Consider the following 56,602-nt stretch of genomic DNA (forward strand, 5'->3'; position numbering starts at 1 on the left):
ATTATTCGGCTTGGGAATATCACCGCAATCCGGATGGGACGGGCGAGTGGCGGCAGACCGATCAGGGGACAGTGGGGGAGTGATCGGGGCGCCGGCCGCGCGGCGACCTCCCCGCCCCGGTTGAAGATGTGGTCGTAGACCGAATCGCAGGTTCGTCGATGAGTGCCGGTATCTCCGGGGCGGTGGGGATCCCTCGGCGCCACAGTCATTGGACAGGACCTCCAGGTGTGGCCGGCAGAGGGCGCGGAAGGTTTTTGTCCAAGCCGGCCTTGCCGGTGCGGCGTCGAGCGAGCGTCCGGGGAAGTAGACGTGGGATTCGTCCTGTACCGCAGAGCCCCGTAGGTGAGGGTTCGCGGCCCGGTGCGCACCATTGGACGCACCGGGGCCGGGAGGTTTCTGGGAGCGCTCAGCCCTCGCCGTCGAGGGTCAGCACGACCAGCGGTATGGGCCGGTCGATCTTGGACTGGAAGTCCGCCAGCAGGGGGTTGTTGGCCAGCACCCAGGCCGCGAACTCGTCGTAGTCGGCGCCTTCGAGCACCTTGCCGGTCGCCTGGTGGGTCGTGTCCCGGAGCTCGATAATGACCTGCGGATTGGCCTTGATGTTGTACCACCAGGCCGGGTACTTGTCCTCGATGAATGAGCTCACGAACATGGTGTCGCCCCGGTACAGGGGCCCCAGCGGAATCGTGTGCCGCTTGCCGCTCTTGGCTCCCGTGGTGGTGAGCAGGATGAGGTCCCCACCCGCGTAGGCACCGCCCACTTTCCCCGAGTTCTCCCGGAACTCCTTGATCACATCATCGTTCCAGTTGGCGATGCCGCCCTCCTGGTCCCAATCCTGGTTCCACGGCGCGTTCGGATCGTTGTAGTCGGTGATGTCGGCCTGCTCCGGCTGTCCTGCGATCGAGTCGGTTTCGCTCATGATTCGAGTATGTCGAGGAATCAGGACAGTTATTGTCCTAAATCAAACTGTGCCTTCGGAGCGCGCGGCGTGCCCGCCGGGTGTGCTCTGCGGCGAAAGTCGGACCGAGCGCCACGGCTTCGTGCGAACCCGTCCGTTTCCGTCCCATTTGAACTCGATGGCCCAACCGGCCTCGTCCGGCGGCCGTCCGGAAACGGCCGGCATCGGCGCCGGCACCACGGCCACTGCGTCAGCGCATGCACAGGAACCGGTAAAAGGGGCAGATCAAAAAAGGATCAATGATCGACCGGGACGAGTGCGGTCAGCGGCGCGCTGAACGGGTACCGCCCGGGTGCATCGGCCTGGATGGACTCCACGACAGCGCGGTCACCGTCGACCTCGAGCACTTCGAACACCGACTGACCGCCGGCCACAAGTAGTACGCGATCGCCTACCTTCACGACACTGGACCCCTATCCATTAACAAACCGATCGGTCCATGATGTTATCGCAAGTGTGTTCGAAATTGGGCAGGCGACTTCGCGCCGGCTTCGGCGCGTCGGCGACCCCCGAGGCCTGTGCTTGTCGAACTGAGCGCGTCTACGCCCGTCCGCACGCCACGGGCATCGTCTCGCTACGGGGTGACCGCCGACTCCCGGGTACCGCTCGGGGCACTGTGCCGCGCGAACTGCTCACCCGTCGCCGGGACACGGGCTTGGTGGGAGCCGCGCCCGCCGTCACCTGCTCGCACTCTGACCGGAGGACGGCGGCCTGTAGCAGGCGCCGGGCCGCACCGACGCCTGTGCAGCAGGCGCCGGGCCGCATCGATGCAGTGTCCTGGGCCCGGTGAGAGTCATCGTGGCGCCCCGCGGCCGGTCGATCTGTGCCGCGCCGGGGTCAGAACCTCACCCGAGAGACGCGACGCGACGGTATGCCTCCCGGGCACACAGAATCTCCACAATTGACGCCTGTTCTCTCCACACGGGGTGGCTAGGCTTCCCGACCATGGAACAGAACGCACCGGCAGGGGGAGCGGTGGCGCGGCGGATCCTGGTGGTGGACGACGAACTCACCATCGCGGAATCGGTGGCGGCGCGATTGCGGGCCGAGGAGTTCATGGTGGAGGTGGCTCACGACGGACCCGCCGCGGTAGCCGCCGCGAGCACTTTCGAACCCGATCTCGTCGTCCTCGACGTCATGCTGCCCGGCTTCGACGGACTGGAGGTTTGCCGGCGGATCCAGGCCGAACACTCGGTGCCGGTACTGATGCTCACCGCGCGAACCGATGAGACCGATCAGCTCATCGGTCTCGGCGTCGGCGCCGATGACTACCTCACCAAACCGTTCTCCCTGCGGGTCCTCACCGCCCGGGTGCACGCGTTACTGCGCCGGGTCGAGCGCGCCGCAGCGCTGCCCGGCACGATCACCGTGGTCGGCGATCTGCGAATCGACGCCGATCAGCGCCGGGTCTGGCGCGGCGGGGTCGAAGCACAATTGACGCCGCTGGAATTCGATCTGCTGGCCCGGCTGGCGCAGCGGCCCCGCGCGGTGCTGGCCCGCGAACGGCTCCTCGAGGAGGTATGGGACTGGGCCGATGCCGCGGGCACCCGGGCGGTCGACAGCCATATCAAGGCATTACGCCGCAAACTCGGCGCCGACCTGATCCGGACCGTCCATGGTGTCGGGTATGCGCTGGAGAGCAGATGAGCGGGCACACGGTCACCGGCGCCGCCGCCCGGGGCGGGGTCGTGGGCGGGTTGCGGCGGGCATTCGACCGGGTGGCGGCGGTATTGCCGCGGCCGCTGGATCGGGTCCGCTCCATCAAACTCAAATTGGCCGTCCTGATGACCTTCGCGGGTGGACTCGCCTTCGGCTATTTCCGCCTGCAGATCGGCTGGCTGCCACCGATGACCACGCTGGCCGCGATGGTGATCGCGCTGGTGTCCTCTCAATTCCTGGCGCACGGCATCACCATGCCGCTGCGGGAGATGACCGCCGCCGCGCAGCGGATGGCGCGCGGGGACTACACGAGCCGGGTGCGCGCCTCCTCCCACGACGAAGTGGGCCAGCTGGCCGAAGCGTTCAACCGGATGGCGGACGACCTCGCCGCCGCCGACCGGCAGCGCCGTGACCTGATAGCCAATGTCTCGCACGAATTGCGCACCCCCGTCACCGCGCTGGGCGCCATCCTGGAGAACCTGGTGGACGGGGTATCGAAGCCCGATCCGAAAACACTGGAAACGGCTCTCGCGCAGACCGAACGGCTCGGGCGGCTCGTCTCCGAACTGCTCGATATCTCGAGTATCGAGGCGGGCGCCGTCCCGCTCGACCGCGGCGAATTCGCCATCGCACCGCTATTCGCGGAAGTGGTGGCCGAGGTGGAGGTCATGACGGCCGCATCGGGTCGCGGGATCCGCTTCCGCAGCGAGGTCCAGCCGGTGACCGCGACCGTGTACGCCGACCGCGCCCGCCTCCACCAGGTTGTGCTGAACCTGCTGGACAACGCCGCCCGGCACGGTCCGGCCGGCGGTGAGGTCCGGCTCCGCGCCCACACCGTGGGCGAGGACCTTGTCATCGATGTCGAGGACGACGGTCCCGGCATACCGCCTGACCAGCGCGAACGCATCTTCGACCGTTTCACCCGCGGTGGCCGCACCGACGGCGGCGGCACCGGGCTCGGACTCGCCATCGCGCGCTGGGTGGTCGATCTGCACCGCGGCGCCATCGCTGTCACCGACCCCGGCTCCCGGATCCGCGTGATCCTGCCGGCCACCGAGCCGCCCGACCACTGACCTTTCCCGCTGCACAGCCCGGCCGCCGATCGGCCCCGGGGCGATAACGCACACCCTCAGAAGGAGCCGCATGCCCAGGCGAACCACACCGAACGATGACAACACCGAACGGACGACCCCGGTGAAATCGATGGAATCCGCCACGGATTCGACGTCCGATGCCGCGCTCCCGGAGCCCGGCGGCCGGATACAAGTGCAGCCACCGAGCGCTCGAGCTGCACCGGAATCCCCGAACCCGCCGGCCGTTCCACCCCACCGGCACCTGGTCGCCTACCCGGCGGGTGTGCTGCCCGCGGCGGGAATCGCGGGTCTGGTCGCGGCGGCGACCGTCCCGCTCGACCGGCCCGGAATCGGCTGGTTGCTCGCGGGTGCCGCGGCTGCGGCCGCGGTCGGTGCAGTCCATCACCGGGCACGTCGTACCGCGGGGCCGGAGCATGGACAGACCCGGCACCGGGAACGCCTGTGGTGGGCGATCACGGCGCTGGTGTTGCTGGCGGTCGGCACTTTCCGGGCCGCGGGGTGGTTGTTCGTTCTGTGCGTGGTGGCGGCGGCCGTGGCCGGGTCGCTGGCGGTGGTGGGCCGGCGTTCCGCGCGCGGGACATTCCGGGATGCGCTGGCTGTTCCGCTGGCGTCGGCCGGCGCCGTCGCCTGGGTGTATACCGCATTGGGAAAGCGCCCCGACGGTGCCGGGACGCGTAATCGCCGGCTCGGGGTATCCGTCGCCGTCACGGTGGCGCTACTGGCGGTGTTCGTACCACTACTGGCCGGCGCCGACGCCACGTTCGCCGCGCTCATCGACGGTCTGGTGCCGCGAATGGACGGTGACACGCTGACCCGCTGGGTCGTGGTGTTCGTAGCAGCGGGTATCGGAACCCTGGGCGCCCTGTACCTGCTCGCCGGACCCCCGCTCCCAGCCGACGGGGAGCCGAAATTCGCGAATCGTACGCTGGCGCGGCTGGAATGGGGTCTGCCGGTCGGTGCCCTGACAGCGGTGTTCGCGCTGTTCCTCGGGGCACAGTTGGTGGCCCTGTTCGGTGGGGACGATTATGTCCAGCGCACCGCCGGCCTGACCTACGCCGAGTACGCCCGGGGCGGTTTCTGGCAGCTCTCCGCGGTCACCGTGCTGACGCTCGCGGTCATCCTGCCGGTCCTGCACCGGGCCGCCCGGGACACCGCCGTGGACCGGATGTGGTTGCGCGGCCTGTTGTGCGCGTCCAGCGGGCTCACGCTGGTGATGATCGCCTCCGCGCTCGGACGTATGTGGATCTACCAGCAGGCGTACGGATTCACCGTGCTGCGGTTGCTGGTCGGCACGTGCGAACTCTGGCTCGGCATCGTCTACGTGCTGGTGATCATCGCCGTTCTGCGCCTGGAAACGGCGTGGCTGCCGCGCAGTGCGATCGCGACGGGGACGGCCGCCCTACTGGCCCTTGCCGCACTGAATCCCGAGGGCCTGGTCGCCGCCGAGAACATCGACCGCTGGGAGCGCGGCGAAGATCTCGACGTCGACTACCTGGCCGGTCTGTCCGCCGATATCGTCCCCGTCCTCGACCGCCTGCCCGCCCAGATCCGCGACGGCCTGCTCGAACGGCTCGAGAACCAGCTCGACGACGACACCTGGAACAGCTGGAATCTGGCCCGCGCCCGGGCGCGCTGAGCTGTGAAGCCATCGCTCCGGTCGCAACTTCACGCACTACGTGAGGGGTTTCGTAGCCATTTGTTGTGTTCAGCGCATTGCCGGGCGGTGGCGAGGACGCTTGCAATGGCGGGCGAGGGATCGTTCGTGGGCCACAGCACCGAGAGTTTCGCCAGGATCGGCGGATCGACGACGTCACGAACGATGATGCCGGCCCCGGCCTTCGCGGTGTGTTCGGCGAACGATGCGGGGGCCAAGCCGACCTCGCGTCCGCCGGCGAGCCGGGCAAGCATGGCGTTCACCGGCGGTTCCTCGAATGCGCAGATCACGGGTGCGAAGCCCGCTTCGTGGCACGCGGCGACGATGCCGTCGTAGTACGCCGGGGCGAGATGGCGAGGGAACAGCAGCAGCGTCTCGTCGCGGAGGGCCGTCACCGGGATCCTCGGTGTGTCAGCGAGGCGGTGGCGAGTGCTGAGGAGGGCGGACACGGGCTCTTCGCGGAGGAGTTCGCCGCCTACCCCGTCGAGGGGCTGCGGGGAAAGGGCGAGGCCGATGTCCAGGTCACCGGCGCGGAGGCGTTCGGGTATCTCGGCGCTGAAGAACTCTCGAGCGTCGACCATCAGGTCGGGGTGATCTTCCCGGAGAGCATCCAGCAGCGCCGTGAGCGTGTCGAACCCGGTGACCGGGGTATAGCCCAGCCGGATCGTCCTCGCGATCCCCGCCCCGGCCAGCCGGGTGAGCTGCACGGCGTGTTCCAGCGCAGCCAGCGCTATCGGCGCCTCGCGAGCCAGCGTCCGGCCTGCGGCGGTGAGCTGCACCTGACGGCTGGAACGCACGAACAGTGGGGTCCCGAGAGCCTCTTCGAGCTTGCGGATCTGATGACTCAGGGACGGCTGGGCGATGTAGAGACGCGTGGCTGCGCGGCCGAAGTGGAGTTCCTCGGCTACGGCCATGAAGTAGCGGAGGACGCGCGGGCTGATATCGATAGACGAATCCTATCGTTTCGCGTCCGAACAAGTCTTGGACGCCTGCCGGATGGCCACCGTACGGTCGTTGTCAGGCCACGGGAGACGTTCTGACCTGCCCGTCGAACCTGGTCGAAAGCCGGTCTCGGTTCGCGGGACCGGCCTCCGTCGCGTAGCGGTCCGGCAAGGAGAGGAACGGGGGAATCACCGTGATCGGACGAGGCAACATCGGCGGCGGGCCGGCCGGTCTGTGGGAACGTGCCGGGTGACGCGGCTGGGGCGGGTGGCGGCGATGTCGGCGCCACGGAGCCGATCCTGCTCGCCGTCCCGGCACACGGACACAACGAAAACCTCGAAGGAATAGCACATGATGGATGCTTCGCAGATCGAGTTCGGGATCGACAGCTTCGGCGACCGGCCCCGCAACGACCGGGGTGAGATCGTCTCGCACGCCCAGGCGATCCGCGCCGCGGTGGCCGAGGCGGTGCTGGCCGATCAGGCCGGCATCGACGTGATCGCGCTGGGTGAGCACCACCGGCCGGAGTACGCGATCTCCAGCCCGGAGACGGTGCTGGCGGGGATCGCGACCGCCACGAAGCGCATCCGGCTCGCCTCGGGGGTGACGGTGCTGTCCTCGGACGACCCGGTCCGGGTGTTCCAACGTTTTGCCACCGTCGACGCGCTTTCCAGCGGCCGCGCCGAAGTGATCCTCGGACGGGGTTCGTTCACCGAGTCGTTCCCGCTGTTCGGGTACGACCTGACGGATTACGAGGTGCTGTTCGAGGAAAAGATCGATCTGTTCCATCGGCTCCTGGACGAGACGCCGGTCACCTGGGAGGGCACCACTCGGGCCGCCCTGCGCGATGCGGATGTGTACCCGAAGACCGAATCGGGACGTCTCGCTACCTGGGTCGGGGTCGGCGGTACACCTGAGTCCGTGCTCCGCACGGCCCGCTACGGGTTCCGGCTCATGCTTGCCGTCATCGGCGGCGCCCCCGGTCGCTTCGCCCCCTATGTGGATCTGTACCGGCGGGCGAATCAGGAGCTCGGCACGCCCGCGCCCCCGGTCGGGATGCACTCGCCCGGCTTCGTCGCCGCCACCGACGAGGAGGCCAAAGAGCTGTTCTACCCCGGGTACCGGGAGATCCGTGACCGCATCGGTGCGTTGCGCGGCTGGCCACCGCTCCGCCGGGAAGAATTCGACGCCGAGGTGGAACACGGGTCGCTGTACGTCGGTTCGGTCGAGACGGTCGCCAACAAAATCGCCCAGGCGATCCGGGTGCTGGATGTGGGCCGATTCGACATGGTCTACTCCGCCGCCGGCACCGTTTCCGCCACCGCCCGGCTACGTTCGGTCGAACTGTACGGCACCGCGGTCATCCCTCGGGTCCGCGAGATTCTGGCCGAACAGCCCACTGTGACGGTGGGGACGACACGATGATTACTCCCACCGCCACTATAGAAGCCCCGGGGGCCGGAAAAGTCGGCGAGGACTTCGTGCGCCCGGCAGTCGCCGCCGAACAGCTGATGCACACCGTTGCCCTCGCCGCGACGCCGTCTCACGAAAGGACACCCGGATGGCCGAGGGATTGATCGACAACACCGGTGCAACCGTGACGGTCGAGCTCGATAGCGCCGGCCCGATCGGCTCGTACACCGTGAAGCTCGCCGACGGATCGCCCGTCGGCAGGGCCGACTTCGTCGACTCCGGAGTTGACGCCGAGCGGATCTTTTTCCACACCGAGGTAGATCAGGAGTTCGGTGGACGCGGTCTGGCCGGGCTGCTGGTGCGTGCGGCGCTCGCAGACAGCATTCGCAAGAACCTCACCGTCGTGCCGGTGTGCCCGCTGTTCGCTCGCCATCTGAGGATGCACGGCGAGGAGTTCGTCGCGAACGGCGGTACGTTTCGCCGTCCGACACCTACCGACATCGCACTGGTCACGCGCGCTGAACGGAGCGGGACATGAGCTCCGCTCGCGTACGCATCGACGTCGTGATTCGGTGAAGCGTCGCCGGACGCCGCTCGACGGGAACACCGAGCACGCCACCGAAACCCCTTCGTTCACGGATCCGACGCCGGCGTCGAGATGAACGTACTCGAGAGCGGAAGACGGATGTGCGCTGTCGCCGCGGAAATGGAGACACGATGCGTCCATCCTTGGACAAGGTGATGCCCGAGGCATGGAAGGCCGCGGGAGCGTTCTCGTCGGCGATTCGAGCGGCGGCGTTGCAGCGCGGACTCTCGGTCCAGGAGTCAGAGTTCATCAAGCTCCGTGCGTCGCAGATCAACGCGTGCGTGTTCTGCGTGGATCTGCATTCGCGCGAGGCGAGACGAGCCGGGATAGCGCAGCAGAAGCTGGACTTGCTGCCGGCATGGCGGGAGACCGGATTGTTCGACGATCGGCAAAGAGCGGTCCTCGCAGTGGCTGAAGCCGCCACATCGCTCCCCACCACCGTAGAGACGGATGGCGATCTCGCAGGCGCCCGGTCGGTTCTCGGCGAGGAGGCATTCGTTGCGGCCGAGTGGGTGGCGGTCACGATCAACGCGTTCAACCGAATCTCGATCCTCAGCCGGCATTCGGTGCGTCCCCGCGATACCGAAGGGAAGATCATTCGATGACCGACCTCGAGACACACCCCGATCTGAAAGTCCTGGATCATGGGCAGCCGTGCACGGCGATAGAGATCCTCGAGCCGCGCCTCGTGCCCCTCGGCGGCGTGCGGGGAATGACCGTCTACCGGACCCTCCCGCAGCGGCAGAGATCGCTGGTGGGGGCGTGGTGCTTTCTGGATCACTACGGTCCCGATGATGTCTCGGTGACCGGTGGCATGCAGGCGCCGCGGCATCCGCACACCGGGCTCGCGACGGTGTCCTGGCTGTTCACCGGGCGTATCGAGCATCTCGACTCCGGTGGCAACGCGGCCTCGATCGTGCCGGGAGAACTCAACCTGATGATCGCGGGCCGTGGCATCACCCATCAGGAGATCAGCGCCCCCGAGACGAGCATCCTGCACGGAGTGCAGCTCTGGTACGCGCTGCCCGACCAGACGCGTAGGAGCGAGAACGCGTTCGCGCACTACGCGCCCGAGCCGGTGACACTCCCCGGCGTCACGGCGCGCGTGTTCATCGGAGCGCTCCTCGGATCGGTCTCCCCGATCGACACCCGGACACCCGACCTGCTCGGTGCGGAACTGATACTCGAGCCCGGCACCTCGGCACGGCTCACCGTGCGGGCCGACTTCGAGCACGCCGTGCTCGCCGAGAGCGGCGAGGTCACCGTGAACTCGGCCGCCGTCGACCATCGATCGCTGGCCTACATACCTCCCGGATCCGAGACGTTGGTCATCACCGCGGGCGACACCGAAGCCCGCGTCATCCTCCTGGGAGGCGTCCCGTTGCGGGAACAAATCGTGATGTGGTGGAACTTCGTCGGACGCCACCACGATGAGATCGTCGAGTACCGGCGCCGCTACCAGGCCGAGCTCGGTTTCGAGCCCGCCGATCCGCGGGACGCCGGCAAGCGTGCCCTGTTCGGCGAGTTCCCGCCCGGCCGGCAGCCGCCCCTTCCGGCGCCGACGCTGCCGAACTCCAGGCTGCTCCCGCGCGAGTAGCGCGCGGGCGATCCGACATCTGTGCCGAACACCTGCTCTGGCCGGGCCTGTGCGCCCGTGCCCGGACCAGGGCATCGCGTTGCGCGACGCGAGCTCGGGGGTGTTCGCCCTGGGCTCTCGGGCGTTCGAGCCGGCTGGTGAACCGGGCTCGTCAGTCCCTACTCGACGAGTCGGGCATGCCGATGCTGCGGCCGCCGAGATAGCGGGCGAAATGCCGCTCGATCGCGCGGTACAGCATGATCCGGTTCTCCGGATTTTCGAAGCCGTGGCCTTCGTCCTCGGCGACCAGATACTCGACCGACACACCGCGCTCGCGGAGCCGGGCGACGATATTGTCGGATTCGGCCTTGACGACGCGGACATCGTTGGCGCCTTGGGCAACCAGTAGCGGGGTGCGGATCTTGTCGACCATGGTGATCGGGGAGCGGGTCAGCATATCGGCCTCCTGCTCGGGAATTTCGGGGTCGCCGACGTAGCGGTACCAGTTGTTGACGTTGAAGGCCCGGGTGAACGGTGGCAGGGTGCGCAGGAAGTTGGCGAGATCGGAGATGCCGACGTAGTCGACGGCGGCGGCGAAACGGTCCGGAGTGACAGTGATACCGACGAGTGCGGCGTACCCGCCGTAGGAGCCACCGTAGATGCCGAGGCGATCGGGGTCGGCGTAACCTTCGGTGACGGCCCAGTCGACGGCATCGATCAGATCGTCGTGCATCGCCATGGCGAACTCGCCGATCGCGGTGGTGACGTGCCGTTTCCCATAACCGAGTGAGCCGCGGAAGTTGACCTGCAGTACCGCGTAGCCGCGGTTGGCGAGGAACTGCGCGTCGTCGCTGTAGCCCCACGAGTCGTGGTACCAGGGCCCGCCGTGCACCACCAGCACCAGCGGGAGGTTCCGCGGCTCCACGCCGACCGGCAGGGTGAGGTAGGCGTGCAGAGGCAGCCCGTCGCGGGCGGGGAACCCGACAGGCTGCATGGGGGCCATGGTGTTCGGGTCCCGGTCCGGGTAGGACCGGAACAGCAGGCGGGCATCGCCGGTGGTGTGGTCATAGAACCAGGTGACGCCGGGATCGCGGTCGTGGACGAAGGTGGCGACCCAGCGCTGCCCGGAGTCGTCGCAGGACAGGGTGCCGAGCACGCCGTCGGACAGCTTCTGCAGCCGGGCGTGGATTTCGGCGAAGTGCGGGTCGAGAACCTCGATATGCGGGCGATCGCCCACGAAGCGCGCGGCGAGGATCTCGCCGGTGCTCCGATGGGTGTAGACCGGGGGCGGGAGCACACCGGGCAGCAGCATACCGCTGATGTCCAGGTCGCGACCGTCGACAGCGGCGACGACGGTCTCCGCGCCGGTCTCGTGGTCGATGCGGACCAGCCGCAGGTCGTCGCCGTCCTGGTAGGACCCGACGAGCAGCCCTTTCCCGTCGGCAGTGACCTGCTGGGGCTGAACGCTCATCGGGTACTCGGCTCCGCCGAGGCGGCGCAGTGACCGCATTCCCCCGGTGGCGGGGTCGATCGCGGAGATCTCGACGGTGCCGTCCTGGGCCAGGGCGGTGCGGAAGGCGGGTTCGCCGCGGCGGTCGAGCAGGACGACGGACGTCGGATCGTCGTGTTCGAGGTGCAGGGTCGTCTCGCCGGTCGCGACGGCGATCCGGAAGGTATCGAAGAACAGCGGGCGCCGGTTCATCGCGACGAGCACACTGCCGGAGACCGACGGCAGCGGCTCCACACCCGCCACACGCGACCCCGGGTCCATCGGCGTGAGGTCGACAGCGGGTGCGCCGGGGTCGTCGAGGTCGACACGGTACAGGTGCCAGTCCTCGTTACCGTCGGTGTCCTGGAGGTAGAGCAACCAGCGAGGGTCGTCGGTCCAGTAGTAGGTGGTGATCCCGCGGCGGGTGTCGTGAGTGACGGGAACAGCGTCGTCGTGGGTTGCGTCGATACCGCGGACCCAGACGTTGCGGCGGCCTCGGTGCGGGGCGAGGTAGGCGATACGGGTGCCGTCGGGAGAGATCGACGGAATCGCGAACTGCGGGTCGGCGAAGAACGCCTCGATATCGATCAACTCGGGGCGCTGGTCGGTCTGCTCTCCGGTCATGGTCTGTCTCCACTTCGCTCGGCTCCGGCTCACACTTGCGTCTCTGATCGAACACTGTGCCGTAGCGGCATACTCAAGCCCCGTCCGGCGGAGTTCGCGGACGTGTGCGATCACTACGACGCCGGCTCCGAGGCTGCCGAGCACGACGAGGCTGCCGATCACCGTCTCGACCCGGCCACCGACCCGCTGAGATGATCGTTGGTCCTCGCAGCTGTGCAGCGAGCATGCGGGACCGGGCCCCGCAACGACGCCCACGAACTCGTCGGTAGCTATATGTGCGCAAGCGGGTGCGGTGCTGACTCGGCCAAAGATGTTGGCCTGAAACAAGTCCCGGTAGTATGCCCCAGCATGTCCACACAACCGATGCCAGGCCGTTCCGCAACAGGCCTACCGGGGCACAACGCGGCATCGCGCGGGGGAGTCACGCGTTGAGCAATGCAGATCCGGGTTCGCACAGGGAATTCTTGATCACGCACGGGTCCCCGGTAACCGCCGGCTCACCTGTTCGGCTGGACACCCCCTCGTTCGCGGCCGATCCGCACCGCGCCTACGCAGACATGCGACGTCACGGCCCGTTGGTGCCGATCGAGCTTTCTCCGGGTGTGCCGGCGACGCTCGTGATCGGTTACCAGGTGGCCATGCAGATCCTGAACGACGAGGCCCATTTCCCCGCGGACCCACGCCGATGGGAGAAGCACGCCCCCGCCGATTCCCCGATGCTGCCGATGTTGGGCTATCGCCAGAATGCGCTGCGGACCGCGGGTCTGGAACACGAGCGCTACCGGCGCACCATCATCGCGGCGTTGGACACCGTCGACATGCACAAGGTGCACGGCGCGGTTGCTCGGGCCGCCGAGGTGCTGATCAACGACTTCTGCGAGCGCGGTACCGCCGACCTGCGAACGGACTACGCGTATCCGCTGACCTTCCGGGTCCTGAGCGAACTGATGGGCTTTCCCGAAGACGCCGCGGCCGCGGCTTACCACGGGATGGCCGCGATGCTGGAGGGCGTGGGCGCCGCAGAAGGGCAGCAGCGTTTCGTCGAGGCCCTGATCGGGGTTGTCGAGCAGAAGCGGGCCGAGCCGGGCGACGATCTGACCTCGGAGCTGTTGCAGCACCCGGACGGGCTCGATGCCATGGAGATGGTGAATCAAGCCGCGCTCCTGTTCTCGATGGGTACGGAGCCGACCTGCAATCTCATTCTCAATGCGTTGCTGCTGTTGATGACCGACGAGCAATACGGGGGCGAGGTCCTCAGCGGTGCCATGGACACCCGGGACGCTATCGATGCGGTGCTGTTCGAGGATCCACCGCTGGCGAATTGGAGCGTGAGCTACCCCAGGCAGCCGCAACTCGTCGGCGATGTGTGGCTGCCGGCCGATCAGCCGGTGGTCATCAGCTTGGCCGCGTGCAACAACGATCCCAGCGTCGGGGGTGGTGACCGCAGGGGCAACCGGTCGCACCTCGCATGGGGAGGTGGCCCGCACGGCTGCCCGGCCCAGAGCCTCGCCCAGACCATCGCCTCGCAGGGCATCGACCTGCTGCTCGACGCCCTGCCGGATATCCGGCCTGAAGTACCTGCGCAGCAACTACCTTGGCGGCAGGGGCAGTTCCACCGCGCCTTGGCAGCACTACCGGTCGAGTTCCCGGCGTGCCCGCCGATGCGTCTCGCCTGGTAGAGGTCACGTCGACCGACACCACGCCATTGGTCCCCCGGGGTGGCGGGCGCCGCTCGGCGCCCGCCACGGGTAGTGCCTCGGTCACTGCGTCAGGATGAAACCGTCGTAGTCGTCGGCAGCGACCTGGTCGCACTTCTCGCGATATGCTCCGACGCCGCCGATATATGCGTACATCACCCTCGGCTTGCCGGGCACATTCGATCCCACGTACCAGGAGTCCACCTTCGGATAGAGCGTCATATCGCCGACTTCGCCGACGTGCCGCGTCCATTCCTGCTCCGCTTCGGTCTGGGCCTCCATGGTCGTAACGCCCCTGGACCGCATCGCTTCGATCGCGTCCGCCACCCAGTCGACGTGCTGCTCGATGGACACCATCATGTTCGACAGGACCGACGGGCTGCCCGGGCCAGTGATTGTGAAGAGGTTCGGAAAGCCCGCCACGGTGAGACCGAGGTAGGTGACGGGCCCGTCGGTCCACTTCGCCCGCAGCGACGCACCACCCCGGCCGCGAATGTCGATCGCGTCCAGTGCACCGGTCATCGCGTCGTACCCGGTGGCATAGATGATGTCATCGAACTCGAAACTCTCCCGCGTCGTCTCGAGTCCGGACGCGGTGACCTCGGTCAGCGGGGTCGCGCGAACGTCTACGAGCCGGACATCGGGACGATTGAAGGTCTCGTAGTAGTCCGTCCCCAGGACCGGGCGTTTGACGCCGAAGAGCCCGGCGGGCTGAAGAAGCCGGGCGACAGCCGGATCCGTCACGATCTCGCCGATCCGGTCGCGGATGAATTGGGCGGCGGTCTCGTTGGCGGCTTCGTCGGCGAGTAGGTCCGTAAATCCGACGAGCATGCTGACCAGTTCGCTGTTCTTGTCCGACCACACCCTGCGGTAGAAGGCATTTCGCTCGTCTTCGCTCACCTCGAGTGCCCCCTTGGTGGCTTCGGGTTGCGCGATGCCGAACGACGATTCCCGGTTGGCCTTGCGCACCTCGCGGTAGCGAGACTTGATTCCGTGCTGGAATGCGGGATCGAGCGCGTGATTGCCGGCGGGAAGAACATAGTTCGCGGTCCGCTGGAACACGGTGAGCTGCTCGGCCGCTCGGGCGATGAGTGGAATGACCTGCACCCCGGAGGAACCGGTACCGATCACCGCGACCCGTCTGCCGGTGAAGTCCACCTCCTGCTCGGGCCAATTGCCGGTGTGGAAGCTGCGGCCCCGGAACGTCTCGATGCCCGCAACCTCCACCATCTTCGGCGCCGACAGACAGCCTGTCGCCATGATCGCGAACCGCGCCGAGACGACCTCGCCCTGATCGGTCGTGATCCGCCACCGCGCGGCGGCCTCGTCGTAGACCGCGGCGGTGACCCGGGTCCGCAACTGCACGTCCTTACGCAGATCGAAACGATCCGCGACGTGGTTTATGTAGCGAAGCAACTCCGGCTGCGGCGGCAGTTTCTCCGTCCACTCCCACTCCTGCTCGAGCTCCGGGTCGAAGGAGTAGTTGTAGTACACGCTTTTCACATCGACGCGTGCGCCCGGATAACGGTTCCAGTACCACGTGCCGCCGAGTCCGCCGCCCGCTTCGTACACCTGCACCGAAAGGCCGAGTTCGCGCAACTTGTACAGCATGTGGAGGCCGGCGAATCCGGCTCCGACGACGACTGCGTCGATCTCGCGAGCCCTTTGCCCGGTCGAGAATACGGAATGCTCGGAGGTCGTTGTCATCGTGGGACCTGCCTTTCGATGAGTCGCCGTGGGGGACACAGCTGTTCGGTTCAACTACGTGGCGAGCCGGCAGTTACCTGGTCGAGGAAAGAACTGGCGTGATGGGGTGGTCGGACGGTGGAGACGATGGCGCCGCAGAAGTTCTTGCTCCTCCCTCGTGTCGCTGCAGCCCGGTTGATGTCACGAGCTGATCGGTGCGCGGACAAGACTGGCCGCGCTTCAGTTTTACAGACCGGAACAGGTGACAGATCAGCGGGACTCGGTTGCGCGCCTTGATGTTTCCGCACAGCGCTCCCTTTGCCGGACAGCACAAACGCGAGCAGGTGGCGCTTGCCCGGCGGTTCACCGGATAGCCGCCTTTCGGCGGTCCCGGGCCCGTTCGACGATCACCGGCCGCAGGCCGGCTTGCCGCAGCCCGATGGCCGCGGCCGTGCCGGTGATTCCCGAGCCCGACGACCAGTGCGCGTTTGCCTAAGTTGTCGACTTCCTCTCTGCTCGAGTCGATCCCGGTCGGTCCGGGACGACGACGGCCCGGGTTCGCCCCTGATGCGCCCAGGCTTCGCCGACGCGGCCGAGCGGGTACACGGTGTACGGCGCGTCGAAGGTGCCGTCGGCGAACCGGGCGAGGATGCCGGGGAGCTCGGTGATCATCTGCTCCTTCGAGACCGAGCCCTTGCCACTACCGCTGACCCGGATCCGTCGGCTGCGCAGTAGTGCCGCGGGCAGCACCGCCTCGGCTCCGGCGAGCGAGCCGATCTGCACGTAGTCGACCGCTACGCTGTCGTCGGCAGGGCCGGACCTTCCCAATGCCGCGAAAGCGGCCTCGGCGACGGGCCCCACACGTAGTCGAGGACGAGGGTGGGCTGTGTCTCGGCGACGGCCGCGGCGAGGGCGGCCGCCCAGGCGTCGGGTGCGTCGGGGCGCCCGGCCGGGCCGCTGTTCGGGATCCGGGAAGTCCGCGCAGACGGGGGTTGTGTCAAGGGTTTTGACGACTGCAGCACGCATTGCGTACTACTTAACTAAGTTAATCTCTGATGCCGACCACTGTCCCTGAACTTTGTTAGGGTGTCAACCGTGGCCAAGGGAATCACCCGGGAGCAGATCGTGGCGGCAGCACTCGAACTGCTCAACGAGCACGGCATGGACGCCCTCACCGTCCGTGCGCTCGCATCCCGGCTCGACGTGAAGGCCCCCGCCCTGTACTGGCACGTCCGCAACAAACAGGAACTGCTCGACGAAATGGCCACCTTCGTCATGCGCCGCGTCACCGACGCCCTCGCGGCGATCCCGCGCGGCGGCGACTGGCGTGACGCCGTAGCCGCCTACGCTCGCGTCCTGCGGTCGGAGTATCTACTGCACCGGGACGGAGCGCGCATCTTCAGCGGCACGCGTATCGCCGACCCCGCGGTCGTGAAAGCGAAAGAACCCTGGCTCGAGCGCTTGACCGCGACCGGGTTCTCACTGGCCGAAGCAGACGACACCCTCGATCTGGTCACCGCCTTCGTAGTCGGCTTCGTCATCGAGGAGCAGGAGCGCAGCCGGTCGACCGGCAGCGACCCCGCGCGATACTCGCGCGCCGGACGCGACGCGTGGCTCGGCGAGGGCGCCGAACTCGTCAAAGCCGCCGGACATCTCCGCGACGACGGCGACCGGAGGTTCGAACGGCAGCTCGGCGTTCTCCTCGACGGGCTCGCGGCCCGGCTGGGCTGACGACTCGGGCAGTTCACCGGCCCGTGGCGATAGGCGCGCCCGGGGCTTCCGGTCTGATCGTCGCCTCGGCGGTGATGAACACGATGCGGCCGCTGTCGCCGGGACGGTTCACGCTCCGGTGTGGAGGTGAGTGGCCCACAGCGATGGGGTGGCCGGAAAGGTGTCGCGCGCCGCACGGACAGCGTGGTGCAGTGCGTGGGGCGCGCGGCCGATATCGATCACTGTCGTATCGGGAGCGGTACGCAAGTCCCTGTAGAAGGCCTCAGGGGACGATCGAAAGGGGCCGTCCAGCGGGCACGTGCGGGTGCGCGATCATCGGCAATCGATCGAGCTGTACAGTGGCCGCCGCGATCTCGCGCACTGCCACTCCGGGCACCGGCTCCAGCCGGACTCGTGCGACCACTGTCGCCAGAATTGCCGTCGCCTCCAGCCAGGCGAAAGGCTCGCCGATGCAATTGCGATTGCCGATGCCGAAAGGCTGGAACGCCCCGCTGCGGGTCACCTTCTTGCGGTATTCCGGGGTCCACCGATCCGGGTCGAAGGTCGCCGGGTCCGCGAAATGGTTCGGGTCGTTGTGCAGCGCGTAGTTGGAGTAGATGATCGTGGCGCCCTCGGGGATGGTAACGCCGCCGAGTTCGATTTCCGCCGTTGTCTCCCGCATGCCGAGCCAGGGCGGACAGTAGCGGCGCAGCGTTTCGGTGACGACCTTCTCGGTGAAGACGAGATCGCGGACATTGTCCGCGCGCACCGGTCCGGCACCGAGGACCTCTGTCACTTCACGTTCCAGCCGGTCGAGGATGTCCCGACGTCGCCCGAGCTCGTAAAACGCGAAAGCCAAAGTGTTCGACACGGTTTCGTAACCTGCCGCGAACATCGTCATGACTTCGTCCCGGATCTCCTGGTCGCTGAGCCCGGTGCCGTCGTCGAAACGGGCCGCGAGGAGCATCGAGACGAGATCGTGGTGATCCTCCTGGCGGGCCCGGTACTCCGCGATGATGCGATCGACGACGGTGAGCAGTCGCCGCACCGCGGCGTCGAAAGCGCGGTTACGCAGCGGCAGCCGGGCCAGCCAGGGCATCATCGTCCGTTTCGGCAGTTCGGCGACGATGACCGGGAATGCCCGCAGTGACTCGCTCACCAGGTCTTCGGCGATATCACTGGAGAACAGGGCCCGCGCCACGATCCGCATGGCCAGCCCGCCCAGTTCTCGGTCCAGTTCGATTCGTTGCCCGGCGTGCCAGGCATCGACCATGCTCGAAGTACTGTCGGCCATGATGTCGACGTATCCGGCGACTCGCTCGCGATGGAAACCCGGTGCCATCAACCGGCGATGACGCATATGTTTCGGTTCGGCCGAGATGACGATTCCGTCACCGAGCACCACTCGCATGGCATCGAAGAACGCGCCCTTCTCCACACACTGTGAGATCTTGCCGCGCAGTAATGAATCGAGCAACTCAGGGGCTGTCACCACATAGGCCTCGTCGCGACCCAGCCGGATGCGAACAATCGGTTCGGGCAGCGCGTGCAACTCGGCCAGGAATTCCAACGGCCGTCGCTGCAGCTGCAGACCGTGACCTATGAGTGGCCACGCTCGTCGCGGCGATTTTCCGGGCACAATGGCAGCAGTCATCACGACTCCTCGATCGGTGAATTCGGTATTCTACGAGCAAAATCAACTCTGCATATTCTCACCGGTCCGAGAATTCGCCGAGACAGAACTCCCGACGCCGATCGGAGCAGTAGGTACCATTCCAGGATTTTTCTTCACCCAGATATCAGTGACCCGTGTCGAGAACATCTACCGGCGCTCCCATGGAACCTGGAAGACTTTTCTGTCCCGACCGCACTCAACGCAACTCCCGAAGTAGTGACTCCCTTGCCGATATTCAAGCCGACAGCGCAGGATGCGGGCAAGTAGGGGAAACCCTATACACCGAAGAGAGTTGCAATCATTCGCCGGCGGCCGAGCCGGGCTCGAACAGCGGTACGCGTCCTCGGGTGGACGCTCCGGCTGTCGCGTTGCAGTCGATACGTGACGGCCTCTCGCAGCATCGGCGAACCGTTGCCCGAGCCGTGCTTCCGGAATGTGCACGAATGTCCACCTACTCGTGTCGTGATCCTCGGGAGCTGCAACGACTGCGACGACGTGGGGAGGTCCCGCGGAGGGCCGACGTCGTCCGCGGAATCGGCGTTTCTATGCCGAGCCGGTGCTCGCCGGCATTACCCTGAGGCGATGCGTCCACGGCTCCGTCGGTACTGGGTAGCTTCGCTCACGGTTCTCGTCTCGACCGTCTTGTTCTGTGCGCACGCCGCCGCGGCGCCGCAACCCGCGGCCGGGCTACCACGATTGGACGGCGGGTTCCTGTGGGGTGTGGCATCCTCAGGGTTCCAGGCGGAAGGTCGTGCGCCCGACAGCAACTGGACTCGGTATATCGCGGCGAACCCCACCTATGACCGCCTCGGGAACTCGGTGGATTTCTACGACCGCTTCGAATCCGATATCCGCCTCGCCGCGGACCTGGGCGTCCGGGTGTTCCGGATCGGGGTCGAATGGGCACGCCTGCAGCCGGCACCGGGGGTCTGGGACGAGCAGGCTTTCCGCTTCTACGACTCGGTGATCGCGAGCATTGCCCGGGCCGGTATGCGACCCATGATCACCCTCGACCACTGGGTGTATCCGGGTTGGATCGCCGATCGGGGCGGCTGGCGCAGCCCGACCATCGTCGAGGACTGGCTGGCGAATATGCGTGCCGTTGTGGACCGTTACGCCGCCCAGGACCCGCTGTGGGTCACCGTGAACGAACCCGTCGCCTATATCGCCCACGAGACCGGTCGCGGCAACGCCGACGCCCCGCAGATGCTGGATCGGATCGCGCAGGCGCACAACAGTATCTACGACCATATCCATCACGTCCGGCCGAATGCTCAGGTGACCAGCAATGTCGGTTACGTCGCCGGCGCGGAGGACCGGATCAACGGCGCCCTCGTCGACCGTATCGCCGCCCGCCTCGACTACGTCGGAATCGACTACTACTGGGGCTACGACGCGGCGCGGACGATCATCGAGTACCTGGGCGGTGCCGTCGGATCCGCGGTCCCGCCCGGACCGTCGATCTGGGAGCTTCCGATCCGTCCGGAAGGGATCTACTTCGCCCTCCGGCACTATGCCGACCGCTTCCCGGGTAAACCTCTCTACATCGTCGAAAACGGTATGGCCACCGACAACGGACATCCACGCGCCGACGGCTTCACTCGCAGTGCCCATCTGCAGGACACCGTCTACTGGATTCAGCGCGCCGAGGCCGACGGTATCAACGTGATGGGCTACAACTACTGGAGTCTCACCGACAATTACGAATGGGGGAGCTTCCGTCCCCGGTTCGGCCTCTACACCGTCGACGCCACCACCGACCCGAGCCTCACTCGCCGGCCGACCGACGCTGTCGGCACGTACACCCGGACCATCGCGGAAGGTGGCGTGCCCGGCGACTATCGACCCACCCGGGGTGTGGCACCCTGCTTTCTCATCGACCCCCCGGACAGCTGCCTACGCCCCGTTGCCGCCGTACCCTGATGGCATCCGGGCCGCGCGCAGGCGACTCGGTGAGATCGGCTTCGACATAGGTGGCGGTGACACCAGAGGCGGCGCCACCGCCCCGGTCTGCCGACGATCTGGCCGGCGCGTAGCTGGACCAGGCCGATTTGGTCCAGGGGATCGCCCCATTGCCGGCGGCCTTCAACAGCGCCGCGCCGATCTCGTCGAGTTCGGGACCAGTTGCTGGGGGTTGGGCAGCCGGGAGCCGCTGCGCTGCGGAAATACCCGCGGACGAGAACCAAACCGCGCATTGCAGATCGGATACGAAGTGGTCGATGCCGGGCGGTCGGTATTGATCAGGCCTCTTTCTCGAGTAGTCTCGCCTCGGGTGTTCCGGTGGCGTCGGCAGAAGTGCTTCCGGACGCCCCATCCGCCTGTACATATGGAGTGACATAGTTGTTTCCGCAGCCGCCCGACGCTCAGTCGACCGTACTTCCGCTCATCCACGGATCACCACAGAGCACCGACGGGCCACGGGTTCCGTTCTACGCCGATGAAATCGCCCAGGCACCGCACCGCGCCTATCGCGAAATGCGCCGCCGATACGGCGCGTTGGTGCCGGTCGAGTTGGCTCCCGGCGTCCCGGCGACACTCGTCGTCGGCTATCACACCGCGGTGCGCATCCTCAACGATCCCGAGCACTTCCCGGCGGATTCCCGGATATGGCAGAAAGATATCCCGCGCGACTGCCCCGTCCTCCCCCTACTGGAGTGGCGTCCGTCGGCTGTCCGGAACTCGGGCCCCGTGCACGCCCGTTACCGGCAGGCAACCGTCGCCGGGGTGAACGGGGTCGATCTGTACTCGCTGCACAGCCGAGTGGAACGGATCGCCGTGCCGCTCATCAACGCGTTCTGCACCACCGGTTCGGCGGAACTCATCGAGCAGTACGCGTTCCCGCTGACCTTCGCCCTCCTCAACGACATCCTGGGCTGTCCGGCCGAGATCAGTCGACGCGCGGCGGCAGGAATGGCCACAATGATCGAAGGATCGACAGCGGCCGCCGCCGAAGGCAACGCCATGCTGGAACAGGCCATGGCCGATCTGGTCAGCCTGAAAAAGACCGAACCCGGTCAGGACATCGTTACCCGGATGGTGCACGACCCGGCGAACCTCGACGACGAGGAGATGCTGCACAACGTGTACAGCTTCTTCGGAGCAGGGATCGAACCGCTGCAGAACCTGATCGTCAATTCGCTCCGGCTGATACTCACCGACGAGCGTTTCGCGGGCGGCATCCTCGGCGGGAGCCTGTCGACCCGAGATGCCGTGGACGAGGTGCTGTTCACCGACCCGCCGGTGGCGAACTACGCGATCTCCTTTCCCCGCCAGCCGGTGCTGATCGACGGTGTCTGGCTACCCGCCCATCAGCCGGTGATGATCAGCCTCGCCGCGTGCAACAACGACCCTGCCATCGATACCGGGGTGTACACCGACAACCGCGCCCACCTCGCATGGAGCATCGGCGCGCATATGTGCCCGGCGAAAGAGGTGGCCTACCTGGTGGCGCAGGAGGCGATCGACCAGCTGCTCGACGCACTGCCCGAACTGCGTCTCGCCGTACCGGCCGATGAGCTTTCCTGGCGCCCCGGGCCTTTCCAACGTGCGCTGACCGCACTGCCGGTGAAGTTTCCCGAATCCGCGCCGCTCACAATTTAGCCCGACGAGCCCGATGCACTGTTCCGGGCGCTCGGCTGTCGGCTCCGGTTCCGTGTCCGCGGTACCCGGGACAGCCGCCGCCGAATCGAAGCACGTCACCGTGTCGCTCACTGCTCCACGGCTGCACTCGCATGAGTAGCCGGGTGCTTCCCACGTGTCGGGACTCGCGGCCGCGTGCACGCTCCGGTCTGCAGCAGGGCGCGTATGCCGAGCCGGTGCATGCGTGTGGTGTCGTCGGCTCATGTAGTCGATGGTGTGCGTCAGAGCACCGGCCGTTTTCGAATCCGTGACGATGCGGCAGCACTTGTTCGAGGTCGGGTGCGGGGCCGGCGGCCGTTGTTTCGCCTGCCCGTGATCACGGACGGCCGGTGGCGAACGCCTGTACGGCGTCGAGGAACTCCGGGCCGCCCGTGACGTATCCGCCGACTGTTCCACCGATCAGCACACCCACGGGAATGCTGATCCCCCAGATCAGGAACAGACATGCCCCGAGGAGGCCGCCCACGATGGGACCGCCGACGACGCCGGGCCGGTTCTTGTCGACCTGCTCCGCGAGTCGGCTGTAGGAGCTGAGGTCCTTCGCTTGCGCACTGTTTTCTGCTGTCGTGGCCGGTGTCAGCGTCAGGGTGTGGCCGTCCGCGCCGATGTGCTGCGCGATCGTGATCGAACGGCCGCCGGCGGCATACCACTTCGCCCGGGAGGCCGGTTCGTTCCGCCAGCACCGGGGTCAGTGCCACAACCACTCACATGACTTCGATCACGACTTTGCCGAGCGCATGTCCGGCTCCGACGTATGCGAGCGCTTCGGGGACCTCGTCGAGCGCGAAACGGCGGTCGATATGAATCCGGGTTTCCCCGGCCGCACACAGGTCGGCGAGTGGGGTGAAATGCGCCGGCCCCGATTTCACCGCCAGGACCCCCATGCGCCGACCCGTCAGCCCGCCCACGACGGTTCCGGCAGTCACCAGCCTCAGGAGAGTCCTTGTGGATCCGCCGACGCAGCGGTACCGGCCGCCCCGGGCGAGCGCCCGGTGGTACGCGAACACAGAGCGCTGCGCGACGAGGTCGAGCACCAGATCGTAGGTGCCGGCTCGGGTGAAATCCTGTTCGCGGTAGTCGATCACCTCGTCGGCACCGACAGACCGCATGAAGTCGAGCTTCTCGCCGTTGTCGACCCCGGTCACGTGCGCGCCGAGCCGTTTGGCGAGTTGGATCGCGAAAGACCCCGAACCTCCACCCGCACCGTTGATCAGCACCGAATCTCCGGAACCGGTACCGGCGATGCCCTGCAGCGCGATTGCTCCCGCCTGCGGCAGTGTCGAGGCTTGGGCGAAGGTCAGCGAGTCGGGCTTGTGGGCCAAGGCCGACTCCGGTGCCACGGCGTACTCCGCGAAACCGCCTTTGCGGCCGAGATTGTCGCCGTACACCGCATCGCCGGGCCGGAACCGGGTCACGCCGGCGCCGACGGCCTCGACGACTCCCGCGATATCGGACCCGAGCACTCGTCGTGCGGGCCTGCGCAGCCCGCCGATTCTTGCGTACAACGGTGTGCCCTGTAAGCACTCCCAGTCGGACAGATTGATCGATACGGCATGGACCCGGACGAGCACTTGATCGTCCCCGGGGTCCGGTATCGCGGTCTCCTCTGCCGACAGCGCTTCAGGCCCGCCGTAGCGGTGGTAGACGACGGCTCTCATTTCGTTCCCTTGTCCAGCACTATCCGACCATTCGGCCTTCGCTCAACATAGTGCTTTTCAGTCGCCTTTCGCTCGGCGAGCATTCGCCGGGGACCTCACCTGTTTCCGGTCCAGGAAGCGGAACAGAGTGGGCGGTCCGGCACAGCCCGCAGGCGCCTGGTCGGGCAGCTTCACCGGCAAGGACGCCGTTCGCCGCGACCTGCTCGGTCCGCTGGGCGCACAGTTCGCCGACGCATACACCGGGCACCGCAAGCCGGCTCGTGGCCGAGGACGGCATCGTTGTCGTCGAGGCGCAGGGCCGTGTGACAGCGACGACCGACCCACGCTACGACAACAAGGACTGCGGCTGCCGTTGCCAGATGCCGGTGGACGTTTGCGCAGGTCGTCGATTGCCTGAGCGCGAGCACGGGCTTACCGGCCTTCAGGGGTCGATCCTTGCGGATCGAGGCGGGTACCACCTTTATCTCGCTGATCCGCCGGCGTCCGCACTGCGTGTCCGGTGCCCGGTGACCGGCTTGCCAGGTGTCGGCGTCCGCTCGGCCGGACGGGCATGCGCAGCCTGCTGATGCGAAGGGTCTCGCGGGAGCAACTGGAAACTAGCGCTGCTAGACAGGACAGCGATGGAATGGTATCTTTGCTCCGATTTCTAGCGATGCTAGTAATTCGAGATCGGACCGAGGAGTAATCGACATGTCCTTCACCAGCAATGAACAGCAGTTCCTCGCGGAGGCCGGGATCGGACGCCTGGCCACGGTATCGCCCGACGGCGTTGTGCAGAACAACCCGACCGGCTATCGGGTGAACGCCGACGGCACGATCGACATCGGGGGCATGCGGATGCGGGCCAGTCGAAAGTTCCGCAATATCGAGGCGGGTAGCCGGGTGTCGTTCGTCATCGACCAACAAGTTTCTCTGGAGCCGTATGTGATTCGCGGCATCGAGGTGCGCGGCACGGCCGAAGCGCTCGATGACGAAGAGCCACCGTTCCCAACCCAGGAACGTGCGGTCATCCGAATTCACCCCGAACGGGTCATCTCCTGGGGCATCGACGGTGGATCCTTCGACTTCACCAGTCGCGGCGCCGAGTAGCCGGACATCGTGGGCGATCCCCCGAGAAAGGCCGTCACCGAAGGTCTGTGTAGATCCCGAGCACCTGCCGGCATCACCTCGATGGGAAGCATCGAGTGCCGAGGTCATCGGCTATGCGGGCGGATTCGTCCGGAATGTCGACCGGTATGCCGCGGGAGTGGTGCCGACGTGCCGGACGAAGTGGTATCGGAAGGTCTCGATCGAGCCGAATCCTGCCGTTCTGGCGATGCTCTCGATGGGGAGGGTGGTCGTCTCGAGTAGTTCCCGTGCCCGGTGGAGACGGCGGTCGAGCAGCCATTGCGCAGGCGTCGTACCGGTATGGGCGCGGAATCGCCGTGACAGGCTACGGGTGCTCATCGAGGCCTTGGTGGCGATATCGGCCAGGGACATCGATGTGGCGAGGTTGTCCTGTATCCACTGCAATGTCGGGCCGAGGTCATCGGATGGCGCGGCGGGCGCCGGCCGCTCGATGAATTGCGCTTGCCCGCCTGACCGCTGGGGTGGCATCACGATCTGCCGTGCCGTGTCGGCCGCCACCGCCGCGCCCCGGTCGCGGCGCACCAGATGCAGGCACAGATCCAGGCCCGCCGCGACGCCCGCGGAGGTCAGGATCATTTCGTCGTCGATGAACAGGACCGACGGGTCCACCGTCACGGACGGGTACCGGTCCGCGAGGTGGTCGGCGAGCAGCCAGTGCGTTGTCGCCTTCCGGCCGTCCAGTAGTCCCGCGGCCGCAAGTACGAAGGCTCCGGTGCAGATCGAGGCCACTCGGGCGCCCCGGTCTGCCGCCGCCCGCACCGTCCGCAGGACGCGCGGATCGGGAACCGCGTCGGGGTCGGCGCCCGGGACGATCACCGTCTGGGCGTCGAGCGCATCGTCGAGGCCGTAGCGCGAGGAGAAGGCGAACACTTCCTCCCCGGCGGCCGTCGCGATCATGTTCTTCTTCCGTTGGGCACACACCCGGACGCGGTAGCCGGGGGCGAGGGAGAAGACCTGGCACGGAATGGCCAGTTCGAAACCCACGACTCCGTCGACAGCCAGGACGGCGACAGAATGCATGGCCAGATCTTACGCAACTGTGGCGATCAAGCCACTGTTCGCCCGGTCCGATCACCGAGATACTGAGGGTGTAAACGCAACTCCCACCGGAGGATTCGATGACTTATCGTGTACACACAGTGCTCTACGACGGGGTGGAAGATCAGGATTTCATCGGCCCGATCACTGCGCTGGGCGTCGTCGACGATGTACAGCACAGCTTCGTCACCGTCGACGGTCCCGGCACTGTCACCACCACGGCGGGTCTCGAGATCACCGTCCGCACCCCGTGGTCCCCGGACCGCGCCGACCTGATCGTGGTGCCCGGCGGTGGTTACGGTGAAGGGTCTCCCGTCCAAGAGCAGATCCGCCGTGGCACGGTGCCCCGCGCGTTGACCGCGGCCCGGCGTCCGGGACTGATCCTCGCGGCCACCTGCACCGGAACGCTGCTGCTGGCGGCGGCCGGGATCACCACCGGGCGACCGTGCACAACACATCACATCGCCGAGAACGATCTCCGGGAGCAAGGGGCGATCGTGGTCGGCGCGCGCGTCGTCGACGACGGCGACCTGGTCACCTCGGCCGGGGTCACCTCCGGTATCGACCTCGGACTGTGGCTTGTCGAGCGGCTCTTCGGCCCCGAGACCGCCGCGTTCGCCGAGGAGGTTCTCGAGCACGAACGCCGCAGCGATGTCTGGGAGGTGAACCGTGACGGTGATCGAGGACGAACGACCCGGTACGACCCGGTCGCAGAGGTTCCGCCTGTCCATGACGGAGACGAACCTTCCACGACCGAGGGCGTCACATTCGTCAATGCCATCGAACTCCCCGCGGAGCGAATCGACGAATTCGTCCAACAGTGGCGTGCCCGTGCCGCGCTCATGCGCACAGCGCCCGGATTCCGCGATGTCCGCCTGCACCGGGCGATACTTCCGGACGCGCGGTTCCAACTCGTCAACATCGCGCATTGGGACAGCGCCGAAGCGTGTGAGGCCGCCGGTCTGCATCCCACGGTCGTCGCTTCGGTCGACGAAGCGAGAACGATCGCCACCGCCCACCCGGCACTGTATCGAGTCGCCGCCGAGTACTTCTGATCTACACCGATCAGCAGTGTGTGGATGTTGTCCACCGGTGTCATGCCTGGGGGAGACTTCGGGCCGGGCGGCATCGAGGTCGCAGCGGGCACGCGTGGTCGCCGCGCCGATCCCTCCCGCGTCATCACCCGCAGCGCCGCGGCGAGAGCCGTTCACGGCGCTCGCCGGCGCCGCATACGCCCGGAGTGATCGGCCGCGTGACTCGGCCGGTCGGCCGAGGCGGTCAGGCCGCGGCTCCTACGCTGTGTCGAGGAGATCTCGATGGTTCGTCTCGGCGGGCTCCGGTGGGTGGATCGGTCCGGCGCTGCGTCCGAGCCGCCGGCCGCTGCCGCCGCGGCGCAGGGCGATGACCTCGGCGAGGATGGAGACGGCGGTCTCCTCCGGTGTCGCGGCGCCCAGATCGAGACCGATCGGCGAGGACAGCCGACGCAGCTCGGCGTCGGTCACCCCGGCGGCGCGGAGACGTTCCATTCGGTCGGTGTGTGTCCGCCTGCTGCCCATGGCGCCCACGTAGCCCGCGTCGGACCGCAGGGCGATCTCGAGGGCCGGAACATCGAAGCGCGGATCGTGGGTGAGAACGCAGATGGCGGTGGACGGCGTGATCGCCGCCTGCTTCAAGTAGTCCTGGGGCCACATCACGACGACCTCGTCGGCTTCCGGGAAGCGTTCGGGAGTCGCGAAAACCGGCCGGGCGTCGCACAGTGTCACCGAGTATCCCAGGAGTTTCGCCGCCCGGACGAGCGCGTGGGCGAAGTCGACCGCGCCGAACACCAGCATGCTCGGCGGCCGGGCGATGGACGAGATCAATACCGACACTGCCGTTCCGGCGCAGTCTCCGGTCTCGCCCAGCTGTACGGTCGTCACCGTGCCGGCCTCGAGGTGCCGGGCGGCCCGGGCGGCGACTGCCGCATCCAGGAGCGGATCGCCGCAGGTGCCCGCCCATGCGGTGCCGGTCGTGACAATCGACCTGCCCAGGTGGGCGCCCTCGGAGACGACGGTCGCCGTCGCGACCGGCCGGCCCGCCGCGACGCTGTCCACGACCAGTGCGAGGCCGGGGATATCCGTCGGCCCCGCGCGTTGGACCAGGACATCCATCGAGCCGCCACACATCATCGCGACGGATCCGGCGCCGGTATCGTCGACCGCGTACCGGCGGACGGTCGCCTTCCCGGTGGTCATCACGTCGGTGGCGAGATGGAAGACATCGCTCTCGATGCAGCCGCCCGAAATGCTGCCGACGACGGTCCCGTCTCGGGCGACGGCCATGACGGTGCCGACGGGCCGCGGAATCGAGCCCGCCGATCGGACGATTGTGACCAGGGCGCAGTCGATTCCGGCTGCGTGCCATCGGGTCACTGTGTTCAGCACCTCGTGCATCCGGGCTACCCTCTGCCTTGTCGTGCCGGTCCGCGTACCGTCGGCCGATACGCGGTTCGCGGCCGGTGGTCGCTGTCGGCGTTCGCGTCGACTCGGTGATCGAGCTGTCCCGGCGAGACGATCGCCGGGGTTCCGCGCTGGTGGGATGATAGAAAAGATCGTACAGTACCTTTGCGCAAAGGTAAGCCGGTCGGGCGACGAGGGATGGGTTGTGGCAGAGGCAGTGACGAAAGACTCGGACGGTGTCGGCGAGATCATCCGGCAATGGGCCCAGTCGCGGCCCGAACTCGATGTCTCCGCGCTGGAGATCTTCGGGCGCATGCATCGGAGCTTCCTGCTCTATCGGTCTCGGATCAACGGTGTGTTCGAGCAGTTCGGCACCAATGAGGCGGGGTTCGATGTCCTCGCGTGCCTGCGGCGCGCGGAGCCGGAGTTCCGGCGTACGGCGGGTGAGCTGGCGAAGCAGACGCTGGTCACGACGGGCGGTCTGACTCTGCGGGTCAACCGGCTGGAGGAGGCCGGGCTGGTGCTGCGGGAGCGCGACCCCGAGGATGCCCGGGTGGTCTATGTGACCCTGTCCGACGCGGGGCGCGATCTCGTGGACCGGGTCGCCGATGCGCACTTCGCCGAACTCGCGCACATGCTGGTGGGCCTGGACTCCGACCAGAAGGCTCGGCTGGCGGGGTTGCTCACGGTGCTGGAGGGGTCGCTGCGGATGTCCGCGCTGCCGGCGGGGGAGGGTGCCGCGGTCGATCGCACTGCCTGAGCGTCCGCTCGGCACGCTCCCGGATCTCACGATCTGGGAGCGTTCGTCGTTTTCGGGGTCGTCGTCGCGAAACCTTTCCGGCATTTTCTGTGGGGGCCGTCACATCCGAATTCGCGGTGTGACCTGCATCTCTCCGTTCGGGACGGCAGATTCCGATGGGGTTAACCGCCTGTTAATCATCGAATTCCCGCCCCTCCGGCGTTGACCTCTTAGCGGTAAGGAAGTACAAATCTCTTGCAGCCAAGATGTTCGGCAACCGCGGTGAAATCAGCCCGGTCGCCACCATCGTCCCGACAGGAGACGTTCATGACGACAATCCGCCTCGCGGCCGCGGCCCTGCTGGCCGGCTCGGCCTTGGTTCTGAGCTCGTGCAGCGGTTCGGGCGAGCACACCGCCGCGGCCACCGACGGCACTCTCGAGCAGACCGAGGTCTCGGTGGGTGTGCTGCCGCTGGCCGACTATGCGGCGGTGTACTGGGCGGACGAGAAGGGTTACTTCGAGAAGGCGGGGCTCACGGTAACGCTCGAGCCGATCCAGGGTGGGCCCATCGGTATCCAGAAGGTCGCCTCGGGGGAACTCGACTTCAGCATCGCCAACTCGATCTCCGCGGCGATCGCGCAGTCCCGCAAGACGCCGATCACCACCGTCGCGCATACGGCCTCCCTCGGTGACGGCAGCGGAATCCTGTATGTGAAGCCGGAGTCGCCGATCCGATCGCTGGCCGATATCAACGGTAAGACCGTCGGCGTGAACACCACCAACAACATCGGCGACGTCACCATCGGCAACCTCGCGGCCGACCAGAGCGTCGATATCGAACCGCGATACGTCGAGGTGCCGTTCCCCGAGATGCTGCCCGGGGTGCAGGCCGGCTCGATCGACGTCGGGTACGCCCCCGAGCCGTTCTCCTCGGCCGCGCGCGGCGCCGGGATGCGAGAGATCGCGGACCTCACGACGGACACCAACAACGCGCTGCCGGCGTCGATCTTCGTCGCGGGTGACGATTTCGTGGACGCGAACCCGGACACCACCGCGGCGTTCGCTCGCGCGATCTACGCCGCCGGCGCCGATATATCCGCTCATGAGGCCGATTTCCGCAGCTGGCTACCCGGTGTCGCGAAGGTCCCCGCGGAGGTGGCCCAGTCGATGTCGCTACCGATCTTCGCGTCGAGTATGGATCCGGCGAAGATGCAGTCCGTCGCCGAGATGCTCGCCGCCCAGGGGCGGATCCCCGAGGGCTTCGACGTCACCCCGCACCTCATCACGCTCGAGGACTGAGATGAATCTCCTCAGTGAGCCGCTCGGCCGGAAGCAGCAGGTCGTCTATGGAATCGTGGGCGTGCTCGGGACGGCCGCGCTGACCGAAGTGGTCATCCGGACCGGAGTGATCTCCACACCCGGGCTGCCCGTTCCGAGCCGGGTGCTGGCGGAGACCGGTGCACTGTTCGGAGATCAGATCTTTTGGCAGGAGGTCGGTTTCACCCTCCGCGAATGGATGCTCGGCCTGCTGATCGCGACCGTGGCCGGGATGGTGCTCGGCGGCCTGATGGGCGCCTTCGCGAAGGTGTTCCTCGCCTTCGAACTCCCGGTCGAGGTTTTCCGGGTTCTGCCGTCGGTCGCGTTGGGTCCGGTGCTGGTGTTGCTGCTGGGTTCGGGGATGTTGCCGCTCTCGATCACGGTGGCGCTCGCCTGTATGTGGCCGATCCTGCTGAACACCCTGTACGGCGTTCGCGCCACCGACGCCACCGCTGTGCAGACGGCCCGGACCTTCGGCCTCTCGGGGATCGCGATCCTGCGCCGGATCAAGATCCCCAGCGCGCTTCCCTTCGCGTTCACCGGGATCCGGATCGCCGCGTCGATCGGGCTCATCGTCGCCGTCAGCGCGGAACTGCTGATCGGCAATGGGCAGGGGATCGGCGGTTACATCCTGCTCAACAGCGCCAACGCCACCAACCTCGACACCGTATACGCCGCGACGCTGGTGGCCGGGGTCCTCGGCCTGGCGGTGAGCACCGTCTTCACCGCCCTCGACAACAAGGTGTTCGCATGGAAGAAGGGGCTGGCCCAGTGATGGTCGCATCGACCGACGACACGGGACTCGCCGCGCCGGCCGTGCGGCCGGGTCCGACGTCTGCCGCGCTCGCCTCGGCCCCGCGCACACGCGGCTTCCTGCCGGAGCTGCTGGGCAACACGGGCATCCGGTTGCTGGTTCCGGTACTGATTCTCGCCGCGTGGTGGGGCCTGTCGCAGTCGGAGGTCGGCTCACTGATCGTGGCGCCGCCGTTCGAGGCTTTCGAGCGGGTCTTCACCGACTTCTTCAGCGCCGACGCCGGCCGGCTCTTCCTCGGCGACGCGACCTTCGACCATTTCTTCCCCAGCGTCTACCGTGCGATGGCGGGACTACTGCTGGCCGTCGTGATCGGGGTGGCGCTCGGGGTCGCGCTGGGTATCGTTCCCGTGCTCACGGCCCTGTTCCAGCCGCTCATCCATCTCGGGCGGTCGCTGCCCAGCCCGGCCCTGCTGGGGGTGTTCTTCTTCCTGTTCGGAACGGGGGACAGTCCGAAGGTCTTCCTCATCGCGTTCTCCGTGGTCTGGCCCATCCTGTTCAACACGATCGACGGTGTGCAGAGCGTGGGAACCGGCCGGATGCAGGCGGCCGCGGTGTTCAAGATCTCGCGCTGGAATGTGCTGACGCAGATCATCCTGCCCGGCGCGGGGCCCAAGATATTCGCCGGTATGCGGACCGCGATGTCGCTGTCGCTCATCATCATGATCATCTCCGAACTGCAGAAGGCCGAGAACGGTCTCGGATATCTCCTGATCCGGTCACAGCGCGACTTCGACTACACCGGATTCTGGTCGGTCCTGATCGTGCTGGCCGCCCTGGGCGTCGCACTCAACTTCATCTTCGTGTTCGCCGAACGGCGGGCGTTGGCCTGGCACCGAGGAGTGACTCAGCAAAATGACTAGTACAGATGTGACGACCACGTCCGCCGAGCTGGTCCTCACCGGCATTTCGAAGTCCTACGGAACCAACCTCGCGGTCCGCGATATCACCGCCGACGCCCCGGCCGGAAAGGTCAGCGTGATCGTCGGGCCCTCCGGCTGCGGCAAGTCGACCCTGCTGCGGATCATCAGCGGACTCGATGTACCGACGACCGGTGCGGTCACCTTCGACGGGCGGGCGGTGTCCGGGGTCCCCGACGGCCTGGCCATGGTGTTCCAGGACTACGCGCGCTCGCTGTTCCCGTGGATGCGGGTGGACAAGAACATCGCCTTCCCCCTCGATCATCTGTCGCGGCCGGCGCGGGCCGTCCGGGTCCAGGAAGCCATCGACGCGGTCGGCCTGTCGGGCAAGGAGAAGCTCTACCCGTGGCAGATGTCGGGCGGTATGCAGCAGCGCGTCGCCATCGCCCGGGCGCTGGCCAGCCATCCCAAGCTGCTGCTCATGGACGAGCCGTATGCCTCGGTCGACGCGCAGACCCGCGCCGAACTCGAGGATCTGCTCCTGACGATCCAGGCCAGGCTCGGCATTACCGTCCTGGTGGTCACCCACGATATCGACGAGAGCGTGTACCTCGCCGATCACATCATCGTGCTGTCGAAACCGCCGAGCGTCGTGGCCGAGACGATCGAGGTCGATCTGCCGCGGCCGCGCGATCACATCACCACCAAAACGGATCCACGATTCGTCGAGATCCGTTCGCACGTGACAAGGCTGCTGCGCGGTGAGGGCGTGGCAGCCGACGGCCCGCGCGATTCGGTTGTGAGCAAGGCGCACTGATGCGGGCCACGGTCGACGGATCCGGAATCATCGCACAGAGTCAATCGGCTCTCGCGCCGTTCCGGTTGTACCGCCCGGAATCGGTCGCCGAGGTGAAGGCGGTGCTCGCCGCCGACCCGGAGGCCGTGCTCGCCGCCGGATGCAGCGATCTCGTCGCCAGGATCCGGGAGGGCTGCACGCCCGCGGCGCTGGTATCACTGCGGAAAGTGACCGGCCTGAAGACGATTACGCACCACGACGGTGTCCTGCACCTGGGGTCGATGGTCACCCATCACGAGGGCGCGACCAGTGCGATTGTGATCGCGGCGATCCCCGGACTGGCGACGGCCTGGTCGCGGATCGCCACCGTCCGGATCCGGTACACCGGCACGGTCGGCGGGAATCTGATGGCCCGGCGCCATCGCTACGAGATGCCGTTGCTGCTGGGTGCCCTCGACGCCCGGTTGCCGATGTCGGACGGCCGCACTCTCGCCCCCGGCGAACTGTGGACCGACGACACCACCGCGCTGCTCGCCGGTATCGAGGTGGCCACCGCGGATCTGGTGTGGTTCGGGTACGAGCGTTCGATGCGCCCCACCACGACGGTCGCGCTCGCGATCCGGCGGGGTGCCGACGCCACCCTGGCCGTCCACGCCACCGCGGGGTCGGAGTACCGCCGCGGTATCTCGCTGCGTGTCGACACCGAGGCCACGTCGGCGGCCGGTATCGACGCGATGCCGACCGCCGCGGCCCTCGCCGCGCAACTCCCGGACGATATCGGCGATTACACCGGGTCCGCCGAGTACCGCAGGCACCTCGTCGCCGTGCTGACCCGCAGGCTGCTCCGCGAGGCAGCCACTGCCACTCCCCAGCGTGAGGACCAATCGCATGTGTGATTCCGATGCCGAGACGAGACCGGCCGGCGCGGACGTTCCGCCGAGCGCGCTCGACACCTCGATAGATTTCAGCCTGAACGGCGAGAAACAGAACTGCAGAATCGATTCCAGCGCGGTCCTGCTCGATGTGTTGCGCGACGACTTCGGCTGCCGGGGCGTGCGGCGTTCGTGTGAGCGCGGTGTCTGCGGAGCCTGCACGGTACTCGTCGACGATGTTCCGGTCGCCTCCTGCTCGACATTCGCGTTCGCGGTCGACGGCGCCACCGTCGAGACCGTCGAGGGACTGGCGGCCGCGGACGGAACCCTCTCGCCGCAGCAGCGGGCGTTCGCGGAATGCGGCGGTTACCAGTGTGGTTTCTGCACCTCCGGGATGCTGATGCTGACGACCGGTCTGCTGCGCCGGGAGCCCACGCCGGACCGCGGCACCATCCGCGAATGGATCAGTTCGAACACCTGTCGCTGCACCGGCTACGAAATGATCATGGAATCCGTCGAACGCGCGGCGGAACTGACGGCCGCGCAGGACGGGGATTGCGAATGACGGCGGTATCGGGTCGGTCCGCGGTCCCCGGTCCGGTGGTCGAGGCGCGCACCCATCTGGTCGACGCGGGGAAAAGCCTCGGCGGGTACCGGATCCGGAAGTTGCCGACCGCGCCCCCGGAACACCGAGTGGTCGGCCGGGACGGCCCGCGGGCGGACGCGACGGCGAAGGTGACCGGACGGGCCGTGTACGGGGCCGATATCGTGCGCCCGGGCATGCTGCACGCGAAGGTGCTGCGCAGTCCGCACGCGCACGCCCGCATCGTCTCCATCGACACCGCGGCCGCACGGGCGCTGCCGGGTGTCACCGCGATCGTGACCCAGGACGAGATCGACGGTTTGCAGTGCTACGGGACCATGGTCAAGGACCAGCCGGTGGTCGCGACCGGTGTCGTCCGATACGTCGGTGACGTGGTGGCCGCGGTCGCCGCCGTCGACGAGCGCACCGCGCTCGCGGCGCTGGACCTGATCCGGGTCGAGTACGAGGTGCTGCCGGCGGTGTTCACCGTCGCCGCGGCGCTCGCGGAATCGGCGCCGGTCATCCATCCGGACGAGCCGTTCGGGGTGATCCCGAAGTACGGCCGGGGCGCGTCGGCGTCGCTGCGCAGCGAACCGAACGTGAGCTACGAGTTCCGGTACCGCACCGGCTCGCCCGACGTGTGGGACACGTGTGACCACATTTTCGAGGACACCTTCGAGTTCTCGCGGATGAACCATATGCATCTCGAACCGTTCGTGACCGTCGCCGAGGCGAGCGCCGACGAGATCGAGGTGTGGACCTCGACGCAGGCGCCGTTCAACCTGCGCAAGGAACTGGCGCGCGTGTTCGGGCTGCCGGAGAACCGGATCCGCGTCCACGTCCCGTTGATCGGTGGCGGTTTCGGCGCGAAGAACGGGCCCAAGGCCGACCCGATCGCGATCCGGCTCTCCCAGCTCAGCGGCGGGCGGCCGGTCCGGTTCGGTATGACCACCGAGGAGGTGTTCCTGACGGTCTCGCAGCACGCGGCGACGCTCAACGTGAAATCGGGTGTCCGAGCCGACGGGACCTTCGTCGCACGGCAGTCGACGGTGCTGCTCAACGGCGGCGCCTATGCCGAGCACAGTCCGGCCGTCGCGGAGAAGGCCGGCTACCGGATGCCCGGTGCATACCGCTGGCAGTACATCGATTCGGTGTGCAAGGTCGTCACCACCAACACCGTGCCGGCCGGGGCCTACCGCGGGTTCGGTGGCACCCAGGCGACATGGGCCAGTGAGCGCCAGGTGGATCTGATCGCGGATCGCCTCGGACTGGATCCGTACGAACTGCGGGTGCGCAATCTCAAGGCGCTCGGTGAGGAGTTCGTGCCGGGGGAGTCCGGGATCGACTCCGACCTGGCGGCGGGGATGCGGCTGGTGGCCGGCGCGATCGGTTACCACGAGCGCGCCCGCACCGGGAACCGGGGGATGGGCGTGTCGGTCGGCGTCAAGGACGGCGGCGGTATCAACAAACCGGCGATGGCCAGGGTGAAGGTCACCACGCGGGGTGACGTCCTGCTCAACTGCGCGCTCACCGAGATGGGGCAGGGTGGGCACTCCGCGATGGCGCAACTGGTCGCCGAGGTGCTGCGCTGCGATCCCGCGCGGGTGGCCTACGCGCGTATCGACACCGACAACACTCCGTTCGATCAGGGGACCAATGCGTCCTCTGGAGTCGCGGTGATGGGTCAGGCGGTGCGGACGGCCGCCGAGAAGCTCCGGGATGAGGTACTCGACTGGGCCGGTACGCAACTCGCCGTCGATCCCGCCGGACTCGATCTCGTGGACTGGCAGGTGCGCACTCCCGACGGGACCGTGCACGACCTGTTCCCGATGATCATGGACGTCTTCGGGAACACCGGATTCGAGTTCTCCGCCGACGGTTTCTACAAGGCGCGTAATGATCACCGTGCGCCGCTCGAGGCCCCGTGTGTGTTCTGGGAGATCGGCTGGGCGGCCGCCGAAGTGGAGGTCGACCCCGAGACGGGCCGGATCACCGTGCTGCAACTGGCGGTCAGCGGTGACGCAGGCAAAGTGATCAACAAGATCGCGTGCCGCGGTCAGGACGAAGGGGCCGCGGTATTCGGACTGGGACAGGCGTTGTTCGAAGAACTCCGGTACGACCCGGACGGTGAACTCCTCAACGCCGAGGCGCTGCTCTACCGGGTGCCGCTCGCCGAGGACATCCCCGAGCGGTTCGTCTCCATCACGCAGGAGCAGGGCCACGGTGCGGGACCGTTCGGCAGCAAAGGTATGGGGGAGGGCGGGATGCTACCTGTCGCCAGTGCCATCGCCCAGGCCGTCGCCGACGCGGTGGGCGTACAGCTCACCGAACTCCCCCTGTCACCGCAACGGGTCTACGAGGCGATTGCCGCGCGCGGGGCGGAGGGGGCGCGATGAGGCGATACCTCCGCCTGCGCTACGGCCTCCGCCGACCGCAGGTAACCGTTTTCATGGGGGTGCGATGAGGCGATATCTCCGCCTGTGCTGCGGTCTCTGCCGACCGCGGGTAACTCTTTTCCAGGGGGCACCATGATTTCGGAGTACCACAGCACGCGCCCGGCCGCCGTGGTGCGCGGAGGCCGGGAACCGGCGCGGGTGTGCGTGCTCGGTTACGGGAGTATCGGCGCGGTCGTGGCCGATCGGCTCGTCCGCGGCGATGTGCCCGGCGCCGAGCTCGTCGGGATCGTCAATCGGTCCCCGGTCGAGCATCTCCCCGCGCCCGCGCTCTCGCTCGCGGACGCGCTCGAGATCGCGGATGTGGTGGTCGAATGCGCCTCGCAGGAGGCGGTCTGGGAGGTCGGCCGGCAAGTGGTCGACGCCGGGTGCGACCTTCTGGTGTCGTCGGTCGGGGCGCTGTCGGATCCGGCGTTCGCGCAGCGGATCGCGGGTAGTGGACCGGGGCGGGTCGTGTGTACACACGGTGCGGTCGGTGGTCTCGACCTGCTCGCGGCCGCACGCGACGCGGCGCCGTTCGACCGCGTGCTCGTCCGGTCGACGAAATCGCCGGGGTCGCTGGTGCAACCGTGGATGGACGCGGCGCAGCAGCACCGGATCAGTACCACCGCGACGCGGCTGCGCGTCTTCGCGGGCAGCTCGGCCGAAGCGGCGCGGCTGTTCCCGAAATCGCTCAATGTCGCCGCCGCGGTGAGTTTCGCGGTGAGCGATTGGGAGACGGTATCGGTCGAGTTGTACGCCGATCCGGACGCCGAGCTGACCTGTCACGAGATAGAGGCATCGGGGCCGATCGGCAGGTACTCGATCAAGATCGAGAATCTGCCGAGCGCGGACAATCCGCGTACCAGCGCGGTGGTGCCGTACTCGATCCTACGGACGCTGGCGCACCTGACCGGCTCCCCGAATCTCATCGCCTGACCGGACCGTTCGCCACGACAACGAGCGCTCGAAGCGGACCGGACCGGGCGGTTACGACAAATTCACGCAGACATCTTGACGGTAAGTATCTTTTAGCTCAGACTCTTTTACCGGAGGGATTCGGAGCTCCGAGTGTTCCGGACAAGTGCTGCGACAGAGGAACGGATGAAGACTCCGATGGACTTACAGAGCAGCACGAGCACTCGTTCGCCGCAGGCGGCGAGCGGGACCTCCGCCTGCGGGCCGGAAGTCCCGGCCGTGCCCGCCGCCACCGCGGACCTCGACCGTTCGTGGGCGGCCGCACCGGTCCCCGACACGACCGACGAGATCTTCGTGGCCGGCCGGTGGGTGCGTGGCTCGGGCAAGGTCATCGAATCGGCCGATCCGGCCACCGGCCGGGTCTTCGCCCGCCTGCACGGCGCCGTGGCAGATGATGTCGACCTGGCCGTCGACGGCGGTCTGCGGGCCGTCGCGAGTTCCGGCTGGGCCGAACTGCTACCGCATGAGCGCGCGGCCGTCCTGTACCGCATCGGCACCGCGATCGAGGCCAACGCCGACCGCATCGCCGCCCTGCAAACCGTCGACACCGGAAAGACGCTGGCCGAGACCGGCGCACTCGCACGCAGCGCCGCCGGCACCTTCCGGTTCATGGCATCGGCGCTCGAGACGATGGAGGAGGCGATCACGCCCCGGCGGGGTCCGTTCCTCACCTTCGCCACCCACGAACCGATGGGCGTCGTCGGCACCATCACGCCATGGAACTCGCCGATCGCCTCGGACGCGCAGAAGATCGCCCCGGCCCTCGCCGCGGGCAACGCGGTGGTCGCCAAACCGCCGGTATGGGCACCGTGGGTGACCCTGTTGCTGGCCCGGCTGGCGGAAGAGGCAGGTCTGCCGCCCGGTCTGCTGTCGGTGCTGCCCGGCCCGGGCCGGACCGTCGGCGACGCGCTCGCCCGGCATCCGGGCATCGGCAAGATCTCGTTCACCGGTGGCACCGCGACCGGCCGCGCGCTGGCACATATCGCCGCCGAGAAGTTGATGCCGATCACGCTCGAACTCGGCGGGAAATCGCCCACCATCGTCTACGCCGACGCCGATCTCGAGCAGGCGCTCGCCGGGGTCCTGTACGGCATCTTCTCCTCGTCGGGTCAGAGCTGTATCGCCGGTTCCCGGGTCTTCGTCCAGCGCGCGGTGTACGACGAGTTCGTGGACCGGCTCGTCGCGGCGACCACGGCACTGCGGGTGGGACGGGGTACCGATCCGCGCACCCAGGTGGCCCCCATGGTCTCCCACGAGCACCGCGACGGGGTCGCGGCGATGGTCGACGACGCGGTGCGCGCGGGGGCGAGGGTGCTGTGCGGCGGCGCCGCCCCCGCGGACCCCGCACTCGCCGACGGCGCGTACTACCTGCCCACCGTGCTCACCGGCGTCCCGAACAGCGCGACGATCTGCCAGGAGGAGATCTTCGGGCCCGTCGCCGTCGTACTCCCGTTCGAGGACGAGGCCGATGTCGTCGCCCAGGCCGATGACACGGTGTTCGGCCTGGCCTGCGGGATCTGGACCTCGGACTACCGGCGCGCCTGGCGCACGGCCCGCGCTGTCCAGGCCGGAACGGTGTGGATCAACACCTACAAGCAGTTCAGCATCTCGACCCCCTTCAGCGGGCTGAAGGACAGCGGTATCGGGACCGAGAAGGGCCGCGACGGAATCCGGTCCTACATGAATCAGAAAAGCATCTACCTCGACGTGTCCGGGCAGCCGCTGCCCTGGGCAGGTCTGTGAGAAGGGAGCACCATGAGCGCTCATCCCTACAGCCCGGCCTTCGGTATCGCCGGCTTCGGATTCGTTTCCGGCGCACTGTCGGTCGACGAGGACGGCGTCGCGGTCCCCGGCCGCCGGGCGGCCCTCGAAGCCGCGATGGCCCGGCTGAGGGAGCGGCTCTCGACCATCGATATGACGCTCGAGAACGTCGTGAAGACCACCTATTTCGTCACCGACGTCGCCCTGCGTGACGAGGCGAACCGGCACTACGAGTCGGTGTTCGCCGAACCGCGTCCGGCGCGGTCGTTCGTCGAGGTCGCCGCGCTGCCCTACGGCGCGACGGTCGAGATCGAGGCCATCGCCCACCGCGGGTGACGCACCCGCGTCCCACGGATCACCCCCAGAGGAAGGCACACATCATGTCCAGCACCGAAAAGACCGGCGTCGATCTCGACGCCCTGATCGACTCCTGCATCGCCGCCGCCGACACCCGCTACGAGGACTGGGACACGCTCGGGTTCCAGGCGGCCAAGGGCGGCGACCGTTTCAAGCGGGCGCAGATCCGCTACATCGGCTCGGGTGCCACCGGCAACCACGACACCGACAACAACATCATCAAGGCCGACCACTTCACCTTCTCCAATATGCGCCTGCCCGCGGGCGCGGTCGGCCCCGAGCACACCCATCACGACGTCGAAGAGGTCTTCTACGTGCTCGAGGGCGAGATCGAGGTCGCTGTGCACGATGTCGAGGACGGGACGAAGAAGGCGGTGCGCACGCTCGGCTACCGCGACCTGATCCGCGTCCCCGCCGGGGTGCCGCGCAGCCTCGCGAACGTCTCCGATGCCGACGCCCTGTTCTGCGTCATCATCGGCACCCCCAAGCCGCAGCTGCCCACCTACCCGCCCAGCTCCGAAATGTTCGGCGTCACCCGCTGATCCGAGCCGGAAGAAGTACGAGGAGAGCCCGATGGACGAGCCGATGAGGCGGACGCTGCGCGTCCAGCAGAAGACCTGGGAAGCCGACGGCGTCGTCAGCATTACCTTTGTCGACCCGTCCGGTGCGGAGTTGCCCGCCTGGGAACCCGGCGCGCATCTCGCGCTGTATCTGCCGAACGGGCTCGTCCGGGAGTATTCGCTCTGCTCGGACCCGTCGGACCGGTCGCGCTGGACGGTGGCGGTGCTGCGCACACCGGATTCGCGGGGCGGCAGCACCCATATCCACGACCTCCTGCCGGTCGGTGGGCTGCTCGAGGTCGAGGGGCCGCGCCAGAATTTCGCGCTCGACACCGCGGCCCGCCACATCCTGGTCGCGGGCGGGATCGGCATCACCCCGATCCTCTCGATGGTGCGCACCCTGCACCGCGACGGCGCGAACTGGACGCTGCTCTACACCGGACGATCCCGGTCGACGATGGCGTTTCTCGACGAGCTCGGCTCCCTGCCCGTCGACCGCGTGACGATCCACGCGGACGACGAGGCAGCGGGTCGATTCCCCGACCTCGCCGGGCTGCTCGGGGATGTCGAAGCCGATACCGTCGCCTACTGTTGCGGTCCCGAGTCGTTGATGTCCGCCTGCCGGGAGGCGCTCCCGGACCCCGGGCAGTTGCGTATCGAGCGATTCAAGGCACCCGAACCGGTCGCCGCCGGGGAGGACACGGCATTCGACGTGGTCCTCGCGGGCAGCGGGCGCCGGATCCCGGTCGGCCCGGAGGTCTCGGTGCTGAGCGCACTGCAGAACGCCGGTGTGCCGGTGGCGAGTTCGTGCACCGAAGGTATCTGCGGGACCTGCGAGGTCGGCGTCGTCAAGGGCGATGTCGAACACCGCGATTTCCTGCTCTCGCCCGATGAACAGCAGACCGGCGGCACCATGTTCGTCTGCGTGTCCCGGTGCCGCTCCGCCGAGCTCGTCCTCGACCTGTAACCGGCCACCCTCGACAGAAAGGTCGATCATGCGATTCTCCGGAACACCGGTCTGTACTCTGCGCGCGTTACGGTCGGTATCGGTCACGGTGCCCGATCCGGTCCGCTCGCGCGACTTCTATCACGAGGCATGGGGGTTGAGCACCGTCGACGAAGACGGTGACACCGTCTGGCTGCGTGCCACGGGCAGCGAGCACCACGTGCTGCAGCTGCGCGCCGGCACCGGTAACGCGCTGGACCGGATCTCGTTCGCGCTCGGGACTCCGCGCGAGGTCGACGAGGCGGCCCGCGCGCTCCAGAAGCTGGGTATCCCGCTCCTGCGCGAACCCGGTCCGCTCGACGACGCGGGCGGTGGCTACGGTCTGCAACTCATCGACCCGGAGGGCCGCTGCCTGGAACTGTCCGCCGATACGTTCGCCGTCTCGGCGCAGGAACCGGCCGGCCGCCGGGCGATCCCCCGCAAGCTCGCGCATGTCGTGCTCAACACCAGCGATATCGATCGCACCGCCGACTTCTACACCCAGGTGCTCGGTATGCGGATCTCGGACTGGTCCGAACACCAGATGACCTTCCTGCGCTGTAATTCCGACCACCATGTCATCGCCCTGAACCAGGCCGGCTTCCCGTCGATCAACCACGTGGCCTACGAGATGGAGAGTCTCGACCATTTCATGCGGGGGCTCGGCAGTCTCAAACGCAGCGGCATCGCCCCGCAGTGGGGTCCCGGCCGGCACGGCCCGGGCGACAACACCTTCTCGTATTTCACCGACCCGGCCGGGCTGGTGTGCGAATACACCTCCGAGGTGGCCCAGATCGACGAGGACCGCTGGCTGTGCCGGACCTGGAAGCGTACGCCCGAACTCTCCGACCAGTGGGGGACGGCGGGGCCGCCGACGACCACGGTCCGCGCGGCGATGGCCGGAGTACCCGATCTCGGGCATCGCGACCTGGTCACCCCGGGTATCGACGACTACTTCTACGGGGGACAGTGATGCGGCGGGTCCAGCCGTGACCGGCACGGCCTCGCCGGCCCGGGCGACCCGATGGGTTTCGGCGCGGGGCATCTCGCTCGAGGTCCGCGGCGCGGGCGATCCGGTGCTGCTCCTGCACGGTATCGGCGGAAGTGCGGCGGCCTGCGGTGCGCTGGCCGGGGTACTGAGCGCGCACGGCTACCGCACGTACTGCTGGGACGCGCCGGGATACGGGCGGTCGGACGATCCGGCGCCGAGCGCGAGCGGATCCACCGAAGGCTACGACCACGCGCTGGTGGTCGCGGAACTGATCGCCGAGCTCGGTGGCGGGCCGCTACATCTGCTCGGGACGTCGTGGGGCGGGGTGATCGCGACCGCGGTCGCCGCCGCGCATCCGGCGTCGGTCCGTTCACTCGTCCTGGCCGACAGCACCCGCGGCTCGGGTGTGCACCCGGCGCGGGTGCAGGCGATGCGGGCACGAATCGGTGAGTTGCGTGAACTCGGCGGCCCGGCCTTCGCGGCGGACCGCGCGTCACGACTGGTCTCGCCCGCCTGCGGCGACGAGATCGCGCACGCGGTGGAATCCGATATGGCACGAGTCCGGCTGCCCGGTTACACCGCCGCCGCCGAGTTCATGGCCCGCACCGATACCGGGCCGAGCCTGGCCACCCTGGCGGCACCCACGCTGGTGCTGGTCGGGGCGGACGACATCGTCACCGGTGTCGACGAATCCCGGTTGCTGGCCGACGCGATTCCCGGGGCCCGCTTCGGGCTGATCCTGGGCGCCGGACATGCGGCAGTGCAGGAGAAGCCGGTCGAGACGGCCGCGCACATCCTGCGGTTCTGGAAGGAACTGGACGAATGAGCAGACTTGTCGTGGTCACCGGGGCGGGCCGGGGACTGGGTTTCGCGATCGCCGAGCGGCTGGCCGCCGGGGGTGACCGGGTTGTCCTCGCGGAGATGCGCGCCGAGTCGGCCGAAGGCGCCGAGAAAACGCTGCGGGACAAGGGGTACGACGTCACCGCGGTGGTCACCGATATCGCCGACCGTGATTCGGTGGTGGCCCTCGCGCGCCGGATGGAGGCGCTGGGTGGCGCGGACGCGCTGGTCAACAATGCGGCGCTCGCGGACGGTGTCGGCGGTGATGCGTTCTGGGAACTCGATGAGGGGTTCTTCCAGAAGGTGATGACCGTCAACGCGTTCGGGACCTGGCTGGTCAGCAAACATCTCTTCGCCCAGCTGGCGCGTGGGGGCCACGGCGCCATCGTGAACATCGCCTCCGACGCCGCCCTGTACGGCTCGCCACGCCTGGTGCACTATGTCGGCTCCAAGGGCGCGGTCATGGCGATGACCCGCACGATGGCCCGCGACGGCGGCCCGCACGGGCTGCGGGTCAACGCCGTCGCACCCGGCCTGACCCGGGTCGAGGCGACGGCCACGGTGCCGGCGTCGCGGTATCGGCTCTACGCCGACAACCAGGTGCTGGACCGCGAACAGACACCCGATGACGTCGCGGGCACGGTGCAGTTCCTGCTCTCGGACGCGGCGAGCTACCTGACCGGCCAGACCCTGGTGGTCGACGGCGGATTCGTCATGAACTGACCGTCCGCCCCGGCTTTCCGAAACTCATCCCGCACAGAGAGACCGACCCTCGATGGATCTGCAACTCACCGGCCGCACTGTGGTCGTCACCGGCGCGAGCTCCGGGGTGGGACTGGCGACGACCCGGATGCTCCTCGCCGAGGGCGCCCGGATCGCCGCCTGCGCCCGCGATCTGGACCGGTTGCGTGCCGCGATCGATTCGATCGGCGATATCGATCCCGCCGCGGTCCACCTCGCGGCCTGCGATGTCACCGACCGCGCCGAGGCCGAAGCCTTCATCGGCGCCGCCGCCGACCGTTTCGGCGGTATCGACGGGCTGGTGTGCAATGCCGGTCGCTCCCTGATGGCGCCGCTGGCGGAGACCACCGACGCGCAGATCCGCGCGGAATTCGACCTGAAGATCTTCGGCTCCTGGAATCTGGTGCGTGCGGCCCGCAGTGCGCTGGCCGCCGCGGACCGCGGCGCCGTTGTCAATGTCAACGCGATCCTGTCCCGGCAGCCGGAGTCCCGGCTGGCCGTCACCTCGGCCGCGCGGGCCGCGCTGCTCAACCTCACCCACTCCATGGCCGAGGATCTCGCCGCGGACGGCACCCGGGTGAACTCGGTGCTGCTCGGGCTCGTCGACACCGGCCAGTGGCGTCGCCGGTTCGAGACCTCGGGGACCGCACTCGACTACGACGCGTGGAGTGCCGAGATCGCCGCCGACCGCGGTATCGCGCTGGGCCGGTTCGGCACCGCCGAGGAGGTCGCGTTCCCTATCGTCACCCTGCTCTCGCCGCTGAGCGGCTACACGACCGGCACCGGCATCGATGTCGGTGGTGGCGTCGGCCGCTACATCTGACCATCAGCCCGGCCCGGCGGATCCGCCGTTCCCAGATCTCTCCGGAGGACACACCCATGACGACCACCGACAGCCCCGCCGCGAAGGGGCCCACCGGCGGCGATGTGCTCGTCGCCGTGATGCGCAGGCACGGCATCGATACCGCGTTCGGCGTGATCAGCATTCACAACCTGCCCCTCGTCGAAGCGGTGGCGCGGGAGCTGAACTTCGTGGAGGTGCGGCACGAGGCGGCGGCGGTCAACGCCGCCGACGGGTACGCGCGCGCGACCGGAAAGATCGGTGTCGCGATTACCAGCACCGGAACCGGCGCCGGCAATGCCGCGGGTTCGATGCTCGAAGCGCTGACCGCGGGGAGCCGGGTACTGCACGTGACCGGCCAGATCGAGAGCGAGTACCTCGGTTCCGGCGGGTCGACCCGGGGCGTTATCCACGAGGTGCCCAAACAGCTACAGATGCTCGACGCTGTCTCCCGCTATGCGGCGACCATCGAAGCTGCGGAGGATGTCGAAGCGGATCTGGAAACCGCCATCGCCCATATCCTGGCCGCGCCGCAGGGCCCGGCCAGTGTGGAATGGCCCTCGGATCTGCAATATCTGGCGCGCCCGGCCGATCAGCGCGAATCCGAGCCGCCGGTCTTCGACGTGCCGGTCCCGGAGCGCGATGCGATCGCCGAGGCCGTCGCGTTGCTGGCGGCGGCCGAGCGACCCCTGCTCTGGGTGGGCGGGGGAGCGGCCGGCGCCGGATCCGAACTGGCCACACTGCTGCACGCCCTCGAGGCGGGGCTGCTGACCAGCAACTCGGGACGCGCGATCGTGCCCGAGGACGACCCGCTGGTGATCGGGAATTTCGCGACGGCACCGGAGGTCGCGCCCCTGCTCGCGGACGCCGACCTGCTGCTGTCGATCGGCACCCACTTCCGCTCCAACGAGACCAAGAGCTACCACCTGCGGTTACCGGTTACGCAGATTCAGATCGATGTGGACCCGGCGGCCATCGGCCGTGTCTATCCGGCGAAGGTCGGCCTTGTGGGTGATGCCGCGGCGACCCTCGCCGCGATCAACGACGGCCTGACGAGCACATCGGTGGACCCGGGATGGTCCGGCCGGGTCACCGGCACCAGGGTGGCGGTCCGCGCGGCGCTCACGGCCTATATCGGCGGGTACGCGGAGATCTGTGAAGGGATGCGGTCGATACTGCCGCGCGAGTCCGTGGTCGCGCGCGATGTGACCATCCCCTCCAGCCAGTGGGGTAACCGATTGCTGCCCTTCTACGAACGCGAGACCAATATCTTCCCCCTCGGCGGTGGTATCGGGCAGGGGCTGGCCATGGGGATCGGCGCCGCGCTCGGCCGGCCCGAAGTGCCGACCGCCGTGATCGCCGGGGACGGCGGTCTCGCCGTGCACCTCGGCGAACTCGCCTCGCTCGCCGGCAGCGGCGCCTGGTGCGTCGTGGTGATCTTCAACGACGGCGGTTACGGTGTGCTGCGGAACATGCAGGCGGCCAACGGTTTCGACCGTTCCGGTGTCGACCTGTTCACCCCCCGGTTCGATCTGCTCGCGGCCGCACTCGATATGCCCTACACCCTGGTCCAGGGCCCGGGGCGGTTCGCGAAAGCGTTCGCGGACGCGGTAGCGACCCGCGGTCCGGCGATCGTCGAGGTCGACGTGGCCGCGGTCGAACCACCGCCCGGCCCGTTCACCCCACCGGTGCACATCCCGGTCCGGGAGGGTTGAGCCGATGACCGGCAACGAATGGGCGGATGACACCCCGGCGTGCGCGCTGGTGTGTCTGCACGCCGGGCCGGATCCGGCCCGCTGGTTCGCCGACCAGGTCGAAACACTCGGCGCGATCGCGCACCGGTCCCGGGAGCTGGACGCGGCCGACCCGGAGTCCGTCGACGCCTGGGTACACGAGGTCGCCTCCGGCGTGACCGCCCTCGGCCACCACCGCGTGCACCTGCTGGCGACGGGCGCCACCGCATATGGCGCCATCGCCCTCGCCGCCCGGAACCCGGCACTCGTCACCAGCCTCGTGCTCGGTGACCCGGAGGTCGACCCGGACGCTCCCGGGTACGGCGAACTGCTGGCGCGGGTGGCCGCCCCGACCCTGGTGATCGCCTCGGTCCCCGACGAGCGCGTGGATATCGCGCAGGCACAGAGCATCGCCGGTGGCATCGACAACGGAGTGTTCGTCGTCATCGACGGCGGCCCGATCCCGGCCCACCGCGAACGCGCCGCCTCGTTCAACGAATGGCTCACCGCGTTCACCGTCATCGCCGAAGGTCTCGATGCCATGGCATCGCAGCAACAGGAGAAAACCAATGACTGACACCACCGAGCACTACCTCGAGCCCAATCAGACACACCCCGAACCGATCAGCCCCTACGAAACCAAGCTGTCCGGTTCGATCATGGAGGTTTTCGGCCGGGGCACCCACGATCTGCCCGGGCTGATCGCGGGACTGAACGAGCTGGGCTTGCATGCGCCCGACGGACAGGCCTGGACCGAGGACAATTTCCGCGCCGAGATGCGACGACTGGGAGACTGAGATGACCACCGCGACCACATCCGCCCCGACCGCGACCGGCGGTCCGAAGAAGCGCGCGGCCGGTGTCCGCAAGGAGATGACCGCCGCGGATATCGCCGCCGCCGGGCTGCGCGACCGGTGGTATCCGATCCTGCCCTCGCGCATGGTGAGGCCCGGGGAGTCCAAGAAGGTCACCCGGCTGTCCGTCGACTGGGTGCTGTTCCGGGATCCGCAAGGGACCGTCCATATGCTCGAGGACCGCTGCCCGCATCGCAGCGCGCCGCTGTCGGTGGGTCAGCACCTCGGCGACCGGCTCGCCTGCAAGTACCACGGTGTCCAGGTGGACGGCACCGGCACCGTCGTCTCCGTGCCCGGTATGCCCGGCTGTGCGCTCGAAGGTAAGCGGGCGACGGTGTCGTTGCGGGTGGTCGAGGCCGCCGACACCATCTTCGCGTTCGTGCCGCTGACCCAGGAGTCCGGGCCCACGCCGTTCGTCCTGCCCGACCGGCTCACCGACGAGGCGGTGTCCTGGTTCCCGAACTTCGCGGAATGGGCGGGGCCCTGGCGTTTCTATATGGACAACGTCCTCGATCCGATGCACGGTGCGTTCCTGCACCGCGATTCGCATTCGATGTTCGGCGGCGACACCTCGGCGCGTTTCCGCATCCGGGAGACCGACCGCGGCTTCTTCTTCGAGAAGACCGATCAGGTCGGCGTGAACTTCGACTGGGTCGAGTACGTGCGCGGATCCATGGACTACGTCGACCTGGAGATCCCGTACGCGCCGAATGCCGGTCCCGGCGGCGTCTTCGGCATCGTCGGTATGGCCACGCCGATCGACGCGGACAACTCCGCGATCTTCCACTGGCGCACCCGGCGTGTCGACGGCTGGCAGCGCGAGGTGTGGCGCTTTCTCTACCGCACCCGGCTCGAGGCCCGGCACTGGGAGGTGCTCGAACAGGACCGCGAGGTGCTCGAGGCACTGGCCGCCGACGCCGATCACGAAGAGCACTTGTACCAGCACGATCTCGGTGTCTCGCGGATTCGCCGCATCTACCGGGCGGACGCGAGGAAACAGGCGGCGATTTTGGCGGGCGAAACGGTATGAGCGCGCCGCGAGCGGATGCCGCCGACACCATGATGCTGACAGTGTTCCTGCGACACGACCAGTCGCAGAATCTGGAGCAGATCCAGGGCCGGCTCGACGAGGCCGGCTGGTGGCAGCATTTTCCGCCCGCGGGCTGCGAGGTCGTCTCCTGGGTGGTCGCGATGGGCGTGGGACAGATCGTGACATTGCGACTACCGGTGGCGCGGCTCGCCGCCGTCAATGTGGAGCTGGAACGGCGGGCGTGGGGTGTGTTCCACACCGACTTCTACCCGACCTACGATTTCGTGCCGGTACGTGAGCGGCTGACCCGCGAATCCGGCGAGCGGCGCGGCGTATGACCCGGGTCGCGGCGGAAACAGTCGCGGAAGCGCCGCGGCCGGGGATGTTCAGCAATGCCAGGGTGCACGGCGATCAGTTCTTCCTGTCCGGTATGCATGCCGGCGGGCCGGGCGGGATCGTCGGTGGCGCCGACACCTACCTGCAGGCCCAGGAGGCGTTCCGGCGGGTCCGGGCGCTCACCCAGGCGTGCGGGGCCGTCGTGGACGACATCCTCGTAGTGCGTGTCTATCTGACCGATATCGCCGACCGGGCAGTGGTCGGCCGGGCGCGCTCCGAGGTGTTCTCCGGCGACTTCCCGTGCTCGACGCTCGTCGAGGTATCGGCGCTCGTCGAGCCCGGCCTGAAGGTGGAGATCGAGGCCCAGGGAGTCATCGGGTCACACAGCGGCACCTGATCCGCCGCCGGTTCGGATCACACGCACACTCTCGAAAGTTGAGGAAAAATATGAGCAAGGCACCGAGTGTGGCCGTCTGCGGGGCGGGAATCGGCGGTCTCACCGCGGCCCTCGCGCTCCGGAAGATCGGCATCGACGCGCAGGTCTTCGAGCGGACGAGCCGATTCGCCCGGGTCGGCGCGGATATCAATCTCACGCCGAATGCCGTCCGCGCGCTCGACGGTCTCGGCCTGGGTGCGGCGCTGCGGGATTCGGCGGCCCGGCCGCAGTTCCGGATCAGCCGGACCTGGGATACGGGCGCGGAGACCTCACGGCTCGAGATGGGCTCGTCGGCGGAGAAACGTTACGGATCACCGCAGCTCACCCTGCACCGCGGTGACCTCATGTCCGCCCTCGAGTCGGCGCTGCCGAGCGACAGCGTATCGCTGGGCCGACAGGTCGTCGATGTCCGCGACGGGTCCGTCCATTTCGCCGACGGCGGTGTGCACCGAGCCGACGTGATCATCGGCGCGGACGGTATCCATTCCGCGGTCCGCACCGCGTTGTTCGGCCCGGAGCACCCCACCTTCACCGGTGTCGTGGCGTTCCGCGCGGTCGTCCCGGCGGCGGCGGTCGCCGCGGTGCCGAATCTGGACTCCTTCACCAAATGGTGGGGACCGGACGCCGCGACGCAGATCGTGACGTTCCCGCTGAGCCAGGGCAAGGACATCTTCATCTTCGCCACCTGCGCGCAGGACGAGTGGACCGAGGAGTCGTGGACGACTCCCGGCAGCGCCGACGAACTGCGCGACCTGTACCGGGACTTCCACCCGGAGGCGCGCGCCCTGCTCGACGCCTGCGACGACGTCCTGAAATCCGCGCTGTACGTCCGTGATCCGCTGCCGACGTGGACCGCGGGCACGGTCACACTGCTCGGCGACGCGTGCCATCCCATGATGCCGTTCATGGCGCAGGGGGCGGGGCAGGCGATCGAGGACGCGGTGGTGCTGGCGCGCTGCCTCGGGTCGGACGGCTACACCGGCGTGGCCGATGCCCTGGCCGGGTACGAGAACACCCGGATGGAGCGGACCGCACGGATCCAGCGCGGCTCCCGGTCCAACGAATGGCTGAAAACGGCGGGCAACGGTGACTGGGTGTACGAGTACGACGCCTGGAGCGCGCAACTGTTCGGCGCATAGGATCGATGGCCCCCTTGTGCCCTCTGCGGAGGCGCGTAACTCGCCCGCGCCTGCTCAGCGCGTCGATACTCGCCCTGAGGGGCTCCCGGCGGGTCATCTCGGAACGGTAGGCGTTCGTAATATGGGGCACTAGCGAAAAACGTCTCTTATGTAGCAGACTGGGCGGAGGCAGGACGGACCGCGGTGCGGTACCGGTGGCCGAACCCGAGGAGATGGCGAGTCGATGAGCGACGACGGAAGTGAGCTATCGGCGGTCCCGGGCGTCGCCGCCGGTGTCGATGTCGAGCGGGTCACCGCCTGGTTCGCCGAGCACGTCCCCGCGGTCGCGCCGCCCCTGCGGTTCGAGCTGATCACCGGCGGCCGGTCCAATCTCACCTACCGTGTCCGCGACGAATCCGGCGGCTGCTGGGTGCTGCGCCGGCCGCCCACCGGACACGTCCTGGCCTCGGCACACGATGTCGTCCGTGAGTTCCGGATCCTCGATCTGCTCGCCGGCAGTCCGGTTCCCGTTCCGCCGGTGCTGGGCTGCTGCACCGACCACGCCGTGACCGGCGCCGATTTCTACGTGATGGAGAACGTGGACGGCGTCGTTCCCGACGACGCGGTCTCCGCCGCCGCGATCCCGCGGGAGAGTCGCGCCGCCGCTTCCCGCGATATCGTCGATACGCTCGCCGCCGTGCATGCCGTCGACACCACCACCGGGCCGCTGGCCGAGCTGCGCAGACCCGGTAGCTATCTGGAACGCCAGCTGCGTCGCTGGCACCGTCAGCTCACCGCCGGCGGCATCGGGCGCGGACCTCTTGGGGAGGTCCACGACCTCCTCGCCCGGCGGATGCCGGACGAGCGCTGGACCGGGATCACCCACGGCGACTTCCGTCCGGGCAACCTGCTGATCGGGCCCGACGGCACCGTCCGGGCCGTGCTGGACTGGGAGCTGTGGACCGTGGGCGACATGATGGCCGATATCGGCTGGCTCGCCGCGGCCTGGACCTCGGCCGAACCGTTCGGCTGGGCTCCCGACCCCGCCGAGGGCTACCTCGATATCGACACGGTGCTGTCCCGCTACGCCGACGCCACCGGCCGGGCCCTCGACGACCTCGCCTACTACCAGGCGTTCGCGCTGTGGCGGTTGGCGGCCATCGCGGAGGGAGTGGCCGCGCGTTTTCGCGCCGGAGTGATGGGCGAACAGGATATCGATGTGGCGGAGCTGTCCGAGCGGCCCGCCCGGCTGGCCGAATCTGCGCGCGCGGCACTTATCGGCCGAACGATCGGCGCCGGCGAATTTCCGCACCGGGGTCACCCCACCGGGGCGTAGACGGCCAGATGCAGATCCGGTTGGTCGGCGGGCGCCAGGCGATGGTGCTCGTAGCGCAGCAGCCCGCGGCCGGATGCCGGAAGACCCGCGTGCGCGAGGCGAAGCCCTCGATGTGGTGGCTGCGCCAGCTCTCACGGAAGTGCAGGTCGTCGGATCCCAGTAGCTCCTGGATCATCGGCGAACGGGCCGGATCCCCTAGCAGGCTGCGGTCCTGGGCCGGCTGCCCTGTCTCGTTCAGTCCACGAGGGACGGTAGGACCAGATCTCGGAAGCGCTGCTTCATCGTCTCGATCACTTCGTGGCCGTCGGCCGCCCATAGTGCGGCATTGAAGATTTCGACCTCGACGTCGCCGCGGTACCCGGCGTCGCGAACCCACCGCCCGATGGTCGCGAAATCGATGACGCCGTCGCCCATCATGCCGCGCGACAGCAGCGGATCGGCGGTCATCGGGTTCAGCCAGTCACACACCTGATACGAGCTGATCCGTCCGGCGGCACCGGCCTGCGCGATCTGCTCTTCCACGGTCGGATCCCACCAGATATGGAAGGTGTCGACCACGACGCCCACGGTTTCCGCCGGATACGGCTGCGCCATCGACAATGCCTGCGCCAGGGTGGAGATCACCGCACGGTCGGCACAGAACATCGGGTGCAGCGGTTCCAGGGCGAGGCGGACACCGCGCTCGGCCGCATACGGGACCAGCTGGGCGAGCCGCTCGTCCACTCGCGCCCGCGCGGCGACGAGGTCCCGGTCCGGTATGCCGCCGACCACCATCACTAGTTCCCGCGTGGCCAGTGTCGCCGCGTCGTCGATGGCGCGGCGGTTGTCGTCGAGTGCCGCCTGCCCGGCACCGGGCTCGGTCAGGAAGCCGCCGCGGCACAGGCTGGAGACACGCAACCCCGCATCGGCGACGGTCTTCGCCGCGGCGGCGGCGCCGATTTCGTCGACCCGGTCGCGCCACAGCCCGACCGCGCCGAGCCCCGCCCGGGCAGCACCGTCCACCGCCTCGGTGAGGGTCCACCGTTTCGTCGTCGCCGTATTCAGCGACAGCGACCGGTACGGATCCGCAAGATCGAATGGTGTGTGCCGTGCCGCAACCGATGTCATGAGATCGATCCGTTCAGTTCGAGGTAGACCCGCATCCGATGCGCGGCCAGTTCCGGGTCCGAGAGCAGTCCGGCCTTGTCCGCGAGCCGGAACAATTCGGCCATATGAGGTAGGGATCGGCCCGTGGACAATCCCGCCACCATCGAGAAACCAGGTTGCTTGCCGTTGAGCCACGACAAGAACGCGATACCCGTCTTGTAGTAATAGGTCGGTGCGGCGAAAATATGCCGTCCGAGTGCCTGGGTGGTGCCGAGGATCTCCGACGCACGCGCCACATTGCCGTTGTCGAGTTCCTGTAGTGCGGTGGATGCGGCCGGGTAGATGGCCGCGAAGATACCCAGCAGTGCATCCGAATGCCCTTGGGCGTCGCCGATGATCAGTTCGGGATAGTTGAAATCGTCGCCCGTGTACAGCCGTACCCCGTCGGGCAGCGCGCGTCGCAGTGCGACCTCGTGTGCCGCGTCGAGCAGCGAGACCTTGACTCCGTCGATCTTCGATCGGTTGTTCTCGACGAGCGTGCGGAAGGTCTCGGTGGCGGTATCGATATCGGCGCTGCCCCAATATCCGTGCAGCGCGGGATCGAACATGGTGCCGAGCCAATGCAGGATCACCGGCCGATCCACACCGGCCAGCAATTTCTCGTAGACGGCGAGGTAGTCCGCGGCCGAACGGGCGACCTGTGCGAGTGCCCGCGAGGCCATCAGGATCACCTGGGCTCCGGCGTCGGTCACCACGTCGATCTGCTCGCGATAGGCGTCGACGATCCTGGCGAGACCGGCCGATCCGGAGGAAAGTCCGGCGAGGTCGAGCTGATCGGTTCCGGCGCCGCAGGCGAGCCTGCCACCGACCGCGGCCGCCTCGGCGCCGGAGCGCCGGATCAGTTCCGCGCTGGCCGGCCAGTCGAGGCCCATTCCGCGCTGTGCGGTGTCCATGGCATCGGCGACACCGAACCCGTAGGACCACAATTCGCGCCGGTAGGCCAGCGTCGCGTCCCAGTCGAGGGCCGCGGGCGCGCCCGGGGTGTTGTCGCCGGTCACCCGCGGGATCACATGCGCGGCAGCGAAGGCCACGCGCGAGGTGATCGGTCCCGCCGGCCGTGTCCAGGCGCCCGGTGCACCGAGAACATACGGCTCGAGCCGGCCGTCCGTGGGCAGTACGACCGACACACCCGTGGATGTCGCGGTCACAGCGTGACCTCCGGGATTTCGATCCGGCGGCCTTCGGCGGAGCTGCGCAGCCCCAGTTCGGCCAGCTGAACACCGCGTGCGGCGGAGAGCAACCCGTAGCGGTGCGGTCGTCGGTTCACCACGTCGGTGAGGAACTCCTCCCACTGCAACTTGAACCCGTTGTCCAGATCGGCGTTCGCGGGGACTTCCAGCCATTGATCACGGAACGGCTCGGTAACCGGGAGGTCCGGATTCCAGACCGGCTTGGGCGTGTGCGAGCGATGCTGGGCGACGCATTTGCGCAGGCCGGCGACGGCAGAGCCGTGCGTGCCGTCGATCTGGAACTCGACGAGCTCATCGCGGTACACGCGCACCGCCCAGGACGAGTTGATCTGCGCGACGACGCCGTTCTCCATCTCGAAGATTCCGTAGGCGGCATCGTCGGCGGTGGCGGGGTACGGCTTCCCCTGTTCGTCCCATCGGGTGGGGATATGGGTTGTCGCCTTCGCGGTGACCGCCTCGACCTTGCCGAGCAGGCCCCCGAGCACGTAGTTCCAGTGGCAGAACATATCCACGACGATGCCGCCGCCGTCTTCGGCCCGGTAGTTCCAGCTGGGTCGCTGGGCGGGTTGGCCGTCGCCTTCGAAGACCCAGTACCCGAATTCGCCGCGCAGCGACAGGATCCGGCCGAAGAAGCCTTCGTCGACGAGCCTGCGCAATTTCACCAGACCGGGCAGGTAGAGCTTGTCGTGCACGACTCCCGCGGTGACGCCGGCGTTCGCCGCCGCCCGGGCGAGTTCGACGGCCTCGGTCAGCGTTTCCGCGGTCGGCTTCTCGGTGAAAACGTGTTTGCCCGCCTTCATCGCCGCCGCGAGCGCCGCCGCGCGACGGGAGGTGACCTGCGCGTCGAAGTAGATATCGATGGACGGATCGGCGATAACGGCGGCGGCGTCGGTGCTCCATTCGGCGATGCCGTGCTGTTCGGCAAGCTCGGCGAGTTTGGCGGCATTGCGGCCGACCAGGACCGGCTCCACCAGGACGCGGGTGCCGTCCGGGAGCAGCAGCCCGCCGCCGTCGCGGATCGGCAGGATCGAACGCATCAGGTGCTGGCGGTAGCCCATGCGACCGGTGACGCCGTTCATGGCGATGCGGAGCGTGCGCGGGGCAGTGGAATCGGGCATTGGTCTGTGCCTCTTCTGATTTGCGTGGCTGACGACCGCAGAATGGGTCGTGGACGGTGCGGGTGAACCCGCATACGTCGAGTGGACGAGTCAGCGTCGGAATGCGCTTTCCAAGCTATGCTAGTCCCGAAGTCCGGTCAACCCCCACGCTCCACGACAGAACGAGGCACCTGGCCATGGCGGCTGTGAGATTGCAAGATGTCGCGACCCGGGCGGGCGTCTCCCTGGCGACCGCCTCTCGGGTGCTCAACGGTTCGGCGCGGGTGCCCGGCGAAGGCGTCGCCGACCGGGTGCGCACCGCCGCCACCGAACTGGGATATGTGGCAAATGCCCAGGCACAGGCCCTGGCGCGGGCTTCGACCGGACTCATCGGACTCGTCGTGCACGATATCGCCGATCCCTACTTCTCCTCGATCGTGCAGGGTGTCCAGGCGGCCGCGCGCCGGGCGGGCAAACTCGTCCTGCTGGCCAGTACGCAACGCGATTTCGATATCGAACGCGAATCCGTGAGCACCTTCATCTCGCACCGTGCCGACGCGATCATCCTGGCGGGCTCACGCCAGAGCGGGGATCTCGACCGTGATCTCGAAAAGGAATGCGCGCGGTATCTGGACAACAGCGGCAAGGTTGTGGTGATAGGACAGCCGCTGTCCTTCGGTGCCGCCGTGGAGCCCGAAAATCACACGGCATCAGCGGAATTGGCGTTCGCCCTACTCGATCAGGGGCACCGGGATTTCGCCGTCATCGGCGGGCCGGGCAATATCAGAACCGCGGTCGACCGGCGCAACGGGTTCGTCGAGGCGCTCGCGACGCGGGGTGTGACACCGCTGGTGGAGATCGCGGGGGATTTTTCCCGGGACGGCGGTGCCGGCGCCGCCCGTCGCCTTTCCGCCGCGTTGGACCTGCACCCGGGGCGGCCCGGCCACGTCGCGCCCTGCGTTTTCGCGGTGAGCGACGTGATGGCGATCGGGGCGATCGCGGCGTGGCGTGAGCTGGGCCTCGCGGTCCCCGACGATGTCTGCGTCGCCGGGTTCGACGATATCCCGACGCTGCGTGACCATGTGCCCGGTCTGTCGACGGTGGCGCTACCGCTGGTGGAGATCGGCGAGCGTGCCGTCCGGCTCGCGCTCGACGCCTCCGCGACGGCCGCGCAAGTCCACGAATTCGTGCCCGGATG

Annotated in this window: 54 protein-coding genes (1 of these 54 cut by a window edge); 40 read left to right on the plus strand and 14 right to left on the minus strand. The window is 67.8% G+C overall.

Features of this window, described 5'->3' with window-relative positions; all coding sequences use genetic code 11:
• On the plus strand, positions 1-83 hold an 83-nt coding region (locus tag AB0H42_RS00005; protein ID WP_357048596.1), incomplete at its 5' end, for a DUF6802 family protein.
• Positions 84-406: 323 nt separating this feature from the next.
• Here the strand turns inward: AB0H42_RS00005 and AB0H42_RS00010 are convergent.
• Together AB0H42_RS00010 and AB0H42_RS00015 are read right to left on the minus strand one after the other, a co-directional pair.
• On the minus strand, positions 407-919 hold the full coding sequence (locus AB0H42_RS00010; RefSeq protein WP_357047312.1) for a nitroreductase/quinone reductase family protein: 513 nt from the start codon (positions 917-919) through the stop codon (positions 407-409).
• Between the two features lie 275 nt (positions 920-1,194).
• Positions 1,195-1,359: a hypothetical protein gene (locus AB0H42_RS00015; protein WP_357047315.1), complete on the minus strand. Its 165-nt coding sequence runs from the start codon at positions 1,357-1,359 to the stop codon at positions 1,195-1,197.
• Positions 1,360-1,903: 544 nt separating this feature from the next.
• On the opposite strand from AB0H42_RS00015, the gene AB0H42_RS00020 reads away from it, so the two are divergent.
• From AB0H42_RS00020 to AB0H42_RS00030, 3 genes are all read left to right on the plus strand, one after another.
• Complete coding sequence (locus AB0H42_RS00020) at positions 1,904-2,605, plus strand: response regulator transcription factor (RefSeq protein WP_357047318.1); 702 nt, start codon at positions 1,904-1,906, stop codon at positions 2,603-2,605.
• A complete protein-coding gene (locus AB0H42_RS00025) occupies positions 2,602-3,690 on the plus strand; it encodes a HAMP domain-containing sensor histidine kinase (RefSeq protein WP_357047321.1) in 1,089 nt (362 codons plus the stop codon). The genes AB0H42_RS00020 and AB0H42_RS00025 overlap by 4 nt, the downstream gene beginning before the upstream one ends.
• Positions 3,691-3,760: 70 nt before the next feature.
• Positions 3,761-5,347 (plus strand): DUF4173 domain-containing protein, encoded by a 1,587-nt coding sequence (locus AB0H42_RS00030; protein ID WP_357047324.1) that lies wholly within the window; start codon positions 3,761-3,763, stop codon positions 5,345-5,347.
• A gap of 29 nt (positions 5,348-5,376) precedes the next feature.
• Here the strand turns inward: AB0H42_RS00030 and AB0H42_RS00035 are convergent, their stop codons facing one another.
• Positions 5,377-6,312 (minus strand): LysR substrate-binding domain-containing protein, encoded by a 936-nt coding sequence (locus tag AB0H42_RS00035; RefSeq protein ID WP_357048599.1) that lies wholly within the window; start codon positions 6,310-6,312, stop codon positions 5,377-5,379.
• Positions 6,313-6,658: 346 nt separating this feature from the next.
• Here AB0H42_RS00035 and AB0H42_RS00040 point away from each other — a divergent pair, with 346 nt between their 5' ends.
• The 4 genes from AB0H42_RS00040 to AB0H42_RS00055 all read left to right on the plus strand — a co-directional run bounded on the left by AB0H42_RS00040 (position 6,659) and on the right by AB0H42_RS00055 (position 9,903).
• On the plus strand, positions 6,659-7,732 hold the full coding sequence (locus AB0H42_RS00040) for an LLM class flavin-dependent oxidoreductase (RefSeq protein ID WP_357047327.1): 1,074 nt from the start codon (positions 6,659-6,661) through the stop codon (positions 7,730-7,732).
• 136 nt (positions 7,733-7,868) lie between these two features.
• A complete protein-coding gene (locus AB0H42_RS00045) occupies positions 7,869-8,258 on the plus strand; it encodes a GNAT family N-acetyltransferase (RefSeq protein ID WP_357047330.1) in 390 nt (129 codons plus the stop codon).
• Positions 8,259-8,437: 179 nt separating this feature from the next.
• Positions 8,438-8,911 (plus strand): carboxymuconolactone decarboxylase family protein, encoded by a 474-nt coding sequence (locus AB0H42_RS00050; RefSeq protein WP_357047333.1) that lies wholly within the window; start codon positions 8,438-8,440, stop codon positions 8,909-8,911.
• Positions 8,908-9,903, plus strand: coding sequence for a pirin family protein (locus tag AB0H42_RS00055; RefSeq protein WP_357047336.1), 996 nt, complete (start codon positions 8,908-8,910; stop codon positions 9,901-9,903). The genes AB0H42_RS00050 and AB0H42_RS00055 overlap by 4 nt, the downstream gene beginning before the upstream one ends.
• Positions 9,904-10,054: 151 nt before the next feature.
• Here AB0H42_RS00055 and AB0H42_RS00060 read toward each other — a convergent pair whose 3' ends face one another.
• Positions 10,055-11,995: a prolyl oligopeptidase family serine peptidase gene (locus AB0H42_RS00060; RefSeq protein WP_357047339.1), complete on the minus strand. Its 1,941-nt coding sequence runs from the start codon at positions 11,993-11,995 to the stop codon at positions 10,055-10,057.
• Between the two features lie 578 nt (positions 11,996-12,573).
• On the opposite strand from AB0H42_RS00060, the gene AB0H42_RS00065 reads away from it, so the two are divergent.
• Complete coding sequence (locus AB0H42_RS00065) at positions 12,574-13,674, plus strand: cytochrome P450 (protein ID WP_357048602.1); 1,101 nt, start codon at positions 12,574-12,576, stop codon at positions 13,672-13,674.
• An 81-nt stretch (positions 13,675-13,755) separates the two neighbouring features.
• Here the strand turns inward: AB0H42_RS00065 and AB0H42_RS00070 are convergent, their stop codons facing one another.
• Both AB0H42_RS00070 and AB0H42_RS00075 read right to left on the minus strand, forming a co-directional pair.
• Complete coding sequence (locus tag AB0H42_RS00070) at positions 13,756-15,399, minus strand: NAD(P)/FAD-dependent oxidoreductase (protein ID WP_357047342.1); 1,644 nt, start codon at positions 15,397-15,399, stop codon at positions 13,756-13,758.
• Positions 15,400-15,870: 471 nt separating this feature from the next.
• Entirely contained in the window at positions 15,871-16,239 is a 369-nt protein-coding gene (locus AB0H42_RS00075) for a hypothetical protein (protein ID WP_357047345.1), read from the minus strand.
• A 234-nt stretch (positions 16,240-16,473) separates the two neighbouring features.
• On the opposite strand from AB0H42_RS00075, the gene AB0H42_RS00080 reads away from it, so the two are divergent.
• Positions 16,474-17,109: a TetR/AcrR family transcriptional regulator C-terminal domain-containing protein gene (locus tag AB0H42_RS00080; protein WP_357047347.1), complete on the plus strand. Its 636-nt coding sequence runs from the start codon at positions 16,474-16,476 to the stop codon at positions 17,107-17,109.
• A gap of 262 nt (positions 17,110-17,371) precedes the next feature.
• On the opposite strand, the gene AB0H42_RS00085 is transcribed toward AB0H42_RS00080, so the two are convergent.
• Positions 17,372-18,742: a cytochrome P450 gene (locus tag AB0H42_RS00085; RefSeq protein WP_357047350.1), complete on the minus strand. Its 1,371-nt coding sequence runs from the start codon at positions 18,740-18,742 to the stop codon at positions 17,372-17,374.
• Positions 18,743-19,345: 603 nt separating this feature from the next.
• On the opposite strand from AB0H42_RS00085, the gene AB0H42_RS00090 reads away from it, so the two are divergent.
• Positions 19,346-20,686, plus strand: a complete 1,341-nt coding sequence (locus AB0H42_RS00090) for a family 1 glycosylhydrolase (protein ID WP_357047353.1) — start codon at positions 19,346-19,348, stop codon at positions 20,684-20,686.
• Positions 20,687-21,103: 417 nt separating this feature from the next.
• Positions 21,104-22,363, plus strand: a complete 1,260-nt coding sequence (locus AB0H42_RS00095) for a cytochrome P450 (RefSeq protein WP_357047355.1) — start codon at positions 21,104-21,106, stop codon at positions 22,361-22,363.
• 355 nt (positions 22,364-22,718) lie between these two features.
• Here the strand turns inward: AB0H42_RS00095 and AB0H42_RS00100 are convergent, their stop codons facing one another.
• On the minus strand, positions 22,719-22,868 hold the full coding sequence (locus tag AB0H42_RS00100; protein ID WP_357047358.1) for a hypothetical protein: 150 nt from the start codon (positions 22,866-22,868) through the stop codon (positions 22,719-22,721).
• Positions 22,869-23,106: 238 nt separating this feature from the next.
• Complete coding sequence (locus tag AB0H42_RS00105) at positions 23,107-24,060, minus strand: NAD(P)-dependent alcohol dehydrogenase (protein WP_357047361.1); 954 nt, start codon at positions 24,058-24,060, stop codon at positions 23,107-23,109.
• A 690-nt stretch (positions 24,061-24,750) separates the two neighbouring features.
• Between AB0H42_RS00105 and AB0H42_RS00110 the strand changes: the two genes are divergently transcribed.
• Entirely contained in the window at positions 24,751-25,149 is a 399-nt protein-coding gene (locus AB0H42_RS00110; RefSeq protein WP_357047364.1) for a PPOX class F420-dependent oxidoreductase, read from the plus strand.
• A 111-nt stretch (positions 25,150-25,260) separates the two neighbouring features.
• Here AB0H42_RS00110 and AB0H42_RS00115 read toward each other — a convergent pair whose 3' ends face one another.
• Positions 25,261-26,208: a helix-turn-helix domain-containing protein gene (locus AB0H42_RS00115; protein WP_357047367.1), complete on the minus strand. Its 948-nt coding sequence runs from the start codon at positions 26,206-26,208 to the stop codon at positions 25,261-25,263.
• Positions 26,209-26,306: 98 nt separating this feature from the next.
• On the opposite strand from AB0H42_RS00115, the gene AB0H42_RS00120 reads away from it, so the two are divergent.
• Positions 26,307-27,281, plus strand: coding sequence for a DJ-1/PfpI family protein (locus AB0H42_RS00120; RefSeq protein WP_357047370.1), 975 nt, complete (start codon positions 26,307-26,309; stop codon positions 27,279-27,281).
• Between the two features lie 237 nt (positions 27,282-27,518).
• Here the strand turns inward: AB0H42_RS00120 and AB0H42_RS00125 are convergent, their stop codons facing one another.
• Entirely contained in the window at positions 27,519-28,658 is a 1,140-nt protein-coding gene (locus tag AB0H42_RS00125; RefSeq protein ID WP_357047373.1) for an XdhC/CoxI family protein, read from the minus strand.
• A 211-nt stretch (positions 28,659-28,869) separates the two neighbouring features.
• On the opposite strand from AB0H42_RS00125, the gene AB0H42_RS00130 reads away from it, so the two are divergent.
• The 25 genes from AB0H42_RS00130 to AB0H42_RS00250 all read left to right on the plus strand — a co-directional run bounded on the left by AB0H42_RS00130 (position 28,870) and on the right by AB0H42_RS00250 (position 51,971).
• A complete protein-coding gene (locus AB0H42_RS00130) occupies positions 28,870-29,424 on the plus strand; it encodes a MarR family transcriptional regulator (protein WP_357047376.1) in 555 nt (184 codons plus the stop codon).
• Positions 29,425-29,730: 306 nt separating this feature from the next.
• On the plus strand, positions 29,731-30,702 hold the full coding sequence (locus AB0H42_RS00135; RefSeq protein WP_357047379.1) for an ABC transporter substrate-binding protein: 972 nt from the start codon (positions 29,731-29,733) through the stop codon (positions 30,700-30,702).
• 1 nt (position 30,703) lies between these two features.
• Positions 30,704-31,495: an ABC transporter permease subunit gene (locus AB0H42_RS00140; protein WP_357047382.1), complete on the plus strand. Its 792-nt coding sequence runs from the start codon at positions 30,704-30,706 to the stop codon at positions 31,493-31,495.
• Positions 31,495-32,394 (plus strand): ABC transporter permease, encoded by a 900-nt coding sequence (locus AB0H42_RS00145; protein ID WP_357047385.1) that lies wholly within the window; start codon positions 31,495-31,497, stop codon positions 32,392-32,394. Before AB0H42_RS00140 ends, AB0H42_RS00145 begins: the two co-directional genes overlap by 1 nt.
• Positions 32,387-33,208 (plus strand): ABC transporter ATP-binding protein, encoded by an 822-nt coding sequence (locus tag AB0H42_RS00150; RefSeq protein ID WP_357047388.1) that lies wholly within the window; start codon positions 32,387-32,389, stop codon positions 33,206-33,208. The genes AB0H42_RS00145 and AB0H42_RS00150 overlap by 8 nt, the downstream gene beginning before the upstream one ends.
• Positions 33,208-34,083 carry an FAD binding domain-containing protein gene (locus tag AB0H42_RS00155; RefSeq protein ID WP_357047391.1) on the plus strand — a complete coding sequence of 292 codons (876 nt, stop codon included), beginning with the start codon at positions 33,208-33,210 and terminating at the stop codon, positions 34,081-34,083. The genes AB0H42_RS00150 and AB0H42_RS00155 overlap by 1 nt, the downstream gene beginning before the upstream one ends.
• Positions 34,076-34,624: a (2Fe-2S)-binding protein gene (locus AB0H42_RS00160; protein WP_357047394.1), complete on the plus strand. Its 549-nt coding sequence runs from the start codon at positions 34,076-34,078 to the stop codon at positions 34,622-34,624. Before AB0H42_RS00155 ends, AB0H42_RS00160 begins: the two co-directional genes overlap by 8 nt.
• On the plus strand, positions 34,621-37,038 hold the full coding sequence (locus AB0H42_RS00165) for a molybdopterin cofactor-binding domain-containing protein (RefSeq protein WP_357047397.1): 2,418 nt from the start codon (positions 34,621-34,623) through the stop codon (positions 37,036-37,038). Before AB0H42_RS00160 ends, AB0H42_RS00165 begins: the two co-directional genes overlap by 4 nt.
• A 132-nt stretch (positions 37,039-37,170) precedes the next feature.
• Positions 37,171-38,013, plus strand: a complete 843-nt coding sequence (locus AB0H42_RS00170; RefSeq protein WP_357047400.1) for an aspartate dehydrogenase domain-containing protein — start codon at positions 37,171-37,173, stop codon at positions 38,011-38,013.
• Positions 38,014-38,178: 165 nt separating this feature from the next.
• Complete coding sequence (locus AB0H42_RS00175; RefSeq protein WP_357047403.1) at positions 38,179-39,795, plus strand: aldehyde dehydrogenase; 1,617 nt, start codon at positions 38,179-38,181, stop codon at positions 39,793-39,795.
• Positions 39,796-39,807: 12 nt separating this feature from the next.
• Positions 39,808-40,149 (plus strand): RidA family protein, encoded by a 342-nt coding sequence (locus tag AB0H42_RS00180; RefSeq protein ID WP_357047406.1) that lies wholly within the window; start codon positions 39,808-39,810, stop codon positions 40,147-40,149.
• 44 nt (positions 40,150-40,193) lie between these two features.
• Entirely contained in the window at positions 40,194-40,712 is a 519-nt protein-coding gene (locus AB0H42_RS00185) for a cupin domain-containing protein (RefSeq protein WP_357047409.1), read from the plus strand.
• 31 nt (positions 40,713-40,743) lie between these two features.
• Entirely contained in the window at positions 40,744-41,697 is a 954-nt protein-coding gene (locus AB0H42_RS00190) for a PDR/VanB family oxidoreductase (protein WP_357047412.1), read from the plus strand.
• 28 nt (positions 41,698-41,725) lie between these two features.
• Positions 41,726-42,688: a VOC family protein gene (locus tag AB0H42_RS00195; protein WP_357047415.1), complete on the plus strand. Its 963-nt coding sequence runs from the start codon at positions 41,726-41,728 to the stop codon at positions 42,686-42,688.
• Between the two features lie 16 nt (positions 42,689-42,704).
• Positions 42,705-43,532 (plus strand): alpha/beta hydrolase, encoded by an 828-nt coding sequence (locus tag AB0H42_RS00200; RefSeq protein WP_357047418.1) that lies wholly within the window; start codon positions 42,705-42,707, stop codon positions 43,530-43,532.
• Positions 43,529-44,269 carry an SDR family oxidoreductase gene (locus tag AB0H42_RS00205; RefSeq protein ID WP_357047421.1) on the plus strand — a complete coding sequence of 247 codons (741 nt, stop codon included), beginning with the start codon at positions 43,529-43,531 and terminating at the stop codon, positions 44,267-44,269. Before AB0H42_RS00200 ends, AB0H42_RS00205 begins: the two co-directional genes overlap by 4 nt.
• Before the next feature lie 52 nt (positions 44,270-44,321).
• Positions 44,322-45,110: an SDR family oxidoreductase gene (locus tag AB0H42_RS00210; RefSeq protein WP_357047424.1), complete on the plus strand. Its 789-nt coding sequence runs from the start codon at positions 44,322-44,324 to the stop codon at positions 45,108-45,110.
• A gap of 56 nt (positions 45,111-45,166) precedes the next feature.
• Entirely contained in the window at positions 45,167-46,843 is a 1,677-nt protein-coding gene (locus AB0H42_RS00215; RefSeq protein WP_357047427.1) for a thiamine pyrophosphate-binding protein, read from the plus strand.
• Between the two features lie 4 nt (positions 46,844-46,847).
• Positions 46,848-47,438, plus strand: coding sequence for an alpha/beta hydrolase (locus AB0H42_RS00220; RefSeq protein WP_357047430.1), 591 nt, complete (start codon positions 46,848-46,850; stop codon positions 47,436-47,438).
• Positions 47,431-47,658, plus strand: coding sequence for a recombinase-like helix-turn-helix domain-containing protein (locus tag AB0H42_RS00225; RefSeq protein ID WP_357047433.1), 228 nt, complete (start codon positions 47,431-47,433; stop codon positions 47,656-47,658). Before AB0H42_RS00220 ends, AB0H42_RS00225 begins: the two co-directional genes overlap by 8 nt.
• 1 nt (position 47,659) lies before the next feature.
• Entirely contained in the window at positions 47,660-48,745 is a 1,086-nt protein-coding gene (locus tag AB0H42_RS00230; RefSeq protein ID WP_357047436.1) for a Rieske 2Fe-2S domain-containing protein, read from the plus strand.
• A complete protein-coding gene (locus tag AB0H42_RS00235) occupies positions 48,742-49,083 on the plus strand; it encodes a hypothetical protein (RefSeq protein WP_357047439.1) in 342 nt (113 codons plus the stop codon). Before AB0H42_RS00230 ends, AB0H42_RS00235 begins: the two co-directional genes overlap by 4 nt.
• Entirely contained in the window at positions 49,080-49,478 is a 399-nt protein-coding gene (locus tag AB0H42_RS00240) for a RidA family protein (protein WP_357047442.1), read from the plus strand. The genes AB0H42_RS00235 and AB0H42_RS00240 overlap by 4 nt, the downstream gene beginning before the upstream one ends.
• 50 nt (positions 49,479-49,528) lie before the next feature.
• Positions 49,529-50,656 carry an FAD-dependent monooxygenase gene (locus AB0H42_RS00245; RefSeq protein WP_357047444.1) on the plus strand — a complete coding sequence of 376 codons (1,128 nt, stop codon included), beginning with the start codon at positions 49,529-49,531 and terminating at the stop codon, positions 50,654-50,656.
• 223 nt (positions 50,657-50,879) lie between these two features.
• Positions 50,880-51,971, plus strand: a complete 1,092-nt coding sequence (locus AB0H42_RS00250; protein ID WP_357047448.1) for a phosphotransferase family protein — start codon at positions 50,880-50,882, stop codon at positions 51,969-51,971.
• 234 nt (positions 51,972-52,205) lie between these two features.
• On the opposite strand, the gene AB0H42_RS00255 is transcribed toward AB0H42_RS00250, so the two are convergent.
• From AB0H42_RS00255 to AB0H42_RS00265, 3 genes are read right to left on the minus strand one after another with little or no spacing between them, the layout of a single operon-like run.
• Positions 52,206-53,078 carry a sugar phosphate isomerase/epimerase family protein gene (locus tag AB0H42_RS00255; protein WP_357047450.1) on the minus strand — a complete coding sequence of 291 codons (873 nt, stop codon included), beginning with the start codon at positions 53,076-53,078 and terminating at the stop codon, positions 52,206-52,208.
• A complete protein-coding gene (locus tag AB0H42_RS00260; protein ID WP_357047453.1) occupies positions 53,075-54,265 on the minus strand; it encodes a dihydrodipicolinate synthase family protein in 1,191 nt (396 codons plus the stop codon). Before AB0H42_RS00260 ends, AB0H42_RS00255 begins: the two co-directional genes overlap by 4 nt.
• Positions 54,262-55,425, minus strand: coding sequence for a Gfo/Idh/MocA family oxidoreductase (locus AB0H42_RS00265; protein WP_357047456.1), 1,164 nt, complete (start codon positions 55,423-55,425; stop codon positions 54,262-54,264). The genes AB0H42_RS00260 and AB0H42_RS00265 overlap by 4 nt, the downstream gene beginning before the upstream one ends.
• 176 nt (positions 55,426-55,601) lie before the next feature.
• Between AB0H42_RS00265 and AB0H42_RS00270 the strand changes: the two genes are divergently transcribed.
• A protein-coding gene (locus AB0H42_RS00270; RefSeq protein WP_357047459.1) for a LacI family DNA-binding transcriptional regulator crosses the window boundary here: on the plus strand, positions 55,602-56,602 show its 5' portion. Its footprint extends 40 nt past the window's final position; only the first 1,001 of its 1,041 coding nucleotides appear in the window; it begins with the start codon at positions 55,602-55,604; the stop codon falls past the right edge of the window.

Source organism: Nocardia sp. NPDC050799 (genome assembly GCF_040654015.1).
Classification (GTDB): Bacteria; Actinomycetota; Actinomycetes; order Mycobacteriales; family Mycobacteriaceae; genus Nocardia.

Excerpts from the sequence above, each read along its gene's own strand:
- AB0H42_RS00010 (WP_357047312.1), bottom strand. The coding sequence starts at position 919 with ATGAGCGAAACCGACTCGATCGCAGGACAGCCGGAGCAGGCCGACATC.
- AB0H42_RS00020 (WP_357047318.1), top strand. The coding sequence starts at position 1,904 with ATGGAACAGAACGCACCGGCAGGGGGAGCGGTGGCGCGGCGGATCCTG.
- AB0H42_RS00025 (WP_357047321.1), top strand. The coding sequence starts at position 2,602 with ATGAGCGGGCACACGGTCACCGGCGCCGCCGCCCGGGGCGGGGTCGTG.
- AB0H42_RS00030 (WP_357047324.1), top strand. The coding sequence starts at position 3,761 with ATGCCCAGGCGAACCACACCGAACGATGACAACACCGAACGGACGACC.
- AB0H42_RS00040 (WP_357047327.1), top strand. The coding sequence starts at position 6,659 with ATGATGGATGCTTCGCAGATCGAGTTCGGGATCGACAGCTTCGGCGAC.
- AB0H42_RS00045 (WP_357047330.1), top strand. The coding sequence starts at position 7,869 with ATGGCCGAGGGATTGATCGACAACACCGGTGCAACCGTGACGGTCGAG.
- AB0H42_RS00050 (WP_357047333.1), top strand. The coding sequence starts at position 8,438 with ATGCGTCCATCCTTGGACAAGGTGATGCCCGAGGCATGGAAGGCCGCG.
- AB0H42_RS00055 (WP_357047336.1), top strand. The coding sequence starts at position 8,908 with ATGACCGACCTCGAGACACACCCCGATCTGAAAGTCCTGGATCATGGG.
- AB0H42_RS00060 (WP_357047339.1), bottom strand. The coding sequence starts at position 11,995 with ATGACCGGAGAGCAGACCGACCAGCGCCCCGAGTTGATCGATATCGAG.
- AB0H42_RS00070 (WP_357047342.1), bottom strand. The coding sequence starts at position 15,399 with ATGACAACGACCTCCGAGCATTCCGTATTCTCGACCGGGCAAAGGGCT.
- AB0H42_RS00085 (WP_357047350.1), bottom strand. The coding sequence starts at position 18,742 with ATGACTGCTGCCATTGTGCCCGGAAAATCGCCGCGACGAGCGTGGCCA.
- AB0H42_RS00090 (WP_357047353.1), top strand. The coding sequence starts at position 19,346 with ATGCGTCCACGGCTCCGTCGGTACTGGGTAGCTTCGCTCACGGTTCTC.
- AB0H42_RS00105 (WP_357047361.1), bottom strand. The coding sequence starts at position 24,060 with ATGAGAGCCGTCGTCTACCACCGCTACGGCGGGCCTGAAGCGCTGTCG.
- AB0H42_RS00110 (WP_357047364.1), top strand. The coding sequence starts at position 24,751 with ATGTCCTTCACCAGCAATGAACAGCAGTTCCTCGCGGAGGCCGGGATC.
- AB0H42_RS00115 (WP_357047367.1), bottom strand. The coding sequence starts at position 26,208 with ATGCATTCTGTCGCCGTCCTGGCTGTCGACGGAGTCGTGGGTTTCGAA.
- AB0H42_RS00120 (WP_357047370.1), top strand. The coding sequence starts at position 26,307 with ATGACTTATCGTGTACACACAGTGCTCTACGACGGGGTGGAAGATCAG.
- AB0H42_RS00125 (WP_357047373.1), bottom strand. The coding sequence starts at position 28,658 with ATGCACGAGGTGCTGAACACAGTGACCCGATGGCACGCAGCCGGAATC.
- AB0H42_RS00135 (WP_357047379.1), top strand. The coding sequence starts at position 29,731 with ATGACGACAATCCGCCTCGCGGCCGCGGCCCTGCTGGCCGGCTCGGCC.
- AB0H42_RS00140 (WP_357047382.1), top strand. The coding sequence starts at position 30,704 with ATGAATCTCCTCAGTGAGCCGCTCGGCCGGAAGCAGCAGGTCGTCTAT.
- AB0H42_RS00145 (WP_357047385.1), top strand. The coding sequence starts at position 31,495 with ATGGTCGCATCGACCGACGACACGGGACTCGCCGCGCCGGCCGTGCGG.
- AB0H42_RS00150 (WP_357047388.1), top strand. The coding sequence starts at position 32,387 with ATGACTAGTACAGATGTGACGACCACGTCCGCCGAGCTGGTCCTCACC.
- AB0H42_RS00155 (WP_357047391.1), top strand. The coding sequence starts at position 33,208 with ATGCGGGCCACGGTCGACGGATCCGGAATCATCGCACAGAGTCAATCG.
- AB0H42_RS00160 (WP_357047394.1), top strand. The coding sequence starts at position 34,076 with ATGTGTGATTCCGATGCCGAGACGAGACCGGCCGGCGCGGACGTTCCG.
- AB0H42_RS00165 (WP_357047397.1), top strand. The coding sequence starts at position 34,621 with ATGACGGCGGTATCGGGTCGGTCCGCGGTCCCCGGTCCGGTGGTCGAG.
- AB0H42_RS00170 (WP_357047400.1), top strand. The coding sequence starts at position 37,171 with ATGATTTCGGAGTACCACAGCACGCGCCCGGCCGCCGTGGTGCGCGGA.
- AB0H42_RS00175 (WP_357047403.1), top strand. The coding sequence starts at position 38,179 with ATGAAGACTCCGATGGACTTACAGAGCAGCACGAGCACTCGTTCGCCG.
- AB0H42_RS00180 (WP_357047406.1), top strand. The coding sequence starts at position 39,808 with ATGAGCGCTCATCCCTACAGCCCGGCCTTCGGTATCGCCGGCTTCGGA.
- AB0H42_RS00185 (WP_357047409.1), top strand. The coding sequence starts at position 40,194 with ATGTCCAGCACCGAAAAGACCGGCGTCGATCTCGACGCCCTGATCGAC.
- AB0H42_RS00190 (WP_357047412.1), top strand. The coding sequence starts at position 40,744 with ATGGACGAGCCGATGAGGCGGACGCTGCGCGTCCAGCAGAAGACCTGG.
- AB0H42_RS00195 (WP_357047415.1), top strand. The coding sequence starts at position 41,726 with ATGCGATTCTCCGGAACACCGGTCTGTACTCTGCGCGCGTTACGGTCG.
- AB0H42_RS00205 (WP_357047421.1), top strand. The coding sequence starts at position 43,529 with ATGAGCAGACTTGTCGTGGTCACCGGGGCGGGCCGGGGACTGGGTTTC.
- AB0H42_RS00210 (WP_357047424.1), top strand. The coding sequence starts at position 44,322 with ATGGATCTGCAACTCACCGGCCGCACTGTGGTCGTCACCGGCGCGAGC.
- AB0H42_RS00215 (WP_357047427.1), top strand. The coding sequence starts at position 45,167 with ATGACGACCACCGACAGCCCCGCCGCGAAGGGGCCCACCGGCGGCGAT.
- AB0H42_RS00220 (WP_357047430.1), top strand. The coding sequence starts at position 46,848 with ATGACCGGCAACGAATGGGCGGATGACACCCCGGCGTGCGCGCTGGTG.
- AB0H42_RS00225 (WP_357047433.1), top strand. The coding sequence starts at position 47,431 with ATGACTGACACCACCGAGCACTACCTCGAGCCCAATCAGACACACCCC.
- AB0H42_RS00230 (WP_357047436.1), top strand. The coding sequence starts at position 47,660 with ATGACCACCGCGACCACATCCGCCCCGACCGCGACCGGCGGTCCGAAG.
- AB0H42_RS00235 (WP_357047439.1), top strand. The coding sequence starts at position 48,742 with ATGAGCGCGCCGCGAGCGGATGCCGCCGACACCATGATGCTGACAGTG.
- AB0H42_RS00240 (WP_357047442.1), top strand. The coding sequence starts at position 49,080 with ATGACCCGGGTCGCGGCGGAAACAGTCGCGGAAGCGCCGCGGCCGGGG.
- AB0H42_RS00245 (WP_357047444.1), top strand. The coding sequence starts at position 49,529 with ATGAGCAAGGCACCGAGTGTGGCCGTCTGCGGGGCGGGAATCGGCGGT.
- AB0H42_RS00250 (WP_357047448.1), top strand. The coding sequence starts at position 50,880 with ATGAGCGACGACGGAAGTGAGCTATCGGCGGTCCCGGGCGTCGCCGCC.
- AB0H42_RS00255 (WP_357047450.1), bottom strand. The coding sequence starts at position 53,078 with ATGACATCGGTTGCGGCACGGCACACACCATTCGATCTTGCGGATCCG.
- AB0H42_RS00265 (WP_357047456.1), bottom strand. The coding sequence starts at position 55,425 with ATGCCCGATTCCACTGCCCCGCGCACGCTCCGCATCGCCATGAACGGC.